The organism is Pectobacterium atrosepticum, from assembly GCF_000740965.1.
In the GTDB taxonomy this organism is placed as follows: domain Bacteria; phylum Pseudomonadota; class Gammaproteobacteria; order Enterobacterales; family Enterobacteriaceae; genus Pectobacterium; species Pectobacterium atrosepticum.
Genome location: NZ_CP009125.1, coordinates 1 through 57,671 on the forward strand (window position 1 = coordinate 1; position 57,671 = coordinate 57,671).

The following is a 57,671-nucleotide window of genomic DNA, read 5'->3' on the forward strand; positions in this document are numbered from 1 at the left end:
TTATCCACATTCAACTGCCGAATATTTAATCTTATTTGAGTAAATTAACCCACGATCCTAGCCATTCTTCTGCTGGATCTTCTGGAATCTGATGCTGCGTGATGTCGATCTCGAGAATTTCACCGATCCTTTTAGCCCCCAATTGGGCTAGTAGACGATCCGCTGTTTGGATCGCGCCACAGAACGTGTCGTACTCTTTACTGCCGATCCCTATCGCACCAAAATTCACCTGAGAAAGATCGGGCTTTTGCTGTTCCAACTGTTCAAACAGCGCTTTTAGGTTGTCAGGGAACTCCCCTGCGCCGTGTGTCGACGTTACCACCAGCCATATACCGCTCTCGGGAAGTGCATCAAGCGTAGGGCCATGCAGAATTTCAGTGGAGAAATTATCCTTTTCTAGCAGTTCAGCCAAATGCTCTGCCACATATTCGGCGCTGCCAAGGGTACTGCCACTGATTAAGGTAATGTCTGCCATAGTGATCCCATCCGATAAAAGACGGGACATTGTACGCTGTGATCTGGCTGGGATCTACCTGTGGATAATATGGGTATAGGAAAAAAGCATTACGGGGCGATCGTCCGCATAATGGGGTTTTGCAGGGAGATCAGTGTTTCGGTGGACTGAATTTCATCAATTGTTTGGATCTTGTTGATAAGTACGTGTTGCAGCGCCTCGATCGAACGACACATGACCTTAATAAAGATACTGTAATGCCCAGTGGTGTAGTAGGCCTCGACCACTTCTTCCAGATTGTTTAGCTTTTCCAGCGCCGAGGGATAATCTTTGGCGCTTTTCAGAATGATGCCGATAAAGCAGCACACGTCATAGCCTAACTGTTTTGGATTCACGTCCAGACGCGTGCCGATAATGATGCCCGCCTGTTTCATTTTTTCCACCCGAACGTGGATCGTTCCTGGACTGACGGAAAACTGTTTTGCCAGTTCGGCATAAGGGGTGCGCGCATTTTCCATTAAGGCGGAAAGAATGCCGCGATCGAGATTATCGATCTGATAAATTTCTGCCACTTTGAGCCTCCTATTTTATCGAATAATGATTTTATACCGCTATAAAATGACGGATTAAAAGCACAAGTGCAATTTATCCATAAGATTATTGAATGACTAGCGGTTTTTATTGCTTAATGAACAACTAAATACGATGAATAAGAGACGCGGCAATGAAAAAGCAGTACATCGAAAAGCAACAGCAAATCAGCTTCGTTAAATCTTTCTTCTCCAGTCAACTGGAGCAGCTTCTGGGATTGATTGAAGTCCAGGCACCGATTCTCAGCCGTATAGGCGATGGCACACAGGATAACTTGTCTGGTACAGAAAAAGCGGTGCAGGTTAAGGTAAAAGCCTTACCGGATGCCACATTTGAAGTGGTGCACTCACTGGCAAAATGGAAACGCAAAACGCTGGGCGCGTATGATTTTAGCTTCGGTGAAGGCATTTATACTCACATGAAGGCGCTGCGTCCGGACGAAGATCGCCTGAGCCCGATCCACTCGGTTTATGTCGATCAGTGGGATTGGGAGCGCGTGATGGGGGATGGCGAGCGCAATGCTGAATATCTGAAATCGACGGTCACGCGTATTTATCAAGGCATTAAAGCGACTGAGGCTGCGGTACATCAGGCGTTTGGCATTCAGCCTTTCCTGCCAGAGCAGATTCATTTTGTGCATACCGAAACCTTGCTGAAGCGTTATCCCGATCTGGACGCCAAAGGGCGTGAGCGAGCTATAGCTAAAGAGCTGGGTGCGGTCTTCCTGATTGGGATTGGCGGTAAGCTGTCCAGCGGACACTCTCACGATGTGCGTGCACCGGATTATGATGACTGGACGACACCAGGCGAGCAGGAATTGGCGGGTTTGAACGGCGATATCGTCGTCTGGAACCCAGTCCTGAACGATGCGTTTGAGATTTCATCCATGGGTATCCGCGTGGACGCAGAGGCGCTAACACGCCAACTGGCACTGACGCAGGATGAGGAACGTCTGAAGCTTGAATGGCATCAGGCGCTGCTGCGCGGTGAGATGCCACAAACGATCGGTGGGGGAATCGGTCAGTCTCGCTTGGTCATGCTACTGCTGCAATTGCCGCACATTGGTCAGGTTCAGTGCGGTGTATGGCCACAGCCGCTGCGTGAGTCGGTTTCTGGCCTGCTTTAATAAGCCTTGCCGTGCTGCCAGCGGCGCATTAAGCGGCTTTTTAACCCGGTATCAAAGCGCCAGATATGGTCAAAGATGTGCATGATGCCGGGTTTGCCATGATCGGACATCGCTACAGCATGGAAACGATGCTGTAGCTGCTTCTGACGGCTTTTCACCTTATTCACCACCTCATCCGGCAACCGCTGGGCGATAAAATCCGAAATCACCACGGCATCGGCATCATGCCAAAGTGCATCGTCCATCTTATCCAACAACGCTGACAGACAGGCAGCCATATCCGTGCCACCGCGGAAGGACTGGCTGAGAAAACGTATCGCCTGCTCTAACCCGTCCTCAGACGTCAGCTCATACTTCACCACGCCGGTAGAAAACAGCATGATGTAGCAACGGCGGTTGTCAGCGAGCGCGATGCGCATTAGCGCCAGACAGAAGGCTTTCGCGCAGCGTTCATTAAAGCCACCCATAGAACCTGAAGTATCAACGCAGACAATAAACGGGCCACGCGGTTGCTGTTCATTTTGTTGATGCACAACAGGGCGCTCGGTGACTTTCTCGCGCCAGCTCTCACCTTGTAAGCGATAGGTCAGCAACCGATGTTCCAGCAGGCGACGATAAAATTCGTATTCCAGTTCGCTGATGCCCAGAGTCACCAGCTCAGTCGGCATCAAACGCAAGATATCGTCGCTCTGATGCACGCCGCTCACCTGCTCAGGCACGGTGGCCGGTTCTCGTACTCTTACCCTGAAGGCTTCTTGTGGCGCTTCCTGCGTGAGGATAGATTTGGTCTCCCGACTGCGCCCCAGTCGTTCCGCCAACTTCTGTAATGCAGGCTGGCGTTGTAGGAAAGTGCCGAAATCCAGTAATAGACGGGGATCGGTTTGAATACGCTGTGCGGCGCTGAGATCCCATAGCCGACCAGCCGCGTTTTCATTTTCGGCCAAAATCGGTTCGAGTTTGCCACTGAGGGTAAGACGCTGTTGTAGTTCATCCAGCAGGATTTCCCGCTCCTGATTCATCAATTGCTGATGCAGTGAAACGGTTTGCAGTGTCAGGCTCAGCCGCCAGCGTTGAAGAAAGAGCGCATGTAGCCCACTCGTTACCTTCTGCCCTAAGGTTCTCTCTGGAGAGGTAATGAGCTGTGAGGCCTGCGTCAGAAACGGCGATTCCACGTTGTTCAGCGTATCCATAATCGCAGGCAGGCGTGTCTGAAAGGCCTGGTTGTCGATCGATTGTGAACGTTGGTAGCAGCTAAACTCCCTTTCCAGCTCTGGCGGTACCTGCGTGGTGCGAAGGCGCTGCTTTAACGTTTCTTTCCAGTGAGGGAGATCGTTGAGTAACGCGGATTTCAGGCTGGGATACTTTTCAAAGAAGAAAGCGAGTTGCGGCGTCGCCATCAGCGTGACGACAAGATCGTCCAGCAGCTCGTTTTCATCGATAGACAGCAGCATTTCCAGTGATTCCAGCGTGATCATCGGCGTTAGTCCTGTTGCTCTGATTGCTGGATCTGCTCGGCGACCTGTTGCAGGCTGGCTTCTATTTTAGCCAGCCACTCACTAGGGACGAACAGGCAAGGCTGATGCTGGCTGAATAAGCGACGCTGTTCGCGAAGCTGCATATTTAGCTTTTCATATTCATCGGTAATTTCGGCAGGAAGTGCACAGTCGCGTTTTTCTGGCAGAGAAAGAACAGAGGATTGCAGGCTGATATCGCGAATCGCCAGATGCTGTCTATCGTCCACCAGCAGATCGAGACGTTGGGTAAAGCCAATACCGTTGAGCTTACCCCGGATTTCTCCCCCTTTTTGCAGCCAGCCTTGCAAGGCATTCTTCTCAATGGTCAGATGGTTGACTTCAATATCGTGCAGGATCAGCGGGCGTTGCAGCACCAGATCCAATGTTTCAGCGGCGATCGTGTCAGGCAAGGTGTAATGGAATTTCCGGCCCAGAAAGTGCCCCTGTTTCTCTACTGAAAATGCCTGCAATTCACTTTGTTCACGCTGGTATTGTTGACGTTTGGTATTTACCTGCTGAAGACGAAACAGCAGGCTTTTTTGTTGATAGGCGTGCTCGGTAATCAGCAGTTCAAGCTGGCGCTCGATGAGCGTTAACGTGCTTTGGTCATGCCAGAGGCAGTCTTTTAGCAGAATAATATCAACTGGCGTGATGGCATCTCGACCGCAGAAAAATGCGCTGGCCTGAAGCAGACGCAAGGCTTTTTTCCAGCGTCGATCGGAAATGTAGGGCGCTTGTTCCAGCGCATCTAGCTGTTGGCGCAGCATGTAAATCAGCTCGAAGCCCACTTCCGGCAGCGCGACGTGCTCAATGTCTTTCTGCCACTGTTGGTACTCTTCATCGCTAACGCTGAGAGCGGGTGGGACGGGGTTATCGCGATCGCTACTGTTATTCACGAGCAGCGCATGGAAATTCTGTTTTTCCTGTACCCGATCGAGCCATAGACGGATGAGCATTCGGTCGTAGAGCGCTTCCAGACCGCCATCAGCCTCCGGTAGTTCATTCGAGGCCGCGACCAGCAGGCGCATGGGGATCGTGTCTTCGCTGTTGCCATTGCGGAAACGTCGTTCGTTAATGGCCGTCAGCAGCGTGTTCAAAATAGCGGGGCCCGCTTTCCAGATTTCATCCAGAAACACGATTTCGGCTTCCGGCAGATAACCGGCTGTCAGGCGCTGGTAGCGGCCTTCATCTTTTAGTGCCTGAATAGAAAGGGGGCCAAACACCTCTTCCGGCGTGGAGAAGCGGGTCATCAGGTACTCAAATGCGTTCGCATGACGAAAAGCGAATTTAAGGCGCCGGGCGATCATACTTTTGGCTATACCTGGTGGCCCCAGCAGAAAAACACTTTCTCCGCTTAGCGCTGCCAGCAGACAGAGGCGAATAGTGTGCTGTCTTTCGTAGAGCCCATGTTCTAGCGCATGGCTGAGGCGAGAAATTCTTTCAGCCAATGCCGCAGTTTGACGCATAATTAATCCGTTAGTCCCATGATGTGATGTACTGAAATCGTTTATTTTTGAACCTGACTGCCTTACTGAAAGCGGTGTCTCAGAAAAACCCTACTTTCAGAAAGACAATAGTAATAATAAACGGCAGATCACAGATTTTTATTAGAATACTTTTACGGATTATTACACCCTAACGGGGTAAGTAAGCAATAAACGACCTTTTACAGGATGTTTCGTGTACACCCGTCATACTGCAAATTGCAGGTGTGTTGGCGTCGCTACTCGGCACTCTTGTGTGTGCCTCGTCCTAAAGGGCCAACGCTTTGTGTTGTTTAAAACGTTAACGTTTTGCCCTACAACACGAATTATTTAGGGTGTAGAAGATGGGTCGCACAATAAAAATGGGTTTTCATCCTGATTTGTGCATACTGTGCGCTTTTGGACGAGTTGCTGTGAATGACGCACTTCGCGGACTGATTAATAACAGAAGATAGGTTTATGAGCTCAGAACATAAACGTTCGCTTCCGGCTGTCACGCTGGCGGCTATCGGGGTGGTTTATGGAGATATAGGAACCAGCCCTCTTTATACGTTAAGGGAATGTTTATCAGGGCAGTTTGGTTTTGGGGTCGAGCCTCATTCGGTCTTTGGCTTTCTTTCACTGATCTTTTGGCTATTGGTCCTCGTTGTTTCGCTGAAATACCTGACCTATGTGATGCGTGCCGACAACGCGGGTGAAGGTGGCATTCTCACATTAATGTCGCTGGCTGGGCGTAATACCTCCGATCGCATGACGTCCGTGCTGGTCATCATGGGATTGATCGGCGGCAGCTTCTTTTATGGGGAAGTGGTCATCACGCCGGCCATCTCGGTGATGTCGGCGATGGAAGGGCTAGAAATCGCCGCACCGGCGATGGACAGCTATATCGTTCCGCTATCGATTGTCGTTCTGACTTTACTGTTTATCATTCAAAAACACGGTACCGGCAGCGTCGGCAAGCTGTTTGCGCCCGTGATGCTGATTTGGTTTTTGACGCTTGGCGTACTTGGGGTGCGTGGCATTATCGCTAACCCTGAAGTTTTGCAGGCGTTGAATCCGATGTACGCCGTTCGCTTCTTTATCGAATATAAAGCAGTGTCGTTCTTTGCACTGGGCGCCGTGGTGCTGGCTATTACTGGGGTCGAAGCATTGTATGCAGATATGGGGCACTTCGGTAAATTCCCGATTCGTCTGGCCTGGTTTACGGTGGTGTTGCCGTCGCTGGTGTTAAATTACTTCGGGCAGGGCGCACTGCTGTTGAAGAACCCAGAGGCGATCAAAAATCCGTTCTTCCTGCTGGCGCCAGATTGGGCGCTGATTCCACTGATGGTGCTGGCCACGCTGGCGACGGTTATTGCCTCGCAGGCAGTGATTTCCGGCGTTTTCTCCCTGACGCGTCAGGCAGTGCGGCTGGGCTATTTGCCGCCGATGCGTATCGTACACACGTCAGATATGGAATCTGGTCAGATTTATATTCCCGCCATTAACTGGATGCTTTATATCGCGGTTGTCATCGTGATTGTCAGTTTTGAACATTCGAGCAATCTGGCTGCGGCTTACGGTATTGCGGTAACGGGCACGATGGTGATTACCAGCATTCTATTCTGTACGGTTGCAGTGAAGAACTGGCTCTGGAACCGCTATCTGGCGTGGGTTTTACTGGTGGGCCTGCTGATTATCGACGTGCCGATGTTTTTGGCAAACGTGGTCAAGATCCTGTCCGGTGGCTGGTTGCCGCTGGCGCTAGGTATGGTAATGTTTATTATTATGACGACGTGGAAAAGCGAACGTTTCAGGCTGCTGCGTCGGTTGCATGAGCATGGTAATTCGCTGGATGCCATGATTGCATCGCTGGAGAAATCGCCGCCGACGCGGGTTCCTGGTACGGCGGTGTATTTCTCTCGCGCCACTCGTGTGATCCCGTTCGCGCTGCTGCATAACCTCAAGCATAACAAGATCCTGCACGAACGAGTGGTGCTGTTGACCATGCGAACGGAGGATGCACCTTATGTGTTGAATGCCCGCCGAGTGACGGTTGAACAGCTTTCGCCAACATTCTGGCGTGTGATCGCCAACTATGGCTGGCGTGAAACGCCTGATGTGGAAGAGGTCTTTCAACGCTGTTGGCAGGAAGGATTAACCTGCCAAATGATGGAAACGTCTTTCTTTATGTCCAATGAGTCGCTGATTATCGGTGAACGGCCTTGGTATCTGCGCTTGCGCGGTAAGCTGTTCATGATGCTCAGCCGCAATGCGCTGCGGGCAGCGGATCAGTTTGAAATACCGCCGAACAGGCTGATTGAACTGGGGATTCAGGTCGAGATTTAAACGAATCCAATATAGGAAGTTATGTTGGGATGAGATCGAGATATACGGTCGACCACGGGGCGAGGCGTCCCTGCGGGAACCTCATCCCCGTGTTTCCCTAATAACAAGCAGCGAGTTGCTGCCTATTGGGAAAGCCGTGTGCTCAGTGATTTAACGATAGAGATAATACCCTACCAATTCACCGACACAATTAACCCCCCTTGGGGCTGATTGGTGAATGTAACCCGCATCTGATGCAGCATGGCTATATTGTTCACGATGGAAATCCCCAGACCACTGCCGGATTTTTCCTGCCCTGGTGGGCGATAAAAACGCTCGCCGATTCTTGCCAACGCTTCATCGCTGATGCCCGGCCCGTTGTCCGCAACCTGAAAGCCCCGCTCTGTCAGCGTCAGGCTTACTGTTCCCCCTTCATGGCTGTAACGAATGGCGTTATCTAGCAGATTGCGTACCAGCAGTGTCAGCAGTAGCGGATGGCCCTGCCGGATAATGGGGGTATCCGGTAAGTCCAGTGTTAGTTCGATACCTGCGGTTTGTGCAGTGCGGTAATGCGCGATCACCGCCTGTTGTAGTAATTCATTGAACTGAACGGGCCGCATCCCCTCGGGATGCGATTCGGCATCCAGTCGTGATAGCGTCAGGAGCTGATCCACCAGTCGGGTGGCGCGATCGATACCTTTATCCAGATTCATTAATGCATGCCGACGCATGGCCTCATCGTCATGGGCCAGCTGCGCGACTTCGGTTTGAACTTTCAATGCCGCCAGCGGGCTACGCAGTTCGTGAGCGGCATCGGAGGTAAAACGGCGCTCGCGAGTCAACATATCGTGTATGCGGGAAAACAGGAGATTCAGTGCGTTGACCAGTGGGAGGACTTCTTGTGGGATGCGCTGTGTCGCCAGCGGTGTGCTTTCGTCAGGGGAGCGTAACTGAAGCTCTGCAGCAATACGTTTTAGCGGCGATAGTTCACGCGTCACCAGCCAGAACAGCAGCGCCAGCATGATCGGCAGCGCAAACAGCCAGGGCATCAGGTTAGTTTTTACAATATCCAGCGTCATATCCTGACGGTATTCCCATTCCTGACCCACAGCAATCACGTAACGATTATCCTCCGTCGTTAGCCAGACGATGCGCCACGCGTCGTTATCATCACGCAGTTTGCCGTCGGTGAAGCCGTTGCGCGTAGAGTCAAAAATGAAATCCTTGCCATTATCGCCATCGTTCAACACCATTTTCCCATCGCGGGTAAAAATGGCGAAGGCCAGCGCATCATCATCCTGTTTACCTCGGTTTTTATGTACCAGACTTTTGGTTTTGGGCAGAGAAGTCGATTGGATTCGCAATTCATCGGGATTCATGGTGGCTAGACGTTTGGCAAACAGCATTTGCTGAGTATCAAATAACTCATTGATGTTATGACGTGTTTGATACCAGGAAAGCAGACTGGCTACACTCCAGCACATTAATGTCAGCAGCGCAAAGCCCGCAATCAGGCGTAAACGCAGACTGAGTCGGTTCATGGTGCATCTCCCAGAATATAGCCAACGCCATGCACGGTACGAATAAACCCGCTGCCCAGCTTTTTGCGCAGGTGGTGGATATGGACTTCTACCGCATTGCTGGAGACATCATCATCCCAGCTGTAGAGCTTCTCTTCCAACTGCGCGCGCGTGAGTACGCGGTTCGGATTGAGCAAGAACAGTTCCAACAGCGCCAGCTCGCGGGATTTTAGTATCAACGGCTCACTGTTAAGCGTGACGCTCCGTGAGCCAGGCTCAAGGGAAACAGCGCCATGTGTTAATACGGGTTGGAGTTGGCCGTGACGGCGACGAATCAGCGCCTGCAGGCGAGCGGCAACTTCTGTCAGCGCAAAGGGCTTACATAAATAATCATCCGCTCCTTGCTGCAATCCTTCTACGCGCTGTTCCAGCGCATCGCGGGCGGTCAGAATCAGTACCGGCTCGTCATGTCCAGCCTGACGCCACTGGCGCAGGATATCCATGCCGTCCATGCCCGGCAGGCTGAGATCGAGCACCACTGCATCATAAGGGGCGGCCTTCAATGCGGTAGCGCCCGCTTTACCTTCCGTAAACCAATCAATATTAAAGCCCAGTTTGTTAAGCCCAGCTTTTAGGCCATCACCGATCAGGCGATCGTCTTCGATTAACAATACTCTCATGGCTGCCTCGCAGGGGATGTGCCGCTGTCGCATTTGCGCCTTTTCCGGTTTTATACGAAATCGGGGGCCGATGTGTACAGGACAAATCGCTGAAATCGGGTGATTTCTGCAATATAAAAAAATAAAAATGTAAAAGCTGACTCCTTAAGATTCTGTTAAGAACGGTTTGTTTTAATCCTTCTCGAAGACCGATTACACCCGCAGGTTGACTGCGAAACGGCACGCAAAATAAGGAAGGAACAATATGAAAAAAGCAGCTGCGTTATTCGCCATTACCGCTCTGGTTTCTGCACCCGTATTTGCCGCACAAAGCGGCGGTGGTTTCGTCAACCCAGAAACGTCCGCGGTTGGCACACATAAAGGGGGATTCATCGATCCGCAGAATTCCCTCACAACGGTAGATAAGGCTAAAGATCTGCGTGACGATAATTGGGTTACGTTAAGCGGTAATATTGAAAAACGGATCGGTGATGAGAACTATCTGTTCCGCGATTCCACAGGCACGATGGAAGTCGAAATCGATCACAAGCGCTGGAATGGCCAAATGGTTTCGCCCACGGATAAAGTGGAAATCCAAGGGGAATTGGATAAAGACTTCAATTCCGTTGAGCTGGATGTGAAGCAGATCCGTAAACTCTAGTACGCTATCTTCAATTCTCTCGTGGCGGGCGATTGCCCGCCATTTCTCTATTTATCAATCTTCTATAACGGCCCTTCGTTACCTTTCTTTTTTTGTTAGCGAAACGTTTCGATGGCGATCACATTTTTTTTATTTCTTCGTTGCCTTTCCCACTTCTTTTTCTAGAATGTTGTTAGCGAAACGTTTCGCTGGTGGGGTGAGAAGATGAAAAAATCAGCATTACTGAATTCAGATATTTCTTCCGTGATTGCTCGGTTGGGGCACACCGATAGCCTTGTTATTGGTGATGCTGGCTTACCGATTCCTGAAACGACGACCCGTATCGATCTGGCGTTGACGCACAATGTGCCAACGTTTTTGCAGGTGGTTAATGTTGTTACCAGCGAAATGCAGGTTGAGGCCGCTATTCTGGCGGAAGAGATGATTGAAAAGAACCCCGCAGTCCATGACGCATTACTCGATCAATTGAAGCAACTTGAACAGCATCAGGGAAACTCAATTGCATTGCACTATGTCAGCCATGAAGAATTTAAAACCCAAAGCGGTAAAAGCCGGGCCATCATTCGCAGCGGAGAGTGCTCTCCGTATGCCAATGTCATCCTTTGTGCTGGCGTAACGTTCTGAGGCATCAATGCAACCTTTACTGCAACTACAAGGCATCACGAAATCTTTTCCCGGCGTTAAAGCACTTTCCGGTGCGGCACTCAATGTTTATCCGGGAAAAGTGATGGCGCTGGTGGGCGAGAACGGTGCGGGTAAGTCCACCATGATGAAAGTCCTGACCGGGATCTATCGTAAAGATGCCGGCAGTATCCATTTTCTGGGGCAAGAGGTGGATTTTAACGGGCCGAAAGCGTCTCAGGAAGCAGGTATCGGTATTATCCATCAGGAGCTTAACCTGATTCCCCAGCTCACAATTGCCGAGAATATCTTCCTCGGTCGTGAATTTACCAACCGCTTTGGTCGTATCGATTGGAATAAGATGTATGCGGAAGCCGATAAGCTGCTGAAGCGCCTTAATCTATGCTATGACAGTCGCCGTATGGTGGGGGATTTATCGATTGGCGATCAGCAAATGGTGGAAATTGCCAAGGTGCTGAGCTTTGAATCCAAAGTCATCATCATGGATGAACCTACCGATGCCTTGACGGATACCGAAACTGCTTCGTTATTCAGCGTGATCAACGAGCTGCAATCTCAGGGATGCGGCATTGTCTACATTTCCCACCGCCTAAAAGAAATCTTTGAAATCTGCGATGACATTACCGTTTTCCGCGATGGTCAGTTTATCGGCGAACGCCCGGTGAGTGACTTAGAGGAAGACACGCTGATTGAAATGATGGTGGGCCGCAAGCTGGAAGATCAGTATCCGCGCTCGAATAAAGCGCCGGGAGAGGTTCGTCTTAAGGTGCAGAACCTGTCTGGGCCGGGCGTTGACAGCGTCAACTTTACAGTACGTAAAGGTGAAATTCTGGGCGTCGCAGGGCTGATGGGCGCGGGCCGTACCGAACTGATGAAGATTCTCTACGGCGCGCTGCCACGAACGGGCGGCAATGTGACGCTTGATGGCCGCGACGTGGTGACCCGTAAACCGCAGGATGGCTTGGCGAACGGTATTGTCTACATTTCCGAAGACCGCAAGCGTGATGGTCTGGTGCTGGGCATGTCGGTAAAAGAAAACATGTCATTAACCGCACTGCGCTATTTCAGCCATGCGGGCGGTCGTCTCAAGCACGCTGAAGAGCAACTGACGGTCGCCGATTTTATCCGCCTGTTCAACGTCAAAACGCCCTCAATGGAGCAGCCTATCGGCCTGCTTTCCGGTGGCAATCAGCAAAAAGTAGCGATTGCTCGTGGCCTGATGACGCGCCCTAATGTCTTGATTCTCGATGAACCGACGCGTGGCGTTGACGTCGGGGCGAAAAAAGAAATTTATCAGTTAATCAATCAATTCAAAGAAGAAGGGCTGAGCATCATATTGGTGTCATCCGAAATGCCCGAAGTCTTGGGAATGAGCGATCGCATCATCGTGATGCATGAAGGGCGCTTGAGCGGTGATTTCCCGATTGAGCAAGCAACCCAGGAAGCACTGATGGCTGCGGCCGTTGGTAAGCAATACGGCGCAAAGCAGGAGTAAGTCAGACATGAGTTCTCAATCTATCGCGGCAAAACGCTGGTTTAGCAAAGAGTGGTTACTGGAGCAGAAATCGCTGATCGCGCTCCTGATCCTGATTGCAGTTGTTTCCGCCCTGAGCCCTAACTTTTTCACCCTGAATAACCTGTTTAATATTCTTCAGCAGACGTCGGTGAATGCCATTATGGCCGTCGGCATGACGCTGGTGATACTGACCTCGGGAATTGATTTGTCGGTGGGTTCACTGCTGGCGCTGACGGGGGCTATAGCGGCATCCATCGTTGGGCTTGAAGTGAATGCGCTGGTGGCTGTGTTTGGCGCACTGGCTGCGGGTGCGCTGATTGGCGCGGGCACCGGTGTCATCGTTTCTAAAGGTAAAGTTCAGGCGTTTATCGCCACGCTGGTCATGATGCTGCTACTGCGCGGCGTGACGATGGTCTATACCAACGGTAGCCCGGTGAATACTGGCTTCTCCGACGTCGCAGATGCTTTTGGTTGGTTCGGCATTGGTCGTCCGCTGGGTATTCCGACGCCAATCTGGATTATGGCTATCGTATTCGCTGCGGCCTGGTACATGCTGCACCATACGCGCCTGGGTCGCTATATCTATGCGTTGGGCGGTAACGAATCCGCAACCCGTTTATCTGGCATCAGCGTTGATAAAATCAAGATTATTGTTTATTCCCTGTGTGGGCTGCTATCTGCCCTGGCGGGAATTATTGAAGTCGCACGTTTGTCCTCTGCACAGCCTACGGCGGGTACAGGGTATGAGCTGGATGCTATCGCGGCTGTGGTATTGGGCGGCACCAGTCTGGCTGGGGGTAAAGGGCGTATCGTTGGCACGTTGATCGGCGCACTTATCCTTGGTTTCCTCAACAACGGACTGAATTTATTAGGTGTTTCTTCTTACTACCAAATGATCGTCAAAGCAGTCGTCATTTTGCTGGCGGTTCTGGTAGATAACAAAAGCAGTAAATAACCTTCATTCACACAGGAATTGAGTTATGAATATGAAAAAGCTGGCTACTCTGGTTTCCGCTGTTGCGCTGAGCGCGACTGTCAGTACTAATGCCTTGGCCAAAGATACGGTTGCTCTGGTGGTTTCTACGCTGAATAACCCGTTCTTTGTTTCCATGAAAGAGGGTGCACAGAAAGAAGCTGATAAACTGGGCTACGAGCTGATTGTGCTGGATTCCCAGAATAACCCAGCCAAAGAACTGGCTAACGTTCAGGATTTGACGGTACGCGGCACCAAAATATTGCTGATCAACCCGACTGATTCTGATGCGGTAGGTAATGCAATCAAAATGGCAAATCAGGCTAAAATTCCGGTTATTACGCTGGACCGCGTCGCCAGCAGCGGTGACGTGGTGAGCCATGTGGCTTCTGATAACGCCTTTGGCGGTAAAGTAGCCGGTGACTTCATTGCCAAGAAATTGGGTGAAGGCGCCAAGGTCATTCAGTTGGAAGGGATTGCCGGAACCTCCGCGGCGCGTGAGCGTGGGGCGGGTTTCATGAAATCTGCTGAGAAAAATAAATTCGCTATGCTGGCCAGCCAGCCTGCTGATTTCGATCGTACTAAAGGGTTGAACGTGATGCAGAACTTGCTGACTGCACACCCTGACGTTCAGGCTGTATTTGCTCAGAACGATGAAATGGCGTTAGGCGCACTGCGTGCACTGCAAACTGCAGGCAAAACAGATGTGCTGGTTGTGGGTTTTGACGGTACTCAGGATGGCGTGAAGGCTGTTGAGTCAGGCAAGCTGGCAGCAACAGTGGCTCAGCGTCCAGACCAGATCGGTGTGATTGGTATCGAAACGGCTGCGAAAGTGCTGAAAGGTGAAAAAACGCAGGCCATCATTCCGGTTGACTTGAAGCTGGTAGCAAAATAAGTAAAGCATAAAGCAGGACTCGCGCCACCCGTTTGTGGTGGCGCATTATTAACGTAGCGGGATTCGACATAATGAAAACGGGTAAGCTGGTGGTGCTGGGCAGTATTAATGCTGACCATATTCTCAATCTTGAGCAATTTCCCCGCCCAGGCGAAACGGTGATCGGTGAACAATATAGTGTCGCTTTCGGTGGAAAAGGCGCTAATCAGGCCGTTGCCGCAGGCCGAAGTGGTGCGAATATTGCCTTTATTGCCTGCGTTGGAGAAGATGATATCGGCTCCCGTATTTGTCAGCAGCTATCCAAGGACAATATTGATGTTTCTGCCGTTGAGGCTATCTCCGGGGAAACGACCGGCGTTGCGCTGATTTTTGTTAACGCTGAAGCTGAAAACATGATCGCGATTAACGCAGGTGCGAATGCGGCTGTGACGCCTGATTATCTTCATCGTCATCAGCAACACATTATTGATGCTTCCGCGTTGCTGATGCAGCTTGAGTCGCCGTTGGAAACCGTTATCGCCGCAGCTAAACTGGCGCATGAACACCAAACGAAGGTGATTCTTAACCCCGCCCCCGCTCGTGAACTGCCCGATGAACTGTTATCGCTGGTCGATATGATCACGCCGAATGAGACCGAAGCGCAGTTGCTTACGGGGATTACCGTTGAGACAGAAGCGGATGCCGCTCGCGCAGCACAGGTTCTTCACGACAAAGGTATCGAAACGGTTCTGATTACATTGGGTAGCCGTGGCGTATGGTTGAGTGAAAGCGGTCAAGGGCAACGTATTCCGGGTTATCGCGTAAAAGCCGTGGACACGATCGCTGCCGGAGACACCTTTAATGGTGCGTTGGTTACCGCGCTGTTGGAAAACCAACCAATGTCTTCCGCTGTGAAATTCGCTCATGCTGCGGCAGCGATTTCTGTAACTCGCCGAGGCGCTCAACCTTCTGTCCCATGGCGTGAAGAGATCGACGCATTTTTGCAAGCTCAGGAGTGACCTTTGGCCACCATGAAAGATGTCGCCCGTTTGGCGGGCGTTTCTACTTCTACTGTATCTCACGTCATTAATAACAATCGTTTTGTCAGCGATGCCATTCGCGAAAAGATAATGAAGGCCGTTGATGACCTCAACTACGCACCGTCTGCGCTGGCCAGAAGTCTGAAAATCAATCAGACCCGTACCATCGGCATGTTGCTCACAGCCAGTAGTAACCCGTTTTATGCTGAAGTTGTGCGTGGCGTTGAACGCTGCTGTTATGAGCGGGGCTATAGCCTGATTCTGTGCAACACCGAAGGCGATCGCGACAGAATGAGCCATAGCCTTGAAACGCTGCTGCAAAAGCGGGTCGATGGCGTATTACTGATGTGCACTGAAAGCCATCGCCCCTTGCCTGAAATGATGAGCCGCTATCCTTCTATTCCTATGGTCATGATGGATTGGGCACCCTTTGAAGGTGCTATCGATGTTATTAAAGATAACTCTTTGCTCGGTGGAGAGATCGCCACCAATTACCTCATCTCTCGTGGCTATAAAAAGATAGCCTGCATTGCGGGTCAAAAGATAGCCTGCATTGCGGGTCCTAAAGATAAGACGACAGCCTATAACCGGCTGGAAGGTTATCGACAGGCGATGCAGCTTGCTGGGCTATCCGTTCCCACTGACTATGAAATTTTCGGTGATTTTGAATTTGAAACCGGTTATCGCGCTATGCAGCAGTTATTAGCGCTGGAAGATAAACCCGAAGCGGTGTTCACCAGTAACGATGCAATGGCTGTCGGCGTTTATCACGCACTTTATCAGGCAGGACTTTCGATCCCTCAAGACATGGCCGTTATTGGTTACGATGATATTGAACTGGCACGCTATATGTCTCCGCCTCTCACTACGGTCCATCAACCGAAGGATGAGCTCGGCGAATTGGCGGTTGATACGCTGCTATATCGTCTGGAACACCCTAACACTGAACCTAATGTGTTGGTGCTGACGCCGGAATTAATGGTACGTCAGTCCGTCCAGTAAAGTTTCTAGCTAAGATAACGCTGAAAAATCCGGCATAACGCTGTCTTTTACTGCGCTTTGCTGAAGAAATCTCCACTCGATAATTATTTTGCATTTAGCGCTTGTCAGCGGGCGAGAAGTCCCTATAATGCGCATCCACTGACACGGCAACAGCGACACGCGGTTGGGGTGACAGAGACAAGGTTCAACGAAGGCAGTCAGTAATGACTTGACTTCACAGCGGAAAAGCATAATATATGCGGCCCGCGCCACGGAAGACGTGGCACTGCTCTTTAACAATATAATCAGACAATCTGTGTGGGCACTCACAAGACCGTATCTTAAACGATATAAAAAGTCTTGAAGAGTGAACAACAGTGAAATTCATTACGAATAAACAGTTATTAATTCTTTGAGCATCGCTGACGAGTTCAGCAAATCAAACAAATCTTAAATTGAAGAGTTTGATCATGGCTCAGATTGAACGCTGGCGGCAGGCCTAACACATGCAAGTCGAGCGGTAGCACAGAAGAGCTTGCTCTTTGGGTGACGAGCGGCGGACGGGTGAGTAATGTCTGGGAAACTGCCTGATGGAGGGGGATAACTACTGGAAACGGTAGCTAATACCGCATAACGTCTTCGGACCAAAGAGGGGGACCTTCGGGCCTCTTGCCATCAGATGTGCCCAGATGGGATTAGCTAGTAGGCGGGGTAATGGCCCCACCTAGGCGACGATCCCTAGCTGGTCTGAGAGGATGACCAGCCACACTGGAACTGAGACACGGTCCAGACTCCTACGGGAGGCAGCAGTGGGGAATATTGCACAATGGGCGCAAGCCTGATGCAGCCATGCCGCGTGTGTGAAGAAGGCCTTCGGGTTGTAAAGCACTTTCAGCGGGGAGGAAGGCAGTAAGGTTAATAACCTTGCTGATTGACGTTACCCGCAGAAGAAGCACCGGCTAACTCCGTGCCAGCAGCCGCGGTAATACGGAGGGTGCAAGCGTTAATCGGAATGACTGGGCGTAAAGCGCACGCAGGCGGTCTGTTAAGTTGGATGTGAAATCCCCGGGCTTAACCTGGGAACTGCATTCAAAACTGACAGGCTAGAGTCTTGTAGAGGGGGGTAGAATTCCAGGTGTAGCGGTGAAATGCGTAGAGATCTGGAGGAATACCGGTGGCGAAGGCGGCCCCCTGGACAAAGACTGACGCTCAGGTGCGAAAGCGTGGGGAGCAAACAGGATTAGATACCCTGGTAGTCCACGCTGTAAACGATGTCGACTTGGAGGTTGTGCCCTTGAGGCGTGGCTTCCGGAGCTAACGCGTTAAGTCGACCGCCTGGGGAGTACGGCCGCAAGGTTAAAACTCAAATGAATTGACGGGGGCCCGCACAAGCGGTGGAGCATGTGGTTTAATTCGATGCAACGCGAAGAACCTTACCTACTCTTGACATCCAGAGAATTTGGCAGAGATGCCTTAGTGCCTTCGGGAACTCTGAGACAGGTGCTGCATGGCTGTCGTCAGCTCGTGTTGTGAAATGTTGGGTTAAGTCCCGCAACGAGCGCAACCCTTATCCTTTGTTGCCAGCGCGTAATGGCGGGAACTCAAAGGAGACTGCCGGTGATAAACCGGAGGAAGGTGGGGATGACGTCAAGTCATCATGGCCCTTACGAGTAGGGCTACACACGTGCTACAATGGCGTATACAAAGAGAAGCGAACTCGCGAGAGCCAGCGGACCTCATAAAGTACGTCGTAGTCCGGATTGGAGTCTGCAACTCGACTCCATGAAGTCGGAATCGCTAGTAATCGTAGATCAGAATGCTACGGTGAATACGTTCCCGGGCCTTGTACACACCGCCCGTCACACCATGGGAGTGGGTTGCAAAAGAAGTAGGTAGCTTAACCTTCGGGAGGGCGCTTACCACTTTGTGATTCATGACTGGGGTGAAGTCGTAACAAGGTAACCGTAGGGGAACCTGCGGTTGGATCACCTCCTTACCAATAAAGATGTGTGTTAAGTGAAGTGCTCACACAGATTGTCTGATGAAAATACTGAGCAAGCGCACCTGTTGATGTCATGAGTGTAGACTCATGCTGACGCGATAGTGCCGGATTTTTAATTCGGTACGGATTTTTCGTGTCCCCATCGTCTAGAGGCCTAGGACACTGCCCTTTCACGGCTGTAACAGGGGTTCGAATCCCCTTGGGGACGCCAATCCGATAATGAGTGAAAGACATTATCACCGAATATCTTAAAGATGATTCTTTTGAGTCATGTTTACGATATTGCTCTTTAACAATCTGGAACAAGCTGAAAATTGAAACATGACAGCTGAACATGCATGACTGCCTTCGGGCGGGTCGTGATGAATCAGTGTGTCAATGAGTCTCTCAAATAATCGCAGCGCGAGGATGGATCGAAAGAAACATCTTCGGGTTGTGAGGTTAAGCGACTAAGCGTACACGGTGGATGCCTAGGCAGTCAGAGGCGATGAAGGGCGTGCTAATCTGCGATAAGCGTCGGTAAGCTGATATGAAGCGTTATACCCGACGATACCCGAATGGGGAAACCCAATGTGTTTCGACACATTATCATTACGTGAATACATAGCGTAATGAGGCGAACCGGGGGAACTGAAACATCTCAGTACCCCGAGGAAAAGAAATCAACCGAGATTCCCCTAGTAGCGGCGAGCGAACGGGGAGGAGCCCAGAACCTGAATCAGTTTGTGTGTTAGTGGAAGCGTCTGGAAAGTCGCACAGTAAAGGGTGATAGTCCCGTACACAAAAATGCACAGATTGTGAGTTCGATGAGTAGGGCGGGACACGTGACATCCTGTCTGAATATGGGGGGACCATCCTCCAAGGCTAAATACTCCTGACTGACCGATAGTGAACCAGTACCGTGAGGGAAAGGCGAAAAGAACCCCGGCGAGGGGAGTGAAATAGAACCTGAAACCGTGTACGTACAAGCAGTGGGAGCCTTGATTAATCAGGGTGACTGCGTACCTTTTGTATAATGGGTCAGCGACTTATATTCTGTAGCAAGGTTAACCGAATAGGGGAGCCGCAGGGAAACCGAGTCTTAACTGGGCGTTAAGTTGCAGGGTATAGACCCGAAACCCGGTGATCTAGCCATGGGCAGGTTGAAGGTTGGGTAACACTAACTGGAGGACCGAACCGACTAATGTTGAAAAATTAGCGGATGACTTGTGGCTGGGGGTGAAAGGCCAATCAAACCGGGAGATAGCTGGTTCTCCCCGAAAGCTATTTAGGTAGCGCCTCGTGAACTCATCTTCGGGGGTAGAGCACTGTTTCGGCTAGGGGGTCATCCCGACTTACCAACCCGATGCAAACTACGAATACCGAAGAATGTTATCACGGGAGACACACGGCGGGTGCTAACGTTCGTCGTGAAGAGGGAAACAACCCAGACCGCCAGCTAAGGTCCCAAAGTCATGGTTAAGTGGGAAACGATGTGGGAAGGCACAGACAGCCAGGATGTTGGCTTAGAAGCAGCCATCATTTAAAGAAAGCGTAATAGCTCACTGGTCGAGTCGGCCTGCGCGGAAGATGTAACGGGGCTAAACCATGCACCGAAGCTGCGGCAGCGACACTTAGGTGTTGTTGGGTAGGGGAGCGTTCTGTAAGCCGTCGAAGGTGACCTGTGAGGGTTGCTGGAGGTATCAGAAGTGCGAATGCTGACATAAGTAACGATAATGCGGGTGAAAAACCCGCACGCCGGAAGACCAAGGGTTCCTGTCCAACGTTAATCGGGGCAGGGTGAGTCGACCCCTAAGGCGAGGCTGAAAAGCGTAGTCGATGGGAAACAGGTTAATATTCCTGTACTCGGTGTTACTGCGAAGGGGGGACGGAGAAAGCTAGGTTATCCGGGCGACGGTTGTCCCGGTTTAAGCGTGAAGGTGGATGACTTAGGTAAATCCGGGTCATTATTAACACTGAGGCGTGATGACGAGTCACTACGGTGATGAAGTAACCAATGCTACGCTTCCAGGAAAAGCCTCTAAGCTCCAGGTAACATCAAATCGTACCCCAAACCGACACAGGTGGTCAGGTAGAGAATACTCAGGCGCTTGAGAGAACTCGGGTGAAGGAACTAGGCAAAATGGTGCCGTAACTTCGGGAGAAGGCACGCTCCTGTCGGTGAAGTCCCTTGCGGACGGAGCTGACGGGAGTCGCAGATACCAGCTGGCTGCAACTGTTTAATAAAAACACAGCACTGTGCAAACACGAAAGTGGACGTATACGGTGTGACGCCTGCCCGGTGCCGGAAGGTTAATTGATGGGGTCAGCCGCAAGGCGAAGCTCTTGATCGAAGCCCCGGTAAACGGCGGCCGTAACTATAACGGTCCTAAGGTAGCGAAATTCCTTGTCGGGTAAGTTCCGACCTGCACGAATGGCGTAATGATGGCCAGGCTGTCTCCACCCGAGACTCAGTGAAATTGAACTCGCTGTGAAGATGCAGTGTACCCGCGGCAAGACGGAAAGACCCCGTGAACCTTTACTATAGCTTGACACTGAACCTTGAGCCTTGATGTGTAGGATAGGTGGGAGGCTTTGAAGCGAGGACGCCAGTTCTTGTGGAGCCAACCTTGAAATACCACCCTTTAATGTTTGATGTTCTAACGTAGGCCCGTGATCCGGGTTGCGGACAGTGTCTGGTGGGTAGTTTGACTGGGGCGGTCTCCTCCCAAAGAGTAACGGAGGAGCACGAAGGTTAGCTAATCCTGGTCGGACATCAGGAGGTTAGTGCAAAGGCATAAGCTAGCTTGACTGCGAGAGTGACAGCTCGAGCAGGTGCGAAAGCAGGTCTTAGTGATCCGGTGGTTCTGAATGGAAGGGCCATCGCTCAACGGATAAAAGGTACTCCGGGGATAACAGGCTGATACCGCCCAAGAGTTCATATCGACGGCGGTGTTTGGCACCTCGATGTCGGCTCATCACATCCTGGGGCTGAAGTAGGTCCCAAGGGTATGGCTGTTCGCCATTTAAAGTGGTACGCGAGCTGGGTTTAGAACGTCGTGAGACAGTTCGGTCCCTATCTGCCGTGGGCGTTGGAAGATTGAGAGGGGTTGCTCCTAGTACGAGAGGACCGGAGTGAACGCACCACTGGTGTTCGGGTTGTGATGCCAATTGCATTGCCCGGTAGCTAAGTGCGGAAGAGATAACCGCTGAAAGCATCTAAGCGGGAAACTTGCCTCGAGATGAGTCTTCCCTGGGCACTAGATGCCCCTGAAGGGCCGTTGAAGACTACGACGTAGATAGGCTGGGTGTGTAAGCGTAGCGATACGTTGAGCTAACCAGTACTAATGACCCGAGAGGCTTAACCTTACAACACCGAAGGTGTTTTGTGGGTGACTCATATAAAACGATATTCAGCTTGTTCAAAGATTGGTTCTGATGGTTACGGATACGACAAAAAGTGAAGTGTAACGGTTGGAATGAAACAGAATTTGCCTGGCGGCGATAGCGCGGTGGTCCCACCTGACCCCATGCCGAACTCAGAAGTGAAACGCCGTAGCGCCGATGGTAGTGTGGGGTCTCCCCATGTGAGAGTAGGGAACTGCCAGGCATCAAACATGTGGAAAGCCCCTGTCGAAAGACGGGGGCTTTTTGCTGTGGGGCATTTGGGGGGCAGAAACTGTTTTCTACCAAACATTACTCCAATTAATTGGTATGAATTGCAGCCAGATCCGCACTATAGACGGCTACTTTGAAGCCATTGATGAATAAAGTTAGCCACCTGCCTTGGTTGATTGATATCAAGCACTGGAAGTATGGTGTCTATCTCTGAATCCGCTGCAATTGCGATGACACATTCATCGATCAAATCATTTAACTCTCTGCCCAACGATTGACGAAATAAGGCTATTTTAGCGATCTTTTCGTGTTTAAAACCCTCAACCAGCACCAGATCGAGAGTTGATGCATCCATTTTCTCAGCCAGATCGTAAAGATCGGGTTCTTCTTGCTCTGGAGTCTCAGTCATCAACGCCCACCTTTGGCTGCTGGCAACAATGGTTTGTGCCGCACCTGCCTTACGTAACTCATAGCTATCTTTACCTGGTGTATCAATATCCATCTGATGATGCGTATGTTTGATTAATCCGATTCGGATACCCTGATTAGCCAGAAGAGGGATGACGTGCTTAAGTAACGTTGTTTTACCTGTACCGCTGTAGGCGACAATAGCGAGCAAGGGTAAATGATTAGAATTCACGGTGATGATCCTCCCAGTTGGATAGATCCTCAGGCGAATTCAAATTGTGAAAGGCTTCAGGCTGATCGTTGAATGAAACAGGTTTTGCTCCGACTTGTTCCATAAATAGCATTAACTTACGGTTTCCGAGATGCAGATAAGCTTCCAGCCGTTCAATAAGGTTTTTATTGATTAAGAGTAATGTGGGATGTGGACGTTCTCCGTCTGTGGCATAAACAGCATTTGCTTCCCCCCGTGCTTGCCACAAGCGGCGCACCAAGTCGAGGGGAAAGACTGGGACATCGCAAGGGACGAATACAATCCATTCGGATGTAGATGCATGCAATCCGCTTAGAATACCTGCCAACGGGCCTGGAAAGTTTGCATCAGAGTCACCAATAATCCGGCATCCACTTTGCTCATATATATCCTGATTACGGTTAGCGCTGATTATGATCTCGTCGACCTGTGTTTTAAGCCGAGATAAGACATGCAGATATAGCGGCACCCCGTTCAGTACTATCAGACCTTTATCATGTCCGCCCATGCGTGTTGCACGTCCGCCCGCGAGAATAACGCCTGTAATCATTTTACTTCCCAATTATCTATTCCTACTTTTCTCTGTACCGAAAGCTTGTGAGGGAGAAACCATACGTTATTCTCTAAAAACTTTTACAGAAGACCAAGTTCTTTCCTCATGTGCGCAAGGCTGTTATTTTTATCGCTATAGGCTCAACATTGCTCAAGCTGTTTTCTACTTCTTGAAATTTATTGAGTACAAATCGTTTTTAAGGAGAAAAAAATGAAATGTCATCGCGTTAATGAACTGATTGAACTCTTGCATCCAGCCTGGCAAAAAGAGCCCGATTTAAACCTAGTGCAATTTTTACAAAACCTTGCACAGGAGGCGGGGTTCGAGGGGCAGTTAAATGAACTGACAGATGATATCCTTATTTACCATCTGAAAATGCGTGATTCAGATAAAGAACAAGTCATTCCCGGTCTGAAGAAAGACTATGAGGAAGATTTCAAAACAGCTTTGCTTCGTGCCCGTGGGGTTATTAAAAATTAGTGGAAAGGAATAACACGCTCATGATGCTAACTATTGCACGCGTATATCTTATGTCGCCTCTGACCATTTGTGGCCGCGATGAATAGTTCGGTATTTAATTTCCAGACGCTATTCCCAGATCTGATCGTGGATGCTTTGCTGGATGTTGGGTTGCGCGTTGATTCCGGCCTGACGGCATTAAACAGCTATGAAAACCGGGTATATCAGTTTGCGGATGAAGATCGTAAACGATTCGTAGTGAAATTTTATCGCCCGGAACGGTGGAGCGAGTCACAGATTCAGGAAGAGCATATTTTCGCCCTGCAGTTGGCAGAAGATGAAGTCCCTATTGTCGCCCCCGTCTCGCTTAATGGGCAGACATTGAACGTCTATGAAGGATTTCATTTTGCTGTATTCCCCAGTATAGGGGGGCGGCAGTATGAAATGGATAATGAAGAGCAGCTAGAGTGGGTAGGCCGTTTTCTCGGACGGATTCACCAGACGGGGCAGAAATCGTTATTCACCGAGCGCCCGACGATAGGGGTAAATGAATATCTGCATGAACCTTATCGGCTGTTGGAGACATGTCCGCTAATACCGAAAATACATCGACATAGTTTTTTACAGGCAACCCGTCAACTGATTGATACAGTTGAAACTTATTGGCACAGCGACTGGCGGCCACTGCGTCTACATGGGGATTGTCACCCAGGAAATATTTTGTGGCGTGATGGCCCTCTGTTTGTTGATTTGGATGATGCTCGCAATGGTCCGGCAATACAGGATTTATGGATGCTGCTGCACGGCGACCGTCGTGAACAACGTATTCAATTAGATATCTTATTAGAAGCCTATAGCGAATTTGCGGATTTTCAGGAGAAAGAGCTCGCGCTGATTGAGCCTCTTCGTGCGATGCGGCAGGTTTATTATCTGGCTTGGGTTGCTCGTCGCTGGGAGGATCCTGCTTTTCCGAAAAATTTCCCTTGGATGACGGATGCTGATTTTTGGTTGAAGCAAACGGCAATTTTTATTGGGCAAACTCAGCTGTTACAGGAACCTCCTCTACAGCTAATGCCAATGTACTGAAATTAAATGGAGAGAGTGAAATTTATGAAAAGATTATGGCTTGCGCTGATTGGCGTTGTTCTGGCATTTAGTGCTTCTGCTGCAGAGTTCTCTGACGGTAAGCAATATGTAGAATTAGATAAACCTGCGACTCAAGAGCCTCAGGTTCTTGAGTTTTTCTCTTTCTATTGCCCGCATTGCTATCAGTTTGAGCAGGTTTATCACGTTCCTGATGCAGTAAAGAAAGCGTTACCAGAGGGGACGAAGATGACACGTTATCACGTGGACTTCTTGGGCCCATTGGGTAAAAACCTGACGCAGGCTTGGGCTGTCGCCATGGCGCTGGGCGTAGAAGATAAAATTACTCCGCTGATGTTTGATGCCGTTCAGAAAACACAGACCGTACAAAAACCAGAAGATATTCGGGCAGTCTTTGTTAAAGCGGGTGTGAGCGCGGAAGAGTTTGATGGTGCACTGAATAGCTTTGTCGTGAAATCGCTGGTTGCCCAGCAGGAAAAAGCGGCCGCAGATTTACAATTACGCGGTGTTCCTGCCATGTTCGTTAACGGTAAATATATGATCAAGAATGATGGTCTTGATACCAGTTCAATGGATGGATATGTAAAACAGTACGCTGACGTGGTGAAATTCCTCATTACCAAAAAGTAATCACTTAATAGGCCATGCGGGTTAACCGCATGGCTTTATACCTTCTCGCGGTTCACCCTCTTATCTTATATCTCTCACCACACCACAATATCTATTTATCTTTTTGTTTATATCCACAAATTGGATGACGGTTTACTGAGTCTCTAAAATAAATGGTTTATATTATAACTTCATGAAATTAATGAATATAAAAAACCATATTGAAATAACAGTAAAAATTAGTAATTAAACGGGTAAAACTATGCACAAAGTTATCCACAAGAAGATCTTGCGAGGATCCATGCAAAACCAGCCAATATCTTACGTTAAGGATCGTCTCTTTCCCTGACCTATGGCATGCTTAGCGCTATGACAGACCACAATGATTACGGCAGACTATGGCTCAGATTGCAGAAAATCCTTTAATACTGGTAGACGGTTCATCCTATTTGTATCGTGCTTATCACGCTTTCCCACCGTTAACAAACAGTGCGGGAGAAGCAACCGGTGCAATGTATGGCGTGCTGAATATGCTACGCAGTTTGTTGCTGCAATATCATCCCAGCCACGTTGCCGTTGTTTTTGATGCGAAAGGGAAAACGTTTCGCGACGAACTGTTCGAAAACTATAAGGCTCACCGCCCACCGATGCCGGAGGATCTACGTGAGCAGATAGAGCCTCTGCATAGTATGGTGAAAGCGATGGGGCTGCCGCTTCTGGCTGTTTCCGGCGTAGAAGCAGACGATGTGATTGGTACGCTCGCCGTGCAGGCGGAAAAAGCGGGCAAGTCGGTGCTGATTAGTACTGGCGATAAAGATATGGCACAGCTGGTGACACCGAGCGTGACGCTCATTAATACCATGAACAACACGATTCTTGGCCCTCAGGAGGTATGTGATAAATACGGTATACCTCCCGAGCTAATTATCGATTTCCTCGCGCTGATGGGGGATGCATCGGATAATATTCCCGGTGTACCAGGCGTAGGGGAGAAAACCGCGCAGGCACTATTACAAGGGCTTGGCGGGCTGGATTCGCTCTATGCCAACCTTGATAAAATTGCTGAGCTTTCTTTCCGTGGCGCGAAAACCATGGCACCGAAGCTGGAACAGCATAAAGAAGTGGCCTACCTCTCTTATCAGCTTGCCACCATTAAAACGGATGTCGAGCTTGAACTCAGCTGTGAGCAGCTCACCGTTAACGAGCTGGACGTGGATGAACTGCATCGCCTCTTTTCCCGCTATGAATTTAAACGCTGGTTATCAGATATTGAATCAGGCACTTGGATGCAGGGTAAAAAGAGCAGCCAGCCTGTTCAGACTGTGAGTAATGCGGTGGTTGAGCAGGCGGTTGAAGAAGATAACGCGCCTACACTGTCTGCCGACGGTTATGTCACGATTCTTGATGAAAAAACGCTGTTGGATTGGATTGAGCGTTTAAAACAGGCTGAGGTTTTTGCTTTTGATACGGAAACCGATGGGCTGGATACGCTCACCGCCAATCTGATTGGTCTGTCATTCGCGATTAAGCCAGGTGAAGCGGCCTATTTGCCGTTGGCACATGACTATCTGGATGCGCCTGAGCAGTTGGATCGTGCCCAAGTATTGGCATTATTCAAACCGCTGCTGGAAGATGAGAAACTGCTTAAAATTGGTCAGAATCTCAAGTTTGATAAAGGCGTGATGCAGCGGTATGACATCGATTTACGCGGTATTGCGTTTGATACCATGCTGGAATCTTACGTGCTCGACAGCGTTGCGGGTCGTCACGATATGGACAGTCTGGCCGAGCGCTATCTGAAACACAAAACCACTACCTTTGAAGAGATTGCGGGTAAGGGAAAAAACCAGCTGACGTTTAATCAGATCGCACTGGAACAGGCTGGGCCGTATGCGGCTGAGGATGCAGACGTTACGCTGCATTTGCACCAGACGCTGTGGGGAAAACTCCAGCCGCATGCCGATCTGTGTCAGGTCTTCCAGGCTATCGATATGCCGCTGGTTCCGGTTTTATCCCGAATCGAGCGTACCGGTGTGCTGATCGATCCTGCCATTCTGGCAGAACACTCAAAAGAGCTAACGACGCGTCTGGCGGGGCTGGAAACACAAGCCTATGAGTTGGCTGGCGAAGAGTTCAATCTCGCATCGACCAAACAGCTACAGGGCATTCTTTATGAAAAGCAAAAGCTGCCGATTCTGAAGAAAACGCCAAAAGGTGCACCGTCAACCAATGAGGAAGTGTTGGCTGAACTGGCACTGGATTACCCTCTGCCGAAGTTGATCCTCGAATATCGTGGCTTGGCCAAGCTGAAATCCACGTATACCGATAAGTTGCCGCTGATGATCAATCCGGCGACGAAGCGCGTGCATACGTCTTATCATCAGGCTGTTACTGCTACCGGTCGTTTGTCTTCCAGCGATCCGAATCTGCAAAATATTCCGGTGCGTAACGATGAAGGACGTCGTATTCGTCAAGCATTCATTGCGTCTAAGGGCTACAGCATTGTTGCAGCTGACTACTCGCAAATTGAGCTGCGTATCATGGCGCACTTATCGGGTGATAAAGGGCTGTTGAATGCGTTCGCAAATGGGCTAGATATCCACCGGGCAACGGCGTCAGAAGTGTTTGGTATTGCGCTGGATAAGGTGACATCAGAACAGCGTCGTAGTGCGAAAGCGATCAACTTCGGTCTGATCTACGGCATGAGTGCGTTTGGCTTGTCGCGTCAGTTGAATATTCCCCGTAGCGAATCGCAGAAATACATGAACCTGTATTTTGAGCGTTATCCAGGCGTGCAAGATTACATGGAGCGGACGCGCCAACAGGCGGCGGAGCATGGCTATGTGTCTACATTGGATGGCCGCCGTCTCTACCTGCCCGATATCCATTCTCGTAATGCGATGGCGCGTAAAGGTGCGGAGCGTGCGGCGATTAATGCCCCGATGCAGGGGACAGCAGCTGACATCATCAAGAAAGCGATGATCGCGATTGACGATTGGCTACAGAAAGACACGCCGTTGGTGAAGATGATCATGCAGGTTCACGATGAACTGGTTTTCGAAATCCACGATTCAGTTATTGAAGAATCTATTAGTAAAATCAAGATATTAATGGAAGGATGTATGAAATTGAATGTCCCGTTGCAGGTAGATATCGGTACAGGCATGAACTGGGATCAAGCACATTAATGGCCGATTCTTGCGCTATTTCTGTAATTAAATAACAGTATTGTGTGACCTGGTTTAACTTTGTGTAATCGATAACCATTTTGTATGAAAGTAAACAACAAAAAAGCCTTTGTTCCCGTGAAAAAATAGGGTAGAGTTAAAGACGTAGGGTACAGAGGTAAGATGTTCTATCTTTCAGACCTTTTACTTCACGTAATCGGATTTGGCTGAATATTTAGCCGCCCCGCTCAGTTTTGAGCGGGGCGTTTTTTATGGGTTTTATCCAAGTTTTTTAACCTGAAAACGCCAGTAACTGCCTAACAGATAGTAACGTGTCAGCACGATTTTTGGTGTGAAAAGAACGTCTCTGGTGGGTAATCATCGCGGGAAAGTGGGGGGCGTGATGTGAGTAATGACACCCGTGCATCACGCGAAAGGATTATTCAGCGTCTTGTTCTTCTTCAATGTGTTGCAATGTGCTGAACCAGTTATCCAATTTCTGCTGTAGTTTATCGACGCCGATTTTTTTCAGTGACGAAAATGCCTCGACCTGAATATCACCCATAAATGGCAAAACAGCCTCGCGAACCATATTCAACTGTGCCTTACGTGCGCCTGAAGCTAGTTTATCGGCTTTGGTCAGCAGCACTAAGACTGGAAGCTTGACATCGACTGCCCACAGAATCATTTGCTGATCGAGGTCCTTCAGCGGATGGCGAATATCCATCAGTACAACCAGACCCTTCAGGCTGTTACGCTTTTGCAGGTATTCACCGAGCGCACGTTGCCACTTGATCTTCATTTGCTCCGGCACTTCGGCATAGCCATAGCCGGGAAGGTCAACTAAACGCACGCCTTCGGCCACTTGGAACAGATTGATCAACTGGGTACGGCCCGGTGTCTTACTGGTTCGTGCCAGACTCTTCTGGTTGGTCAGCGTGTTCAGCGCGCTGGATTTTCCGGCGTTAGAACGCCCAGCAAAGGCCACTTCAATACCGTTATCGGTTTCCAGGTGGCGAATATCCGGAGCGCTGATGATAAAACGCGTCATGTGGTAGTTATATTGCTGGGTCACGATCGTTATCTCTATCTGGATCTCTGTCTGGTTGGGGATTATACCTGTAACTGACAATAAAGGCGGCTTTATCTGCCCCAAAGTGCAGCAGACTGATGTGAAAAGAAAAGCTCAGTCGTCTGATATGGGCGCTTTTTTATTACCCAGCTTTCTGCTAGATTCCGCCGCACTTCCCTTATATCTGTGTACCTGAGAACAACATTATGAACCGACCTGTCAAAGGGGTTGCCGATAAGGCAGAAAAATCCAAAGTAAAAAGAAAAACCCGCGAAGAACTGGAGCGTGAAGCGCGTGAGCGGAAAAGAGATAAAAAACATCGTGGTCATTCAGCGGGTAGCCGAACTCAGGAAAAAGCGTCTACCGATCAGAATTCTGGCCAACGTAAAGTAGCCGATCCACGTATCGGCAGTAAAAAGCCTGTACAGCTTGGCGTGTTGGATAGCGCCATCGTTAAACCGAAGCCTAAGTCGAAGCCTTCTGAGCCTGTGGAGAAAGTTGTTGCTGCCAAGCCGACGATGTCACCGGAAGAAGAGCTGGCAATGTTAGAAAATGATACGCGTCTGGATGCATTGCTGGATCGTCTGGATAGTGGCGAAACGCTGAGTGCCAAAGATCAGTCATGGGTTGATGAAACGCTGGACCGTATCGACATCTTGATGGAAGAACTTGGAATCGAGCTGGGTGATGATGACGAAGAAGAGCAACAGGAAGACATGTTGCAGCTTTTAAAACGTAATAACCCGAAAGACGCGCTCTAATCAATGAAATGGCTGTTTCTGCTCCTGATATTGCTGGTTACGTTTTATCTGCTCTGTCTGTTCAGTAAACTATGGCTATTGTCGAAGCGTAAGCACAGATTGCATCGCGCCCTGTTTAACGGGCGCGTGAATCAAGTTCGACGCCCAAGACAAAAACGCCGGGAGCGTTTTTGAACGTCACAACGTGACGGCCTTTTAGGGCGAGTCTCAGGGATGAGACGAGTAGCAAAACGCCGGGAGCGTTTTTGAACGCCATTTTTTGGTGATCTGAAGGAGGGGAAGGATAACCCACCGAGTAAAAACTGTAAGGAGTGAGCGAATATGTCGATACCGTCCGTTGACTGGGATCTGGCCCTGATTCAAAAATATAACTATTCTGGGCCGCGTTATACGTCTTATCCCACAGCGTTAGAATTCAGTGAAGCTTATGATGAGCCCGCGTTTCAGCATGCCATCGCCCGTTACCCACAGCGACCGCTGTCGCTGTATATCCACATCCCTTTTTGCCATCGGCTGTGCTATTTCTGCGGCTGTAATAAGCTGGTTACGCGGCAGCAGCATAAAGCGGATGAATACCTTGATGTGCTTGAGCTGGAAATTCGCCAGCGTGCGCCGCTATTTGCAGGACGAACGGTAACCCAATTGCATTGGGGCGGCGGTACGCCAACCTACCTGAATAAATTACAAATTAGCCGGCTAATGTCGCTGTTGCGCGAGCTGTTCTCTTTTTCTGAGCAGGCTGAGCTGTCGCTTGAAGTCGATCCGCGGGAAATTGAACTGGACGTCCTTGATCATCTGCGTGCTGAAGGGTTTAACCGCCTTAGCATGGGGGTGCAGGATTTTAATAAAGACGTTCAGAAGCTGGTCAATCGTGAGCAGGATGAAGACTTTATTTTTGCCCTCATTGAGCGGGCGAAGGCGCTTGGCTTCACCTCAACCAATATTGATTTGATTTACGGTCTGCCGAAACAAACGCCGGAAAGCTTCGCTTTTACGCTACAGCGCGTTGCTGAATTAAGTCCGCATCGGCTTAGCGTTTTTAACTATGCGCATTTGCCCAGCCTGTTTGCGGCACAGCGCAAGATTAAAGACGCGGATTTGCCGAGTGCGGAGCAAAAGTTGGATATTCTGCAACAGACGATTGGATCGCTGACGCAATCGGGCTACCAGTTTATCGGTATGGATCACTTCGCTCGCCCGGACGATGAGCTGGCGGTGGCCCAGCGGGAAGGGACGCTGCATCGCAATTTCCAGGGCTATACGACGCAGGGCGATAGCGATCTTGTCGGTATGGGCGTTTCAGCGATTAGTATGATCGGTGATAACTATGCCCAGAACCAGAAAGAGCTGAAACAGTATTATGCGCAGGTCAAAGACAAAGGAAATGGCCTGTGGCGTGGGTTACAGCTGACGCGTGATGATTGTCTCCGCCGCGATGTGATTAAGACGCTGATTTGTAATTTCCAACTCAGCTATGCGCCGATTGAAGCGGAATATGCCATCGACTTTAAAACCTACTTTGAGCAGGATTTAGCGTTATTGGCACCGCTGGTGGCTGATGGGCTAGTCGATAGTCAGGAAGACGGGCTGGCTGTAACGCCGAAAGGACGTTTGCTGATCCGCAATATCTGTATGTGTTTTGATGTTTATTTACGTAGCAAGCTTAGAACGCAGCAATTTTCCCGCGTGATTTAACCAAAAAAACAGCCAGTCGATGTTAGTACCGACTGGCTGTTCTCAAACGTTTATACCCGTCATACTTCAAGTTGCAGGTGTGTTGGCTGCGTTCACTCACCCGAATCACTTACCTGAGTAAGCTCATCGGGATTCCTTCTCTTGCTGCCTTCCTGAAACTCGAATTATTTAGGGTATATAGGATCAACTAAAGAAGTTAATCAGTGCAGCACACAAAACGGCGGCAATAGCAGCCTGCGGCGAATGGCTTGCCGCAGAGCCAATTTCAGCGCCATGTGTTGCAACGGAAATCAATGAGTCCAGCATGGTGTTCCTCCCGAATCAGCGACACGATCATACTGCTGACTCGAGGCAAGTAAAGGACAAATTAATGACAATTTCGTGCGCCAGATTGTATTTTTTATCACCAGTTTGTTTGTTAACAATTGGATAATAAAAAAGCAATCTCACTACTCCATTCCCAGCTCTTTTAGTTTACGCGTCAGAGTATTTCTACCCCATCCCAGTAACCTTGCGGCTTCCTGTTTATGTCCCTGCGTATGTCGTAATGCTGTCGTAAGCAGCGTTCTTTCCATTTCTGGTTGTGCTTCCGCCAGCAGGTTTTGATGACCGGAACGCAGCGCACGATCGGCCCATTGTGCTAATAGCGTTGCCCAACTGTCTGGCAAAATATGCACGGTAGAATCGGGCGCAGTGGTCTCGAACAGCTCAGGTGGCAGATCCTGAATCAGCACCTCCTGGCCCGCGGCCATGACCGTCAACCAGCGGCAGGTGTTCTCCAATTGGCGAACGTTGCCAGGCCACGGTAAACGGGTTAGTGCCGTTTCCGCTTCTGGATGCAAATTCTTCGGTTCGACACCCAACTCTTTGGCCGTGGCCTGCAAGAAATAACGCGCCAGACGGGGGATATCTTCCCGACGCTCACGCAGCGGCGGCAGATGAACGCGGATCACGTTCAGGCGGTGAAACAGGTCATCACGGAATTTACCTTCCTGCACGCGCTGTTCAAGGTTTTGGTGTGTTGCCGCGATAATGCGGACATCCACCTTCACCGCGGCATAGCCGCCAACGCGATAAAACTGCCCGTCGGCCAATACGCGCAACAGACGTGTTTGCACGTCTAGCGGCATGTCGCCGATTTCATCCAGAAACAGCGTACCACCATCGGCCTGTTCAAAGCGGCCCTGACGAATTTGGTTTGCGCCCGTAAATGCGCCTTTCTCATGACCAAACAATTCTGATTCGATCAGGTCTTTAGGAATTGCTGCCATATTCAGGGCGATAAAAGGGGCTTTGGTGCGCGGACTGTGACGATGCAGGGCATGCGCCACCAGTTCTTTACCCGTTCCCGATTCGCCGTTAATCAGTACACTGATCGATGAGCGAGACAGGCGGCCAATGATGCGAAAGACATCCTGCATCGCAGGTGCTTCGCCGATAATGTCCGTTGTCGGGCCATTGATCGGCTGGTTGCGTACCGGCTGTTGCTGTTCCAGATAATGGCTGATCGCGCGCTCAGCCAGCGCGACAGCTTCATCAATATCAAACGGTTTCGGCAAATAGTCGAACGCGCCCTGTTGATAAGCACTGACGGCGGCATCCAGATCGGAATGTGCCGTCATAATGATGACCGGGAGCATCGGGTGGCGCTGTTTGATTTGCTGTAAGAGCGCCAATCCATCCATCCCTGGCATGCGGATGTCGGACAGCAGAACGTCAGGCGTTTGTGTCGCCAGCGCATGCAGTACCTGATTTCCGTTCTCAAACGTTGCGCAGGTTAAACCCGCACCAGCAAGCGCGCGCTCAAGCACCCAACGGATGGAGCTATCGTCATCGACAATCCAGACTATCCCTCGTTGCATTGTGAACCTCACTGGCGAATAGGCAGGTAAACCGAGAATTCGGTGTGTCCTGGCCAACTGTTAAATTCAATTTTACCGGAGTGCTGGTCGATAAGACTGCGGGCGATGGAAAGCCCTAAACCGGTTCCCCCTTCGCGTCCGCTCACCATCGGGTAAAACAGTGTGTCCTGTAGTTGAGCAGGTACGCCGGGGCCATCATCTTCCACGTCAATACGTGCGGCGAGACGGTAGCGCACGCCGTGTAAAGTGAGCTGAAAAGCCGTGCGGGTACGTATCGTAATCGTCCCGCCTTCCTCGCCCAGCGCCTGTAGCGCATTGCGGGTAATATTCAGCAAAACCTGTTCAATCTGGTCGGGGTCGTGCGTCAACTCTGGCAGGCTGGGGTCATAATCTTTTACCAGCGTCACGTTATTTGGCTTTTCCAGCGAGACAAGTTGGCAAACGCGTTCGGCGACCTGATGGATGCTTTGGGTGACGTGCAGGCCAGGCTGCTGTGGCCCGAGCAGGCGATCAACCAGATTACGCAGGCGATCCGCCTGTTCGATGATGACCTTGGTATATTCCGTCAATGCTGGGTCGGGCAATGCCTTGGCAAGTAACTGTGCAGCACCGCGCAACCCGCCAAGCGGATTTTTTATCTCATGCGCCAGGCCTCGGACCAAATCACGGGCGGCCTGCTGCTGCGCATGTTGAAGCTGCTCCTGACTGAGACGGCGCTGATTATCCATCGGCGCCATCTCCAGTAAAATAAAATCGTTCTGTACCCGCTGAGCGGTGAGCGACATGATGTGCGCTTTGCCATCCACGACGAGCGTGACTTCGTTATCCGTAAAACCTTGCCCTGAATCCAGACTTTCACGCAGTAAATCGATATTCAGAGAAAAATATCCCAGCAAGTCTGGCAGCGGTGTGCCGGATAATTTACGCGAGCTTTGTGCCAGTAATTGCTGTGCTGCCGGGTTGGAATAGTGAATCGCTAGATCGTTATCCAGCAATAAGATGCTGTTTATCAGAGAATTTAGGATCTGCCCAGCATCGGGCAGCGTGCCTGTTGCCATAATGCAGACTCCCGCACCAGCATGGTGCATTGTAGTGTGGATGATGAATGTTACGTCGCAGCGGCCAATGCCGGTGGTGAAAAAAGCCCATCCAAAGATGGGCTGAGGCGTTTCCACGGCAACAAGAACAAACTTCTTAGTATTCTGTTGTTTATCGGCGATGGCCGGGTATCAGCACACCCAACCACACCGAGGTATACCCGTCATACTTCAAGCTGCTTGTGCGTTGGCTTCTCTTACTCACCCCAGTCACTTACTTGTGTAAGCTTCTGGGGATTCGTGCGGTTGCCGCCTTCACGCAACTCGAATTATTTAGGGTATAAATAAGATGCTTTCGTTATTACACGCTGTAGTACAGTTCGAACTCAACTGGGTGTGGCGTCATACGAACGCGGTCAATCTCAGGTTTACGCAGTTCGATATACGCTTCGATAGCGTCGTCGGTGAACACGCCACCACGGGTCAGGAACTCGCGGTCTTCGTTCAGTGCAGCCAGGGCCTCGTCCAGAGAACCTGCAACTTTTGGAATCTCTGCTTCTTCTTCCGGCGGCAGGTCGTACAGGTTTTTGTCCATCGCATCGCCAGGGTGGATTTTGTTGATGATGCCGTCGAGGCCAGCCATCAGCAGTGCAGCGAAGCACAGGTACGGGTTAGCTGCTGGGTCTGGGAAGCGCGCTTCGATACGACGTGCTTTCGGGCTAGCAACCACTGGGATACGGATTGAAGCAGAACGGTTACGGGCAGAGTAAGCCAGCATAACAGGTGCTTCGTAGCCTGGGACCAGACGCTTGTAGGAGTTGGTGGTTGGGTTCGCCAGGGCGTTGATGGCTTTAGCGTGCTTGATAACACCGCCGATGTAGAACAGAGCCATTTCAGACAGGCCGCCGTATTTGTCGCCAGCGAACAGGTTAGTGCCGTCTTTAGACAGAGACATGTGGCAGTGCATACCAGAACCGTTATCACCGAACATGGGTTTTGGCATGAAGGTCGCTGTTTTACCGTAGGCGTGAGCCACGTTATGCACGACATATTTGTAGATCTGAATTTCGTCAGCTTTTTTGGTCATGGTGTTGAAGCGGGTAGCCACTTCGTTCTGACCAGCGGTAGCCACTTCGTGGTGGTGAGCTTCAACAACCAGACCCATTTGCTCCATGGTCAGACACATAGCAGAACGGATGTCCTGTGATGAATCGACAGGTGGAACTGGGAAATAGCCGCCTTTCAGGCCTGGACGGTGACCTTTGTTACCACCTTCGTATGCTTTACCGGAGTTCCAGTAGGCTTCGACATCGTCGATAGCAACATGGGAACCGGAAGTGCTGCTGCCGAAACGGATGTCATCAAACAGGAAGAATTCTGGCTCAGGCCCGAACAGGACGGTGTCGGCGATACCGGAAGAACGCAGGAAATCTTCCGCACGTTTCGCGATAGAACGCGGGTCACGGTCATAGCCTTGCATGGTGCCTGGCTCAAGGATGTCACAACGAATGATCAGCGTGGTATCTTCGAAGAACGGATCAATCATCGCGGTGCTGGCATCTGGCATCAGAACCATGTCTGACTCGTTAATACCTTTCCAGCCGCCAATCGAGGAACCATCAAACATTTTACCTTCTTCGAAGAAGTCGGCATTGACTTGATGAGCCGGAATGGTGACGTGCTGCTCTTTACCTTTAGTATCCGTGAAGCGTAAATCAACAAACTTCACTTCGTGCTCATTCAGCATCGTCAAAACATGTTCTGCGGACATACTTGGTTCTCCCGATTGGTCATTTATCGTCGTGGAACGAATATCGTTGTGGATTGATGTTGTTGCCGTGAGTAGACTAAAGCTAAAAGTGTGCCAACTTTTTAAATTCGTGCAATGTGTTGCCCCTTGGGGCTTTCTCACGGAAACCCACTGCACCATTATAGTCTAAAGCACCAAGTTGGTGCTTCGTATGTGAATTATTGCACTTATTTGGTGCATTCATGTTCGCTTGTAGCGCTTTTGCACCGTGAAAGGGATCACAAAGCAGGCAGCTCTAGGTTGTTTATCATAGATGCTTGTGATCTTGTTTAGTCCCTCGATTAATACGTGTACAATAGCGCGCTATTTCTAAATGCCTGAGGCAAAGCTGTGATCGAAAATTTGCGTAACATCGCCATTATTGCGCACGTTGACCATGGGAAAACCACCCTGGTTGACAAGCTGTTGCAACAATCCGGAACGTTCGGTGAACGTGTCGAAGCAACTGAGCGTGTGATGGACTCCAACGATTTGGAGAAAGAGCGTGGAATTACTATCCTCGCAAAAAATACCGCCATTAATTGGAAAGACTACCGTATTAACATCGTAGATACCCCGGGACACGCCGACTTCGGCGGCGAGGTTGAGCGTGTTATGTCGATGGTTGACTCGGTACTGCTGGTTGTTGATGCGATGGATGGCCCTATGCCGCAAACTCGTTTCGTGACCAAAAAAGCGTTTGCCAACGGTCTGAAACCTATTGTGGTTATCAACAAAGTTGACCGTCCTGGTGCGCGTCCTGACTGGGTTGTCGATCAGGTATTCGACCTGTTCGTGAACCTGGATGCGACTGACGAGCAACTGGATTTCCCGATCATTTATGCTTCTGCGCTGAATGGTATCGCGGGTCTCGACCATAACGACATGGCGGAAGATATGACTCCGCTGTATCAAGCTATTGTCGATCACGTTTCTCCGCCTCTGGTTGAGATGGATGCGCCGTTCCAGATGCAGATCTCTCAGCTGGACTACAACAACTATGTTGGCGTTATCGGTATCGGCCGTATCAAGCGCGGTAAAGTTAAGCCTAACCAACAAGTTACTATTGTTGATAGCGAAGGCAAAACCCGTAACGGTAAAGTCGGTAAAGTTCTGACTCACCTGGGTCTGGAGCGTATCGACGCTACCGAAGCGGAAGCAGGCGATATCATCGCGATTACCGGTTTGGGCGAGCTGAACATTTCCGACACCATCTGCGATCCGCAGAATGTCGAAGCGCTGCCAGCACTGAGCGTGGATGAACCTACCGTTACCATGTTCTTCAACGTCAATACCTCACCATTCTGTGGTAAAGAAGGTAAGTATGTGACGTCGCGCCAGATTCTGGAGCGTCTGAACAAAGAGCTGGTGCACAACGTTGCCCTGCGTGTTGACGAAACCGAAGACGCTGATGCGTTCCGTGTTTCTGGCCGTGGTGAATTGCACCTGTCAGTTCTGATCGAAAACATGCGTCGTGAAGGCTTTGAACTGGCCGTATCTCGTCCAAAGGTTATTAACCGTGTTATTGACGGTCGTAACCAAGAGCCGTTTGAAAACGTTACGCTGGACATCGAAGAACAGCACCAGGGTTCAGTCATGCAAGCCATGGGTGAGCGTAAAGGTGATGTGAAAGACATGATCCCAGATGGCAAGGGTCGTATCCGTCTGGATTACCTGATCCCTGCTCGTGGTCTGATCGGTTTCCGTACCGAATTCATGACCATGACGTCTGGTACTGGTCTGCTGTACTCCACTTTCAGTCACTACGATGACGTGCGTCAGGGTGAAATCGGTCAACGTCAGAACGGCGTGCTGGTCTCTAACGGTCAGGGTAAAGCAGTCGCGTTTGCGCTGTTCAGCCTGCAAGATCGCGGTAAGCTGTTCCTCGGACACGGTGCAGAAGTGTATGAAGGCCAGATCATCGGTATTCACTCACGTTCTAACGATCTGACCGTAAACTGTCTGACCGGTAAGAAACTGACCAACATGCGTGCATCAGGTACTGATGAAGCAACCACGCTGGTTCCGGCTATCAAAATGTCTCTGGAACAAGCGCTAGAGTTCATTGATGATGACGAATTGGTTGAAGTTACGCCGCAGTCTGTTCGTATTCGTAAGCGTCATCTGACCGAAAACGATCGTAAGCGCGCGAGCCGCGGCAGCAAAGACGTCTAATTTCAGACTGATTTGTATTGTCACGCAACAGGGCACCTTCGGGTGCCCTGAATTTTATGCGCTTTCTTCCACTTTAACCTTTCCTTATATTTCCTCCCTGTTCAGTTTCGCCATTTCCCGCTACAGTGAAAATCCTACGATTACGTCAGGAGGTGGCTGCCATGCTGTATATCTTTGATTTGGGTAATGTTGTCATTGATATTGATTTCAAAAGAGTATTGGGCGTCTGGAGTAATCTGAGCAGCGCGCCGCTCGCGACGCTGCAAGAGCGCTTTGTCATGGGCGAAGCGTTTGAACAGCATGAACGGGGCGAAATCAGCGATGAAGAGTTTGCCACCAGACTGTGTCAGGAAATGGGCATCGCCCTGAGCTTCGAGCAATTCACCGCTGGCTGGCAGGCTATTTTTGTCGCGTTGCGCCCTGAAGTTATCGACATCATGCAGCGTCTGCGTCAGGAAGGGCACCGCGTGGTGATTTTGTCGAATACCAATCGCCTCCACTGTTCACACTGGCCTGCGTTATTCCCAGAGGTGGCGACGGCTGCCGACAGACTCTATTTGTCGCAAGATATTGGATTACGTAAGCCGGAATTGGCGATTTATCAATATGTCCTGACGCAAGAAGGCGTTACGCCAGCACAAGCCGTGTTTTTTGATGATAATTCCGCGAACGTCGACGCCGCACAGAGCCTAGGCATTCACAGCATTCTGGTGACCGATCGTCAGGTGGTAACGGACTTTTTTGCTATGCAGGCAACAACGGCCAAAGCATGATTTATATCGCAGGGGCGGACATAGTCCCTATTGGGAATGAGAACATCAGGAGTAGCTGGGTTTTATGATTGCGCTAATTCAGCGGGTTTCCAGTGCCAGCGTTACGGTAGAAGGCAATATCATTGGGGAAATCGATAAGGGTTTGCTGATCTTGCTGGGCGTTGAGCAAGGCGATGACGAACAAAAAGCCACGCGACTTTGCGAACGTGTGTTGGGCTACCGGATATTCGCTGACGATGACGGGAAAATGAACCTCAATGTGCGTCAGGCTGGCGGTAATGTGCTGGTGGTTTCTCAATTTACGCTAGTGGCTGATACGCAGCGTGGCATGCGACCTGGGTTTTCCCGTGGAGCGCATCCCTCAGAGGCCGATCGTCTCTATCAGTATTTTGTCGAGCAGTGTCGTGAGCAAGGTGTTCACACGGAAACGGGGCAATTTGCCGCGGATATGAAAGTGGCATTGGTGAATGATGGCCCTGTGACGTTTTGGCTGCAAACATAATGTTGGCTACAACCGTATTGTAAAAAGCGTAATTGTCGTTGCCGTTCCGTGTATAAGTTTGTCAGCGGTTTGATTTTATGAGCCATGGTGCAATAAAGCATCATCGGCATAGAGGAAGGGTTATGTATCATTTGAGAGTACCTGAAAGCGCTGAAGACCTGGATGCGTACTATCAATTTCGCTGGGAAATGCTGCGTAAACCTCTACACCAGCCACTAGGCTCTGAGCGTGATGCCTATGATGCGTTGGCACACCACCAAACCGTGGTCGATGAACAGGGGAGGCTGGTCGCAATTGGGCGTCTTTCTATCAATGCGGATAATGAGGCTGCAATCCGCTTTCTAGCCGTTCATCCCGATCTGCGGGGGAAAGGGTTAGGAACACTGCTTGCGATTACTCTGGAGTCTGTCGCGCGTCAGGAAGGCGTCAAGCGCGTAGTCTGTAGCGCTCGCGAAGACGCAATGGACTTCTTCTCCAAACTAGGTTTTGTTAATCAGGGGGAGATTTCGGCGCCACAAACGACGCCAGTACGGCATTTCCTGATGATCAAACCGGTGGCGACGCTAGATGATATTTTGCATCGTGCTGACTGGTGCGGGCAACTGCAACAGGCCTGGTACGATCATATCCCTTTGAGTGAAAAAATGGGTGTGCGGATAAGCCAGTACACTGGGAAAAAATTTATCACTACCATGCCTGAAGCGGGTAATCAGAACCCGCATCACACGCTTTTTGCTGGCAGCATGTTTTCTCTCGCAACGCTCACGGGTTGGGGATTGATCTGGTTGCTGCTGCGTGAACGGCACCTTGGTGGAACGATCATTCTGGCGGATGCGCATATTCGTTACAGTACGCCAGTAAGTGGCCGACCGAGCGCGATTGCTGATTTGGGGTCGCTGAGCGGCGATCTGGATCGTCTTGCGCGTGGGCGTAAGGCGCGCGTGCAGTTAAACGTAGAGCTGTTCGGTGATGACAATAAAGGGGCGCTATTTGAGGGGGTTTATATCGTGCTGCCAGCTCAGCCGGATGCGCCATTAGAAGAGGGGGGATCGGAAGTTGATTAACCCGCGGCTGCGTATTATGACGTTATTCTCATCCGTACATCACTCTTCGCGCTAACCAGCAGTACCTCGTGATATCCATATATCGTCTTAGTAAACTCCGTGATTTTCACGGGGTTTATCTTAATGCCGATCGTTTAAGGATCGAGATACTGGGTGCTACCACGGTGCGGGGCATCCCTGCGGGAGCCTCATCACCGTGTTTCCCCCTAACACTATACTTAAGTGGCCAGTATGAGTGTTTACTCTGTTGTTTCAGCACGCTATGACACAGTGGACGCTTTGCTCGTCCGTATTTTGAAAACGAAATATTTATTGCGCTTCTGTCACGGCTCCCTGATGCATTTGCTGCCTGATCGGATGGTCGTTGCTATCCACGCCTTGCAGCGTACCGTTTAACGTCGGCTTCAGCGGTGTATCGGCGGCAAGCCGCCCATTCAACTGCAATTGCAAATTCGTGTTGCCTGTCGGTGCGGTTGTGGGTTCTGGCCATCCCCAGCGCGTCAGTACATCCAGCGGTACAGCGCGCCCTGTCAGCGACAGGGAAAAATTGCGAGCCGGTTGCTGATTGATGGTCGCCTTGGCATCCAGCATGCCATTTTGCGTAAATGCGCTAAGTTCGTTAATGGCGATCTGATTATCGTTGGCCACTAGCGCTATCGAAGGGCGGCGAACATCGACTTTATTGAACGTTGCGTTGCTGGCATTAAGATTCAACGATCCCGTCCACATTCCCCATTGGTGGTTACGAGCCAGCAGCAAATCGCTGCCGTAGCCATCCAATGCGGTTAGCTGGAAAGGAAAATCTGGGTTGATATCGATTAGCAGATTGCGATTCGCCGTGAATTTTCGCACATTCACTTCTGCCAGCCATGATGGAAGCGTCGCTTGCCAGCGTTGACGCCAGTCACCGGGGAGCGTGTACTCCATCCCTGCGACAACAAATTCATTTAGCTGTAGACGACGATTATTACGCTGCCAATTGCCATTGGTTCGCAGTAGACCGCCTTCCCAGCGGGTAGAAAACTGCTTGATGTTAATGCCCGCCGGCGACAAATCCAGATTTACGATAGGGTCGATAAGGTGCATGTTGCCGTTCACAATGTCGGTGGCATTGAACGACAGCGTTCCCCCTTCACTTTGCCAGTCATTCTGTTTAAACGTGACATTTTGCAGGGCAACGTCAAGGTCGATAAACGCCCATCCCGGCCCTTCAATTCGGGCATCAATCAGGTCAAAGCGGTTAACCGTAACAGAGGGAAGTTCGGTGACGGGCTGCCAGAAAGCTTCCGGCGTTCTCTGCGTTTGCAAACGAACATTACTTAGTCGTAGGCTACCGACCTGCCAACTGCCATCTTCTGCACGGCTGGCGTTGCCCGTTAACTGTCCCTGAGCGACATCAGCGCCGAAGTTGCTCAGAATCAGCTGGTTGTGGTTGATTTCACCCTGAACCAATACCTGACTGGCGGGAATATCGTTGAGTTCGAGTGAACGGGCGCTGAGCTGGAACTGCCCTTGTTTGCCTAGTAGATAGCCCGCTTCGGGCTGCCACGGCATAATGCCGCCGTTGATCTGTTGACCATTCAGACGCCAATCACCGTCCTTTGCCTGTAATGCCATTGTACGCAGCTGTAGCACATCGGCTTCGATAGGGAGTGTGGCGGCCTGCGAGGAAAGGTTCAGCGTACCGCCTTCCAGTTCCAGACTGGCAAAATGGCGCGGTTCGGTAACTTGGCGCGCGCTAAACCCTGCTGAAACCTGCTTTGCAGTGAGTGTCGGCGGTTGGTTTTTCTGGCCAAAACTGACATCGGTGAGTTGGATATGATCGGCTGTTGACCAGTCATGATTAATTTTGCCCAGTGATAACTGGTAGTCGGTGTTCTGGTTCACCCAATTACTCACCCAGCCTGCTGCCCAACTGGTTTGCAGTAATACGTATACGACCACCAGCGCTAAAAAAGCCAGCAGCAGCAGGGTCAGCAATAATTTCCCGATAAATTTCATCGTGTCAGTCCATGCCAATCGTCAGGGAGAACTGTTCTTATGCCGCAATTTCCCTGAAGGCTCAATAGGTAATGCTGTTACAGACAGTAAAAAGCGAGCGGTGTTGCATCACCGCTCGCTTTTACATGAACTGAACAGGAATTATTGCGTGCTGGCGCTATTTTTCTTCGTGTGGGAAGACGATATTCAGCACGATTGCCGTAATCCCGCCAGCGGCAATACCGGAAGACAGCAATGTTTTAATCCAATCCGGTGCGAATTGCAGAATCAATGGCTGCTGTGATACACCAAGACCGACAGCCAGTGACAGCGCAATAATCATGATAGCGCGACGGTTCAGCGGCTCACGGGACACAATGCGTACTCCTGATGCCGCGATCGTACCAAACATCACGATAGTCGCACCGCCCAGAACGGGCTCTGGAATATGCTGTACAAATCCGCTAACGGCAGGGAATAGCCCCAGTGCGATCAGCATCAGCGAAACCACAAAACCGACATAGCGGCTGGCAACACCGGTAAGCTGGATAACGCCGTTATTCTGGCCGAAGCACGAATTAGGGAAGGTATTAAACACGGCAGACAGGCATGAGTTCAGGCCATTAGCCAGCACGCCGCCTTTTAAGCGTTTCATGTACAGCGGGCCTCTGACCGGCTGCTCTGAAACGTCAGAGGTAGCGGTGATGTCACCGATGGTTTCTAACGACGTCACCATGAAAATCAGCATCAGCGGGATTAACAGGTTCCAATCAAAGCCTAAACCGTAATACAGCGGCGTGGGCACCATGATGACCGTATCGTGTGGCGCAGGCGCGCTTTCCGGCAGCATTCCCATCAACCAGGCACCTAGATAACCCACCGCCATGGCAATCACCAGCGACGCGACGCGAAGGTAGGGGTTACGCTGGCGGTTAAGCAGAATAATCACCACCAACACCGCACCCGCTAATAGCAGGTTCTTGGGTGCGCCGAAGGTGTTATTACCCATTGCGGCATAGCCGCCACCGATAGAGGTCAGGCCGACCTGAATCAGCGACAGACCAATGATCATCACCACAATGCCGGAAACCAGCGGCGTAATGATACGGCGAGTTAAATGCAGGAAGCGTGAAAGAATGATTTCGGTGAAGGAAGCAACCATCAGCGTACCGAACAGTGCTGCCATCATCGTGGGAACATCTGCTCCACCGTTCTTCAGCGCCAGCCCACCCATAATCAGCGGCGTCACGAAGTTAAAGCTGGTGCCCTGAATAGACAGCAGACCAGAACCGACTGGGCCCCAAGTTTTAATTTGTAGAATAGAGGCCAGACCGGAAGCGAAAAGCGACATGCTGATGATGCGCTGCGTATCCTGAGCGGGTAAACCTAATGCCTGACAGATCAGTAGCGCGGGGGTAATCACCGCAACAAACATGGCAAGCAGATGCTGGCTGGCGGCAAACAGCGTCTGCGGCAGCGGCGGCCTGTCTTCAAGACGATAGATGAGTTCACTGCGCTGAGGTGCGGCAGCGGCTTCGGTTTGGGACGTTTCCGTGGTGGTAGTCATGATGTAAGTTGGCGTTCCTGAAACGACAAAGAGCGCATTTTAATGATCTCTTTGTCGAAAGCAAACGTTTGCTAACTCATCTTTTCGATATGAATTTTGTCTGATGAGTAATACCTTATTATTTAAATGGATATACCCGTCATACTTCAAGCTGCATGTACGTTGGCTGCGTTCACTCACCCGAATCACTTACTTGAGTAAGCTCATCGGGATTCCTTCGCTTGCCGCCTTCCTGCAACTTGAATTATTTAGTGTATAGTTTTAAAAAATGAAGAATGCGTCGCTGCGATCAGGCGTTGGTGTAGCGTGCGCGCTCGGGTAGCCAGCGTTCGATGAGCGCAATAGCATGCTCGGGATAGTGCTCATGCAGATGGCGGGCAACGCGATGTACTTGGGGTATCAAATCCCGATCGCGCAAGAGATCGGCCACTTTGAATTCTGCGTTCCCAGTCTGCCGCGTACCTAATAACTCACCCGGTCCACGAATCTCCAAATCGCGTTGAGCGATGACAAAGCCATCGTTGCTATCGCGCAGAACCTGAAGCCGTTTTTGTGCCGTCTTGCTCATTGGCGTTTTGTAGAGTAGCACGCAGTGAGACGCTATCGCACCACGCCCGACGCGCCCGCGTAACTGGTGCAGTTGCGCCAGGCCCAGACGCTCTGGGTTCTCAATGATCATCAGGCTGGCATTGGGTACATCCACACCGACCTCGATAACGGTTGTCGCCACCAGCAGTTGCAGCTCACCCTGTTTGAAGGCCTGCATCACCGACAGCTTTTCCTGCGCTTTCATGCGACCGTGAACCAATCCGACCTTGAGATTCGGCAGAGCAGCCTTCAGCTCTTCGCTGGTGGCTTCTGCGGCCTGCGCTTCCAATAGGTCGGATTCTTCAATCAGCGTACAGACCCAATAGGCTTGTCGACCTTCCTGCTCACAGGCGCTATTCACTCGCTCGATAATGTCGCTGCGGCGTGAGTCGGGTATGGCGACGGTGGTGACAGGGGTTCTGCCCGGCGGTAGTTCATCAATTACGGATGTATCCAGATCGGCATAGGCCGTCATCGCTAACGTACGGGGAATGGGTGTGGCGGTCATAATCAGTTGATGAGGGTGAAAGCCCTGTTCTTCGCCTTTTTCCCACAGCGCAAGGCGCTGATGAACGCCAAAGCGGTGCTGTTCATCAATGATGACCAATGCCAGCCCGTTGAATTTCACCTGCTGTTGAAAAATGGCGTGCGTCCCGACAACCATAGAGACCTGACCGCTGGCGATGGCATCCTGCTGCGCCTGACGCGCTTTTCCTTTTTGTTTGCCAGCTAGCCAGCCGACTTCAAGCCCCAGTGGTTCAAACCACTGACGAAAATTATGGACGTGCTGTTCGGCTAGCAGCTCTGTTGGTGCCATCAGCGCGACCTGTTTGCCGTTGGCAATCGCACGTAATGCGGCCAGCGCGGCGACCAGCGTTTTTCCTGAACCCACATCACCCTGTACCAGACGCATCATCGGGAAATCTTTCGTCATATCCATTTCGATTTCGGCTACGACGCGCTCTTGTGCCTGCGTAGGTGTAAACGGCAGAGCTGCGAGCAACTGTTGTTTCAGGCTGTCTTTAGTCGGTAGCGGAGACGCTTTATGCCGTTGTTCCCCTGCCCGCACGGCGAGCATACTTAGGTTATGTGCCAGTAATTCTTCCATAATCAGCCGCTGCTGCGCTGGGTGTTTCCCATGCTCAAGTTCGCTAAGCTGCATATCAGGCGGGGGACGATGTAACGTGCGTAGCGCATCTGGCAGGCTAATCAGCGATCGACTCAGTGATTCAGGCAGTAACTCATCGATGTGGTTTGCGGCGAGCAGCTCCAGCGCCTGATCGGTGAGCTTGCGCAGGGTCGCCTGACGAATGCCCTCCGTGGAGGGGTAAACCGGTGTGAGCGATTCCTGTAGCTCAACCTGCGTACTATCCCCCTGAACACGATATTCAGGATGGATGATCTCCGCGCCGATTTTGCCGCGCTTTATTTCACCATAAGCGGTAACGCGTTGTCCCGGCGCGAGGCTGTTTTTCATCGCTGCGCTGAAATTGAAGAAGCGCATGGTCAGCAGACCGCTGCCGTCGCTGATTTGGCAGGTCAACATGCGACGGCTGCCAAAGGTGATGTCGTTGCGTAGGATTTCACCTTCCACGGTGGCATACATACCGGGAAGGAGGTCGCCAATCGGGTAAAGGTGTGTGCGGTCTTCGTAGCGCAAGGGCAAATGCAGCAATAAATCCTGCACGGTTTCCAGCCCGAGTCGTGCGAGTTTTGCTGCCTGACTGGCACCCACGCCAGCAAGTGTGCTTAGCGGTTGGGTATTCAGCAGGCGACCTTTCATCAGCACCCCGACGATTGCATCGCGGCCCACCACGGGGTATCCGCTACAATCTGACCCTGATGGTCAATATAAGGGCGAGGCAGCCCTTTATGTTTTGCAACGCGAGCCAGTACCGGATAGCCCCCTTCAAACAGTAGGCGCTGCTGCTCTTCTTCATCCAGCGGGCTATCTTCACGCTGATACATGCCAGCGATCTGGCGTTGGCGCTGTGCTTCATACAGGATCAACGCAGAGGCCACCGAGACATTCAGCGACTGCACCATGCCGGTCATCGGAATGATGATATCCCGATCGGCCAGCTTGAGCGCTTCAGCAGTTATGCCGGTTTTTTCTTGCCCGAGTAAAATACAGGTTGGGCGGGTGTAATCAATTTCCCGAAAATCGACCGCGTGTTCAGACAAATTGGTCGCCAGAACCTGCATCCCTTCATTCTTCAGGTGGCCGACCGCATCCTGTATGGTGCGATGGGTTTTAACCTGCACCCAACTATTACTGCCTGCGGCGGAGGAAACCAGCGTTTTCATTCGACTGGTGGGCCAAATCGCATGGACCTGATGTACGCCGACGGCATCCGCGGTACGGATAACGGCAGAAATGTTATGGGGTTTATGCACCTGCTCCATGCAAATCGTCAGATCGGGCTGACGGCCGTTCAGCATTTCTTTTATCCGTGCATAACGTTGAGGAGTCATGACGATTAATTTCGGTTACGGTTAACTTTGATGACGTCCGGCATCACGCGAATTTTACGCATAATGTTAGCCAGATGAACGCGATCAAGGGTGGTGAGGCGGATAAAGGCGCTGTATACGCGGCCGTCCTTCTCTTCCGTATTGATACTCTGAATATTGGAGTTCGCGGCGTTGATCGCGGCGGTCAGGTTCGCCAATGCGCCCTGATGGTTGAACATATCCACTTTAATTTCGGCGATAAACTCTTGTTCTGTCACCTTATCCCACTCTACCGCCATGAATTTTTCAGGTTCTTTCTGGTAGCCGCGAATGTTGCGACAGGATTCATGGTGAATAACCAACCCTTTACCGGGGCTGACGTGGGCAATGATCGGATCGCCGGGGATGGGGCGACAGCATTTGGCAAAGGAGAGCATGACGCCATCTGCGCCTTTTATCGGCAGTTTGCGCAACCCGGAGGTTCCCAGTTCGGATTGCTCATTCAGCAGATTTTTCGCTACAACGACGCTCATGGCATTACCCATACCAATTTCCGCCATCAGATCGTCCAGCGTAGCGAGCTTCATGCGCTCAAGCTCAAGCTGAATCGACTTTTCAGGGATATCGGAGAGTTTGCGGCCGTTGCCTAATGCGTGGTTCAGTAAACGACGTCCGAGGCTCACAGAATCATCACGCTTGAGGTTTTTCAGCATCTGGCGAATTTTGGAACGCGCTCTGGAGCTAACCACAAAGTTGAGCCAGGCGGCATTCGGTCTGGCACCCGGTGCGGTAATGATTTCAACGGTTTGACCGCTGGTGAGTGATTGTGACAGCGGGTAAGGCTGACGATCGACGCGTGCACCGACGCAGGCGTGGCCGATATCGGTGTGTACCGCATAGGCGAAATCGACAGGCGTTGCATCTGCGGGAAGTTCCACAATGCGCCCTTCCGGCGTAAAGACGTACATCTCGTCAGGGAAGAGATCGGATTTAACGCTTTCAATAAATTCAAATGAGCTACCAGCGCTTTGCTGAAGTTCCAGCAGGCTTTGCATCCAGCGCTGCGCGCGTACTTGTGCTGTGGTGCTGCTCTCGCCTTCTTTATAAGCCCAGTGCGCGGCAACACCCATTTCCGCCATTTGATCCATGTCGTCGGTGCGAATTTGCACTTCGACTGGCACGCCGTGCGGACCAATCAGAGACGTGTGCAGCGACTGATAGCCGTTGGCTTTGGGAATGGCGATATAGTCTTTCACCCGACCCGGGCGTGGCTTATACAGGCTGTGAACCTGACCGAGCACGCGATAGCAGGTGTCCAACTCTTTGACGATGACCCGAAACGCGTAAATATCCATAATGGAGTGAAAACGCTGTTCTTTCAGGTGCATTTTACAGTAGATGGAGTACAGATGTTTTTCGCGACCGCTAACGCGGCAGGCAATCCCAGCTTCAGTCAAACGCCCTTCGATTTCCGCCAGGATTTTCTGAATCATTTCCTTGCGGTTACCGCGAGCGGCCTTAACGACCTCTTTAATTACGCGATAACGATTCGGATACAGTGCCTCAAAACCTAGTTCTTCCAACTCGGTTTTGAGGTGATGGATACCCAGTCGATGGGCCAGCGGACTGTATATTTCCAACGTTTCACGAGCAATGCGGCGACGTTTGTCTGGGCGTAATGAGCCCAGCGTGCGCATGTTGTGGGTACGGTCTGCGAGCTTGATCAGGATGACGCGAATATCTTGCACCATCGCCATGATCATTTTGCGAAAGTTTTCAGCCTGCGCTTCTTTCTTATCGCGGAACTTCAGTTTGTCCAGCTTGGAAACGCCCTCTACCAGTTCAGCAACGCTTTTACCAAAAAGCTGTTCCATGTCCTGATAAGTGGCCGGGGTGTCCTCTATAACATCATGCAACAGTGCTGCCATCAGCGTTTCGTAATCGAGACGCATCTCCGCCAGAATACAAGCGACGGCAACAGGGTGTGTGATATAGGGTTCACCGCTGGAGCGAGTCTGCCCCTCGTGAGCATCACGTGCAACCAGATAAGCCTGCTGTAAACGTTTGATCTGATCTTCGGGCAGATAACGTTGAATCAGCAGATTAAGGCTTTCAAAAATGTACAAGGGCGACTCGTGGTGTGATTAACGGCGGCCTTCAGCAATTGCGGTGACCGCCTGAATCTCTGCGGCTTCCTGCTCTTGCTGTTCCTGACGGTCACGAACATCCAGAATCTGGTTGTTGATCAGACCGTCTTCGATTTCACGCAGTGCAATCACGGTGTACTTATCGTTTTCTTCAGGAACCAGCGGATCTTTGCCGCCAGTCTGGAGTTGACGCGCGCGACGAGCAGCGACCAACACCAGGTCAAAACGGTTACCAATTTTCTCTACAGCGTCTTGAACAGTTACGCGTGCCATAATGTGCTACTCCACAGGAAATAAAATGACTGCGCATCATACTGAAAGAGGCGTCAGTCTGCCAATAGTTTGGTGATTAATGCATCATGCCGAATCTTTTGTCTGCTCAAGCGCAGACGTTCGGCGCGAATAATGGTTTTCAGATCGAGCAGCGCCAGATCGAAATCATCATTCACAATCAGGTAATCATACTCGCCGTAATGCGTCATTTCAGCCACGGCCTGCGACATACGGCGGGCAATGACTTCATCGCTGTCTTGCCCACGGCCACGCAGACGGCGAGCCAATTCTTCTTTTGACGGCGGCAGAATGAAAATACTGCGCGCTTGCGGCATTTTGGCGCGGATTTGCTGGGCACCTTGCCAGTCGATATCCAGAAAAACATCAACGCCTGTCGCTAATACCTGCTCAATTGCCGGTCGGGATGTACCGTAGTAATTACCGAAGACTTCAGCGTGCTCCAGAAACTCACTATCCTGAATCATACGCTTGAATTCATCAGCTTCGACGAAGAAATAGTGTTCGCCGTGGTTTTCTCCCGGTCGTTTAGCGCGTGTGGTATGCGAAATTGATACCTGAGTGTCGTAAAGCGGCTGAGTTTTTAATAATGCCTGAATCAGGCTGGACTTCCCGGCCCCACTGGGAGCAGAAACGATATATAACGTGCCTTGAGCCATAATGAAGTTTATTTACGTTACGATGGTGGATGTTGATATACCCGTCATACTTCAAGCTGCATGTGTGTTGGCTTCCTCGCTCACCCCAGTCACTTACTTGAGTAAGCTGTTGGGGACTCACTGTGTCGCCGCCTTCCCGCAACTCGAATTATTTATGGTATATACAGCAGGAACATGCGCATTTCTCCGCATTATACACGCCAATGTGCCATCAGTCGCGCTGCGATAAATACTCCGCAGATTGTTTTTCCGTTATGCCATCGGGCAAACCTTTTGCCAATGTTTCTTTTTTAGATTGCGAAGCGCGTTCCTGTCCTTTTTATCGGCACTGCAAACGATAAATTATCTTGCGGCGCGTTTGGCATTTATCCTTTTTGGGTCTCGTATTTTTCCCTCCGTTGCTATGTACTGCGGCCATTCGTTAATGGATGGCAGGATGTACTATGTGGCTGAGGAACAGCGTATTTTTGATTATCATCGTTGTTGGGGGCATCGGTGGTTTCCCTGCGGTAGCTGCCGTGTGCCCTGATTGGGATAACACACGAGCCAGCAAAGAAATTGATGCATTGCGTCAGCAGTTAGAACAGTGGGATGACGTGTATTACACCGAAGGGAAAAGCCCGATAGAGGATGATGTTTATGATCAACTGCGGGAACAGCTAAACCAGTGGTCACAATGCTTTCAACCCCAAAACGTTATTCCCGCTCGGTTACCTGATAATGGCAAGCAGCCTCATCCTGTTGCCCATACAGGATTGAAAAAATTGTCTGACCGCGTGCAGTTGGTGCAATGGATCGTACAGCGTGAGGATTTATGGGTTCAGCCAAAAGTCGATGGTGTGGCTGTCACACTGGTTTATCAGCATGGCAAACTCGTATCTGCGGTTAGCCGAGGCAACGGCCTGCAAGGTGAAGATTGGACTGAAAAAGCTCGCCTGATTCCAGATATTCCTCATTTATTAAGCGGTGCACCCTCCTCATTCGTATTACAAGGGGAGCTTTTCCTGAAGATGACCGATCATCGACAGTATGCTCAGGGCGGTGTTAATGCACGCTCGATTGTGGCCGGAGAAATGCGTCGTCATCAGCCATCCCCGGTGTTATCGCAGATTGGCCTGTTTGTCTGGGAATGGCCGGATGGCCCAAAAGCGATGCCCGAACGACTGGATAAATTGAAGGAAATGGGGTTTGCCATGACGGCAGACTATACCCATGCCATTGAGTCATTCGCCGACGTGGAGAAATGGCGTGACCACTGGTATCACAGCCCACTGCCTTTTGTGACGGATGGCGTGGTTATCCGCCAGACTAAAGAACCGCAGGGGCGCTATTGGCGTAACACATCGGCCGACTGGGCGATCGCATGGAAATACCCGCCTGTTCATCAGGTTGCTGAAGTGGTTGATGTGGCGTTTTCTGTCGGGCGGACGGGTAAAGTCGCAGTGGTGTTGAAGATTAGTCCTTTGAAATTGGATGACAAATCGGTCAGTCGAGTGAATGTGGGTTCGCTATCTCGTTGGAAACAATGGGATGTGCTGCCGGGCGATCGGGTTAGCGTCAGCCTGGCTGGGCAGGGGATCCCACGTTTGGATAATGTGGTATGGCGTGGGACTGAACGGCCCGTCATCGTTTCGCCCGATGAACATAATTTCCATGCTTTTAGCTGTTTTCGTTATAGTGTGGTTTGCCAACAGCAATTCTTGGCGCGCTTAGTCTGGTTGAGTGGAGAACACGGTTTAAATCTGGCGGGAATGCGTGACGGGATGTGGCTGCGCTTGATGCAACATGATTTACTGGGGGATGTGCTGTCGTGGTTATATCTGACCGAGGCACAGCTTAATGCCGTCAATGGTATGGGTGATAAGCGGGCGCGAGATATTTACATGAGTTTGCAGTCGGCACGACAGAAGTCGCTATCCCACTGGCTACTTGCACTGGGCATTCCTGTTCCTCGTTCGGCAATTAGCGCCTTGAATAATGTTAATTGGTTGGCATTACAGCAACGGACGGCGCAACAATGGCGACAGTTCTCCGGTATTGGGGAACGACGCGCAGAAGAGATTATGGCATTCCTGAATCACCCAATCGTTATGGAATTAATTGCTCGGTTGGATCTCGAAGGAATACATAGATAAGCGGGGGGGATTTTTCAGAAAACGTTGGAGTCACACTTTTTATTTTTTCGTAGATTCATTCACACAAAAGGACAATTTTTTTCTGTTTTTTCCACTTAATCATAAGTAAAGTTTACCAATTAAACGGTGTGAGCCTATTTGCTGTTTGCGATATAAAAATGCGTGAGAGAGTCTGATTATTTCCGTTGAACTCAGGCATGGGGATGTTGTCGTATAGCTTCAGATAATAAGAAAGGTTTTGTTGGAGCACTTGTCATAATGAAGTTTGTAGCATCTTTTTCGCAACCCAAGTTATCGTTTGTCCTGGCAGTTTATATTGGCCTTTTTCTCAATATCTCAGTGTATTACCGCCGATTTGATTATTTTTCACTCTCTGCTGGTAGCCAGGTTCCAACATTTATTCCCGCTCTTGTCGAATTGACCGCGAGTATCTTATTCACCTTTTTCCTGATGAGAATCATTTCACTCGGGGGGCGTCGTTTTTATCGAATTATTGCTTCTTTGTTAGTGCTGATTTCCGTTGCTGCAAGCTATTACATGACGTTTTTTAATGTCGTGATTGGTTATGGCATTATTGCAGCGGTCATGACCACGGATATTGATCTTTCTAAAGAAGTTATTGGTTTTCGTTTCTTCCTGTGGATGCTGGTGGTGAGTGCGCTGCCGCTGTTTTTGATCTGGAAAAACTCGCTGCGTCATACGCTGATTGAACAGCTTAAATCACCGGGAAAGCGTTTGATTCCTCTTTTGGTTCTTGTGGCAGTCGTTGCGCTGGTTTGGATGCCGCTTCGCTATATGGGCAACATTCAGTCGATATCCGAGCGAGAATCCAATGTGGATTTGCCCAGCTATGGCGGCGTAGTCGCTCACTCTTATCTACCTTCTAACTGGTTGTCCGCGTTAGGATTATTTGCGTACACCAAGTATGACGAGAGTCTGGACTCCTCCAATCTTTTCGATCCGGCTCAGCATTTTACCTATGTCCCGCCGAAAGGCATTGACGATACCTACGTGGTTTTCATTATTGGTGAAACAACCCGCTGGGATCATATGGGGCTGTTAGGCTACGAGAGAGATACGACGCCGAAGTTATCAAAAGAAAAAAATCTGGTCGCATTCCGTGGCCAATCGTGTGATACCTCAACCAAGCTTTCCATGCGCTGTATGTTTGTGCGAGAAGGCGGTACGGAAGACAACCCGCAGCGAACTCTGAAAGAACAGAATGTCTTTGCTGTAATGAAAGAGTTGGGCTTCACCTCCGAACTGTTTGCTATGCAAAGTGAGGTGTGGTTTTACAATAGCATTGAAGCGAACAACTATTCCTTCCGCGAAATGATCGCGTCAGAGAAACACAATGACGGCAAATCAGTGCAGGATATGTTGCTGGTTGATGAGGTCAAGGAATCGCTGGGGCGCTACCCTAAAGGTAAGCATCTGATTGTGCTGCATACCAAAGGCTCTCACTACCTGTATTCCATGCGATATCCCCGCAGTTTTGCGCGCTATCAGCCAGAGTGTATGGGCGTTGATGCATCCTGTACGCGTGAGCAGCTGATTAATGCTTTTGATAATAGCGTGCTCTATACCGATAGCTTCATTGATAGCGTGATCGATCAGGTTCGGGATAAGAAAGCGATTGTGTTTTATGCCTCCGATCATGGTGAGTCCATCGATGATAACTATCATTTGCACGGTACGCCGCGTCAGATGGCACCGCCTGAGCAGTTCCGTTCACCGATGATGGTATGGACATCGGATAAGTTTCTGGCTGACACCGATAATCTGCATGCGTTTGAGCAGTTGAAAGCGCAACAGCGCGTTGGCAAAACACATCGCCATGAAGAGCTGTTTGACACGATTCTTGGATGTTTGGGATACACGTCACCTGACGGCGGTATTAACCCTAAAAATAACTGGTGTCAGAAACCGGCTAATTGACATGAACCACGGACAAGGACGTCGGTTTCAGGCTGTAAATACAAGGAATGGATACTTTAACAGCAGCCGAAATCCTTTTGCTAAAAAGGGATTGACGCCTCAATAAGGTAGCAGTAATATGCGCCCGAATTCGGCGAGTAGCGCAGCTTGGTAGCGCAACTGGTTTGGGACCAGTGGGTCGGAGGTTCGAATCCTCTCTCGCCGACCAACATTCTTCCCCAGTAAATCATTCTCATCTTTCCTCCTGTTCAAATATTGTCTATTAATACAATTCAGTTATAAAACCAGCCATTTATAAAAATAGTCCTTTATAAGATTAGGGGCTTCTCTTCTCAGTGTTTTTGATGTTGATCATTGGCATATTCTCCCTGCCTTTAGTTCGGAATGTTCCCAAAAAACAGAGTAAAAACAGCTCGTTAATTGGCCCGAATGATATTTATCTTATTGTTTTTTAATGATTAATGTAATTATTTCTTCAGTTGTTTGAAAATAATACAGACTTTACCTCGCCGTATTTAAATGTAAATTTATGTGCGGCCAACATTCGCGATGGTTATATATTCGCTTTGTTGAAACCGTCTTTTTATTCAAACATGGAAGATGTTTCGATTATGAAAAAAACAACGCTGCTGCTTTCCACTCTGATTACTTGTGCCATGGGAATGTCTGTTGCTCAGGCGACACAGACGGTGTCATTGGGCTATGCTCAGGCGAAAGTCGAAGATTTTAAAGATCTGAAAGGGGTTACGGCCAAGTACCATTATCAGGGTGATTCTGCACTGGGTATTATTGGTTCTTTTACCTATCTAGGCGGTAAAAAAGATTACAACCAGAGTAGTATTGGATTCAGCTCACACGAGAGCGACGATGTTAAATACTATTCACTAATGGTTGGACCTTCCTACCAAATTAATGATGTCGTGAGTATTTATGGGCTTGCTGGTTTAGGCCATGCTAAAGTAAAAAACTCGTATAACTATACATTGCCCAATCAATCAGGCAATGAAAGCTACAGTGAAAGTAAAACCAAATTTGCTTACGGTGCCGGTATTCAAATTACACCAGTAGCAAACTGGGCGATTGATATTGGCTACGAAGGCACAAAAATCTATGAAGCCCGTGTAGACGGCTTTAATATTGGTGTCGGTTATCGTTTCTGATTTTCCGATCATCGAAAACCGGTGGACAAGCTTCTGCCGGTTATTATTTCTTCTCCCCTTCTTCGTTTTTAATCATAAAACTCTCAATCGATTTATTGCCATTGTAGTGAAGCCAGACCCGCAACGATTCATTGTCCATCGGCTTAGCATAAAGGAATCCCTGTATATATTTGACGCCGCGCCGTTGTAAATACATGAGTTGTTGTTCGGTTTCCACGCCTTCCGCTATCGATTGAAGCTTGATGCGGTGGCTTAAACTAATAATGGCATCAAGAATAGGGGCTTCTTCATCCGGTGATGAAATTGCACTGACGAATCCCTGGTCTATTTTCAGGCAATCCAGCGGAAAATTTTGCAGATAAGAGAGTGAACAGTGGCCGGTGCCAAAGTCATCGATGGCAATCATAAAGCCATCTTCACGCAGCTGATGCAGACGCTGTATGATTTCAGGACCGTTGCTGATGAGATTACGTTCTGTTAGTTCCAACGTAATGCTTAATGAATGGGATGCGACTTTCTCCGCAAAGCGGTGTACGTCTGGTACGAAACTTGGGTGATGCAAATGCTCTGCTGCAACGTTGAGCCCCAGATGAAATCCGGGTTTTACCTGCCAACTGGCGATATCGGATGCGACCAGATCAAATAAATGCCGGGTGATGGGAATGATCATACTTTCTGCTTCGGCGGCAGAGATAAATATATCGGGTCTAATCCACTGCCCATTACTGCGCCGCCAGCGCAGTAATGTTTCGACTCCGGTACAGGAGCGCGAATCTGCATCATAGATAGGCTGGTAATATACGGAAAATTCGCCGTTAGCGATGCCTTTACGGATTTCATCGCGGAATAATAATTTACGTTTTTGCCAGTACCATATCGCCGTAGTAAAAAGCAGAGAGAGAATAATTGCCAGTGGTAGAAACGTGAAAAATGCCTGCATCCAGTTCGTTATTTCCTGAGCGGCGGGAGCGATAATATGGAGAGTAATGGGGAAGCGATCCGATTTGATTTCAAGCGCAGAGGTAGAAAATAAGCCGGTGCGGGGCGTAATCGTCGGGCCAGTTTGAATCGGGTGACCGTTGTCCATTTGCAGAATGAGTTCATAGCCACGGATCTGGCTAATCGCAATCATAAGATCAATGAGGTATTGCGCATCGACCATGGCGTAAGCACCGTATCCCGAGAGGGGCGTCTGGACGAAGATCAGTGCTGGGCGTCCTTTTACGTTGTCTGAGCCAGCAATCGACAGGCTCCAGCGTTCAGAATAGGTTTCTGGTAACGGCTGTTGAATGACGCGGCTTATTGGCGTCAGCGTGCTGCCAAAAGTTGAAGAGCAATAGATGTCGTTATTATGGGTAACACCAATCGCACGAAAGTAAGAAAAAACCGAGCCAAGACGTTGTAGTTCATCACCGATGGCGTTGCAGGGTTGACCATGAAAGTGTTGGAGACGATCCACCATCTTCCATGCTTGTGTCGAAATATTCTCAGCATGATTCATGGCAATTTGCGCGGTGGATTCCAAATCGCG

Annotated in this window: 44 protein-coding genes, 2 tRNA genes and 3 rRNA genes (1 of these 49 running past the window's edge); 28 read left to right on the plus strand and 21 right to left on the minus strand. The window is 50.2% G+C overall.

Annotated elements, in window-relative coordinates; all coding sequences use genetic code 11:
* Positions 1-31 precede the first annotated feature (31 nt).
* Complete coding sequence (mioC, locus tag GZ59_RS00005) at positions 32-475, minus strand: FMN-binding protein MioC (protein WP_011091650.1); 444 nt, start codon at positions 473-475, stop codon at positions 32-34.
* Positions 476-564: 89 nt separating this feature from the next.
* Complete coding sequence (gene asnC / locus GZ59_RS00010; RefSeq protein WP_011091651.1) at positions 565-1,026, minus strand: transcriptional regulator AsnC; 462 nt, start codon at positions 1,024-1,026, stop codon at positions 565-567.
* Positions 1,027-1,178: 152 nt separating this feature from the next.
* Here asnC and asnA point away from each other — a divergent pair, with 152 nt between their 5' ends.
* On the plus strand, positions 1,179-2,171 hold the full coding sequence (gene asnA / locus GZ59_RS00015) for an aspartate--ammonia ligase (protein ID WP_039289264.1): 993 nt from the start codon (positions 1,179-1,181) through the stop codon (positions 2,169-2,171).
* On the opposite strand, the gene viaA is transcribed toward asnA, so the two are convergent.
* Positions 2,168-3,646, minus strand: a complete 1,479-nt coding sequence (gene viaA, locus GZ59_RS00020) for an ATPase RavA stimulator ViaA (RefSeq protein WP_011091653.1) — start codon at positions 3,644-3,646, stop codon at positions 2,168-2,170. The genes asnA and viaA overlap by 4 nt on opposite strands.
* Positions 3,647-3,651: 5 nt before the next feature.
* Positions 3,652-5,151 (minus strand): ATPase RavA, encoded by a 1,500-nt coding sequence (ravA, locus tag GZ59_RS00025; RefSeq protein WP_011091654.1) that lies wholly within the window; start codon positions 5,149-5,151, stop codon positions 3,652-3,654.
* Positions 5,152-5,628: 477 nt separating this feature from the next.
* Here ravA and kup point away from each other — a divergent pair, with 477 nt between their 5' ends.
* Positions 5,629-7,497, plus strand: coding sequence for a low affinity potassium transporter Kup (kup, locus tag GZ59_RS00030; RefSeq protein ID WP_011091655.1), 1,869 nt, complete (start codon positions 5,629-5,631; stop codon positions 7,495-7,497).
* A 170-nt stretch (positions 7,498-7,667) separates the two neighbouring features.
* Here kup and qseC read toward each other — a convergent pair whose 3' ends face one another.
* Positions 7,668-9,017 (minus strand): quorum sensing histidine kinase QseC, encoded by a 1,350-nt coding sequence (gene qseC / locus GZ59_RS00035; protein ID WP_039289267.1) that lies wholly within the window; start codon positions 9,015-9,017, stop codon positions 7,668-7,670.
* Positions 9,014-9,676 carry a quorum sensing response regulator transcription factor QseB gene (gene qseB / locus GZ59_RS00040; protein WP_039294600.1) on the minus strand — a complete coding sequence of 221 codons (663 nt, stop codon included), beginning with the start codon at positions 9,674-9,676 and terminating at the stop codon, positions 9,014-9,016. Before qseB ends, qseC begins: the two co-directional genes overlap by 4 nt.
* A gap of 244 nt (positions 9,677-9,920) precedes the next feature.
* Here qseB and GZ59_RS00045 point away from each other — a divergent pair, with 244 nt between their 5' ends.
* The 11 genes from GZ59_RS00045 (at position 9,921) to rrf (ending at position 21,933) form a co-directional block, all read left to right on the plus strand.
* Complete coding sequence (locus GZ59_RS00045; protein ID WP_039289269.1) at positions 9,921-10,316, plus strand: YgiW/YdeI family stress tolerance OB fold protein; 396 nt, start codon at positions 9,921-9,923, stop codon at positions 10,314-10,316.
* Between the two features lie 204 nt (positions 10,317-10,520).
* Positions 10,521-10,940: a D-ribose pyranase gene (gene rbsD / locus GZ59_RS00050; RefSeq protein ID WP_039289271.1), complete on the plus strand. Its 420-nt coding sequence runs from the start codon at positions 10,521-10,523 to the stop codon at positions 10,938-10,940.
* Positions 10,941-10,947: 7 nt separating this feature from the next.
* Complete coding sequence (gene rbsA, locus GZ59_RS00055) at positions 10,948-12,453, plus strand: ribose ABC transporter ATP-binding protein RbsA (RefSeq protein WP_039289273.1); 1,506 nt, start codon at positions 10,948-10,950, stop codon at positions 12,451-12,453.
* A 7-nt stretch (positions 12,454-12,460) separates the two neighbouring features.
* Positions 12,461-13,429, plus strand: a complete 969-nt coding sequence (gene rbsC / locus GZ59_RS00060) for a ribose ABC transporter permease (protein WP_039289274.1) — start codon at positions 12,461-12,463, stop codon at positions 13,427-13,429.
* 25 nt (positions 13,430-13,454) lie between these two features.
* Positions 13,455-14,342 (plus strand): ribose ABC transporter substrate-binding protein RbsB, encoded by an 888-nt coding sequence (rbsB, locus tag GZ59_RS00065; RefSeq protein WP_039289276.1) that lies wholly within the window; start codon positions 13,455-13,457, stop codon positions 14,340-14,342.
* Positions 14,343-14,413: 71 nt separating this feature from the next.
* Entirely contained in the window at positions 14,414-15,340 is a 927-nt protein-coding gene (rbsK, locus tag GZ59_RS00070; RefSeq protein WP_039289278.1) for a ribokinase, read from the plus strand.
* Between the two features lie 3 nt (positions 15,341-15,343).
* The gene (locus GZ59_RS00075; RefSeq protein ID WP_200878042.1) at positions 15,344-16,363 is read left to right on the plus strand and encodes a ribose operon transcriptional repressor RbsR; all 1,020 of its coding nucleotides are present in this window, start codon (positions 15,344-15,346) and stop codon (positions 16,361-16,363) included.
* Between the two features lie 431 nt (positions 16,364-16,794).
* A 16S ribosomal RNA gene (locus GZ59_RS00080) occupies positions 16,795-18,338 on the plus strand.
* Between the two features lie 141 nt (positions 18,339-18,479).
* Positions 18,480-18,555: transfer RNA gene (locus tag GZ59_RS00085), tRNA-Glu, on the plus strand.
* Between the two features lie 228 nt (positions 18,556-18,783).
* Positions 18,784-21,692 (plus strand): 23S ribosomal RNA (locus GZ59_RS00090).
* Positions 21,693-21,817: 125 nt separating this feature from the next.
* Positions 21,818-21,933, plus strand: a 5S ribosomal RNA gene (gene rrf / locus GZ59_RS00095).
* Together the 16S, 23S and 5S rRNA genes with 1 tRNA gene alongside form the textbook arrangement of a ribosomal RNA operon.
* A gap of 126 nt (positions 21,934-22,059) precedes the next feature.
* Here rrf and mobB read toward each other — a convergent pair.
* A complete protein-coding gene (mobB, locus tag GZ59_RS00100; protein ID WP_039289282.1) occupies positions 22,060-22,581 on the minus strand; it encodes a molybdopterin-guanine dinucleotide biosynthesis protein MobB in 522 nt (173 codons plus the stop codon).
* Positions 22,571-23,149, minus strand: coding sequence for a molybdenum cofactor guanylyltransferase MobA (gene mobA, locus GZ59_RS00105; protein WP_039289284.1), 579 nt, complete (start codon positions 23,147-23,149; stop codon positions 22,571-22,573). The genes mobB and mobA overlap by 11 nt, the downstream gene beginning before the upstream one ends.
* A gap of 213 nt (positions 23,150-23,362) precedes the next feature.
* Between mobA and GZ59_RS00110 the strand changes: the two genes are divergently transcribed.
* The 5 genes from GZ59_RS00110 to spfP all read left to right on the plus strand — a co-directional run bounded on the left by GZ59_RS00110 (position 23,363) and on the right by spfP (position 28,722).
* A complete protein-coding gene (locus GZ59_RS00110) occupies positions 23,363-23,632 on the plus strand; it encodes a YihD family protein (RefSeq protein ID WP_039289286.1) in 270 nt (89 codons plus the stop codon).
* A 78-nt stretch (positions 23,633-23,710) separates the two neighbouring features.
* Positions 23,711-24,697, plus strand: coding sequence for a serine/threonine protein kinase (locus GZ59_RS00115; protein ID WP_039289288.1), 987 nt, complete (start codon positions 23,711-23,713; stop codon positions 24,695-24,697).
* A 24-nt stretch (positions 24,698-24,721) separates the two neighbouring features.
* Positions 24,722-25,345 carry a thiol:disulfide interchange protein DsbA gene (gene dsbA, locus GZ59_RS00120; protein ID WP_011091669.1) on the plus strand — a complete coding sequence of 208 codons (624 nt, stop codon included), beginning with the start codon at positions 24,722-24,724 and terminating at the stop codon, positions 25,343-25,345.
* A gap of 377 nt (positions 25,346-25,722) precedes the next feature.
* Positions 25,723-28,512 carry a DNA polymerase I gene (gene polA / locus GZ59_RS00125; protein ID WP_039289290.1) on the plus strand — a complete coding sequence of 930 codons (2,790 nt, stop codon included), beginning with the start codon at positions 25,723-25,725 and terminating at the stop codon, positions 28,510-28,512.
* Positions 28,513-28,674: 162 nt separating this feature from the next.
* Positions 28,675-28,722 (plus strand): small protein SpfP, encoded by a 48-nt coding sequence (gene spfP / locus GZ59_RS24115; protein ID WP_071892919.1) that lies wholly within the window; start codon positions 28,675-28,677, stop codon positions 28,720-28,722.
* Positions 28,723-28,930: 208 nt separating this feature from the next.
* Here spfP and yihA read toward each other — a convergent pair whose 3' ends face one another.
* On the minus strand, positions 28,931-29,569 hold the full coding sequence (yihA, locus tag GZ59_RS00130; protein ID WP_086935233.1) for a ribosome biogenesis GTP-binding protein YihA/YsxC: 639 nt from the start codon (positions 29,567-29,569) through the stop codon (positions 28,931-28,933).
* 200 nt (positions 29,570-29,769) lie between these two features.
* Here yihA and yihI point away from each other — a divergent pair, with 200 nt between their 5' ends.
* Together yihI and hemN are read left to right on the plus strand one after the other, a co-directional pair.
* Complete coding sequence (gene yihI / locus GZ59_RS00135; RefSeq protein WP_011091672.1) at positions 29,770-30,324, plus strand: Der GTPase-activating protein YihI; 555 nt, start codon at positions 29,770-29,772, stop codon at positions 30,322-30,324.
* 321 nt (positions 30,325-30,645) lie between these two features.
* Entirely contained in the window at positions 30,646-32,019 is a 1,374-nt protein-coding gene (gene hemN, locus GZ59_RS00140) for an oxygen-independent coproporphyrinogen III oxidase (protein ID WP_039289293.1), read from the plus strand.
* A gap of 183 nt (positions 32,020-32,202) precedes the next feature.
* Here hemN and GZ59_RS23360 read toward each other — a convergent pair whose 3' ends face one another.
* From GZ59_RS23360 to glnA, 4 genes are all read right to left on the minus strand, one after another.
* Positions 32,203-32,325: a YshB family small membrane protein gene (locus tag GZ59_RS23360; RefSeq protein ID WP_015842303.1), complete on the minus strand. Its 123-nt coding sequence runs from the start codon at positions 32,323-32,325 to the stop codon at positions 32,203-32,205.
* A 143-nt stretch (positions 32,326-32,468) separates the two neighbouring features.
* On the minus strand, positions 32,469-33,881 hold the full coding sequence (glnG, locus tag GZ59_RS00145) for a nitrogen regulation protein NR(I) (RefSeq protein ID WP_011091674.1): 1,413 nt from the start codon (positions 33,879-33,881) through the stop codon (positions 32,469-32,471).
* Positions 33,882-33,889: 8 nt separating this feature from the next.
* On the minus strand, positions 33,890-34,939 hold the full coding sequence (glnL, locus tag GZ59_RS00150) for a nitrogen regulation protein NR(II) (protein WP_039289296.1): 1,050 nt from the start codon (positions 34,937-34,939) through the stop codon (positions 33,890-33,892).
* Between the two features lie 340 nt (positions 34,940-35,279).
* Positions 35,280-36,689: a glutamate--ammonia ligase gene (glnA, locus tag GZ59_RS00155; protein WP_011091675.1), complete on the minus strand. Its 1,410-nt coding sequence runs from the start codon at positions 36,687-36,689 to the stop codon at positions 35,280-35,282.
* 369 nt (positions 36,690-37,058) lie between these two features.
* Between glnA and typA the strand changes: the two genes are divergently transcribed.
* From typA to fabY, 4 genes are all read left to right on the plus strand, one after another.
* Positions 37,059-38,882, plus strand: a complete 1,824-nt coding sequence (gene typA, locus GZ59_RS00160) for a ribosome-dependent GTPase TypA (RefSeq protein ID WP_011091676.1) — start codon at positions 37,059-37,061, stop codon at positions 38,880-38,882.
* Between the two features lie 161 nt (positions 38,883-39,043).
* A complete protein-coding gene (gene yihX, locus GZ59_RS00165; protein ID WP_039289299.1) occupies positions 39,044-39,655 on the plus strand; it encodes a glucose-1-phosphatase in 612 nt (203 codons plus the stop codon).
* Positions 39,656-39,719: 64 nt separating this feature from the next.
* Positions 39,720-40,157, plus strand: coding sequence for a D-aminoacyl-tRNA deacylase (gene dtd / locus GZ59_RS00170; RefSeq protein ID WP_039289301.1), 438 nt, complete (start codon positions 39,720-39,722; stop codon positions 40,155-40,157).
* A gap of 122 nt (positions 40,158-40,279) precedes the next feature.
* The gene (fabY, locus tag GZ59_RS00175; protein WP_039289303.1) at positions 40,280-41,221 is read left to right on the plus strand and encodes a fatty acid biosynthesis protein FabY; all 942 of its coding nucleotides are present in this window, start codon (positions 40,280-40,282) and stop codon (positions 41,219-41,221) included.
* A gap of 309 nt (positions 41,222-41,530) precedes the next feature.
* On the opposite strand, the gene GZ59_RS00180 is transcribed toward fabY, so the two are convergent.
* The 7 genes from GZ59_RS00180 to gmk form a co-directional block, all read right to left on the minus strand.
* Positions 41,531-43,222 (minus strand): AsmA family protein, encoded by a 1,692-nt coding sequence (locus tag GZ59_RS00180; RefSeq protein ID WP_039289305.1) that lies wholly within the window; start codon positions 43,220-43,222, stop codon positions 41,531-41,533.
* Between the two features lie 157 nt (positions 43,223-43,379).
* The gene (locus GZ59_RS00185; protein WP_011091681.1) at positions 43,380-44,768 is read right to left on the minus strand and encodes a nucleobase:cation symporter-2 family protein; all 1,389 of its coding nucleotides are present in this window, start codon (positions 44,766-44,768) and stop codon (positions 43,380-43,382) included.
* Positions 44,769-45,057: 289 nt separating this feature from the next.
* The gene (recG, locus tag GZ59_RS00190; protein ID WP_039294602.1) at positions 45,058-47,139 is read right to left on the minus strand and encodes an ATP-dependent DNA helicase RecG; all 2,082 of its coding nucleotides are present in this window, start codon (positions 47,137-47,139) and stop codon (positions 45,058-45,060) included.
* Positions 47,139-47,831, minus strand: coding sequence for a tRNA (guanosine(18)-2'-O)-methyltransferase TrmH (trmH, locus tag GZ59_RS00195; RefSeq protein ID WP_039289307.1), 693 nt, complete (start codon positions 47,829-47,831; stop codon positions 47,139-47,141). Before trmH ends, recG begins: the two co-directional genes overlap by 1 nt.
* Before the next feature lie 5 nt (positions 47,832-47,836).
* Positions 47,837-49,936 (minus strand): bifunctional GTP diphosphokinase/guanosine-3',5'-bis pyrophosphate 3'-pyrophosphohydrolase, encoded by a 2,100-nt coding sequence (spoT, locus tag GZ59_RS00200; RefSeq protein WP_011091684.1) that lies wholly within the window; start codon positions 49,934-49,936, stop codon positions 47,837-47,839.
* Positions 49,937-49,954: 18 nt separating this feature from the next.
* Positions 49,955-50,230, minus strand: coding sequence for a DNA-directed RNA polymerase subunit omega (gene rpoZ, locus GZ59_RS00205; RefSeq protein ID WP_011091685.1), 276 nt, complete (start codon positions 50,228-50,230; stop codon positions 49,955-49,957).
* A 53-nt stretch (positions 50,231-50,283) separates the two neighbouring features.
* On the minus strand, positions 50,284-50,907 hold the full coding sequence (gene gmk / locus GZ59_RS00210; protein WP_011091686.1) for a guanylate kinase: 624 nt from the start codon (positions 50,905-50,907) through the stop codon (positions 50,284-50,286).
* Positions 50,908-51,350: 443 nt separating this feature from the next.
* Between gmk and ligB the strand changes: the two genes are divergently transcribed.
* The 4 genes from ligB (at position 51,351) to GZ59_RS00235 (ending at position 56,140) form a co-directional block, all read left to right on the plus strand.
* Positions 51,351-53,042 carry an NAD-dependent DNA ligase LigB gene (gene ligB, locus GZ59_RS00220; RefSeq protein WP_011091688.1) on the plus strand — a complete coding sequence of 564 codons (1,692 nt, stop codon included), beginning with the start codon at positions 51,351-51,353 and terminating at the stop codon, positions 53,040-53,042.
* A 258-nt stretch (positions 53,043-53,300) separates the two neighbouring features.
* Positions 53,301-54,980 (plus strand): kdo(2)-lipid A phosphoethanolamine 7''-transferase, encoded by a 1,680-nt coding sequence (gene eptB, locus GZ59_RS00225; protein ID WP_039289310.1) that lies wholly within the window; start codon positions 53,301-53,303, stop codon positions 54,978-54,980.
* Between the two features lie 131 nt (positions 54,981-55,111).
* Positions 55,112-55,188: transfer RNA gene (locus GZ59_RS00230), tRNA-Pro, on the plus strand.
* A 403-nt stretch (positions 55,189-55,591) separates the two neighbouring features.
* Positions 55,592-56,140: an Ail/Lom family outer membrane beta-barrel protein gene (locus GZ59_RS00235; RefSeq protein ID WP_039289312.1), complete on the plus strand. Its 549-nt coding sequence runs from the start codon at positions 55,592-55,594 to the stop codon at positions 56,138-56,140.
* A gap of 43 nt (positions 56,141-56,183) precedes the next feature.
* Here the strand turns inward: GZ59_RS00235 and GZ59_RS00240 are convergent, their stop codons facing one another.
* Positions 56,184-57,671, minus strand: the 3' portion of a protein-coding gene (locus tag GZ59_RS00240) for an EAL domain-containing protein (RefSeq protein WP_051122300.1). Its footprint extends 117 nt past the window's final position; only the last 1,488 of its 1,605 coding nucleotides appear in the window; its start codon lies beyond the right edge, outside the window — the gene reads right to left on this strand; it ends in the stop codon at positions 56,184-56,186.

Coding starts and splice junctions, on each gene's coding strand:
- mioC (WP_011091650.1), bottom strand. CDS start 475: ATGGCAGACATTACCTTAATCAGTGGCAGTACCCTTGGCAGCGCCGAA.
- asnA (WP_039289264.1), top strand. CDS start 1,179: ATGAAAAAGCAGTACATCGAAAAGCAACAGCAAATCAGCTTCGTTAAA.
- viaA (WP_011091653.1), bottom strand. CDS start 3,646: ATGATCACGCTGGAATCACTGGAAATGCTGCTGTCTATCGATGAAAAC.
- ravA (WP_011091654.1), bottom strand. CDS start 5,151: ATGCGTCAAACTGCGGCATTGGCTGAAAGAATTTCTCGCCTCAGCCAT.
- kup (WP_011091655.1), top strand. CDS start 5,629: ATGAGCTCAGAACATAAACGTTCGCTTCCGGCTGTCACGCTGGCGGCT.
- qseC (WP_039289267.1), bottom strand. CDS start 9,017: ATGAACCGACTCAGTCTGCGTTTACGCCTGATTGCGGGCTTTGCGCTG.
- qseB (WP_039294600.1), bottom strand. CDS start 9,676: ATGAGAGTATTGTTAATCGAAGACGATCGCCTGATCGGTGATGGCCTA.
- GZ59_RS00045 (WP_039289269.1), top strand. CDS start 9,921: ATGAAAAAAGCAGCTGCGTTATTCGCCATTACCGCTCTGGTTTCTGCA.
- rbsD (WP_039289271.1), top strand. CDS start 10,521: ATGAAAAAATCAGCATTACTGAATTCAGATATTTCTTCCGTGATTGCT.
- rbsA (WP_039289273.1), top strand. CDS start 10,948: ATGCAACCTTTACTGCAACTACAAGGCATCACGAAATCTTTTCCCGGC.
- rbsC (WP_039289274.1), top strand. CDS start 12,461: ATGAGTTCTCAATCTATCGCGGCAAAACGCTGGTTTAGCAAAGAGTGG.
- rbsB (WP_039289276.1), top strand. CDS start 13,455: ATGAATATGAAAAAGCTGGCTACTCTGGTTTCCGCTGTTGCGCTGAGC.
- rbsK (WP_039289278.1), top strand. CDS start 14,414: ATGAAAACGGGTAAGCTGGTGGTGCTGGGCAGTATTAATGCTGACCAT.
- mobA (WP_039289284.1), bottom strand. CDS start 23,149: ATGATTACAGGCGTTATTCTCGCGGGCGGACGTGCAACACGCATGGGC.
- GZ59_RS00110 (WP_039289286.1), top strand. CDS start 23,363: ATGAAATGTCATCGCGTTAATGAACTGATTGAACTCTTGCATCCAGCC.
- GZ59_RS00115 (WP_039289288.1), top strand. CDS start 23,711: ATGAATAGTTCGGTATTTAATTTCCAGACGCTATTCCCAGATCTGATC.
- dsbA (WP_011091669.1), top strand. CDS start 24,722: ATGAAAAGATTATGGCTTGCGCTGATTGGCGTTGTTCTGGCATTTAGT.
- polA (WP_039289290.1), top strand. CDS start 25,723: ATGGCTCAGATTGCAGAAAATCCTTTAATACTGGTAGACGGTTCATCC.
- yihI (WP_011091672.1), top strand. CDS start 29,770: ATGAACCGACCTGTCAAAGGGGTTGCCGATAAGGCAGAAAAATCCAAA.
- hemN (WP_039289293.1), top strand. CDS start 30,646: ATGTCGATACCGTCCGTTGACTGGGATCTGGCCCTGATTCAAAAATAT.
- GZ59_RS23360 (WP_015842303.1), bottom strand. CDS start 32,325: ATGCTGGACTCATTGATTTCCGTTGCAACACATGGCGCTGAAATTGGC.
- glnG (WP_011091674.1), bottom strand. CDS start 33,881: ATGCAACGAGGGATAGTCTGGATTGTCGATGACGATAGCTCCATCCGT.
- glnL (WP_039289296.1), bottom strand. CDS start 34,939: ATGGCAACAGGCACGCTGCCCGATGCTGGGCAGATCCTAAATTCTCTG.
- glnA (WP_011091675.1), bottom strand. CDS start 36,689: ATGTCCGCAGAACATGTTTTGACGATGCTGAATGAGCACGAAGTGAAG.
- yihX (WP_039289299.1), top strand. CDS start 39,044: ATGCTGTATATCTTTGATTTGGGTAATGTTGTCATTGATATTGATTTC.
- dtd (WP_039289301.1), top strand. CDS start 39,720: ATGATTGCGCTAATTCAGCGGGTTTCCAGTGCCAGCGTTACGGTAGAA.
- fabY (WP_039289303.1), top strand. CDS start 40,280: ATGTATCATTTGAGAGTACCTGAAAGCGCTGAAGACCTGGATGCGTAC.
- GZ59_RS00180 (WP_039289305.1), bottom strand. CDS start 43,222: ATGAAATTTATCGGGAAATTATTGCTGACCCTGCTGCTGCTGGCTTTT.
- GZ59_RS00185 (WP_011091681.1), bottom strand. CDS start 44,768: ATGACTACCACCACGGAAACGTCCCAAACCGAAGCCGCTGCCGCACCT.
- recG (WP_039294602.1), bottom strand. CDS start 47,139: ATGAAAGGTCGCCTGCTGAATACCCAACCGCTAAGCACACTTGCTGGC.
- trmH (WP_039289307.1), bottom strand. CDS start 47,831: ATGACTCCTCAACGTTATGCACGGATAAAAGAAATGCTGAACGGCCGT.
- rpoZ (WP_011091685.1), bottom strand. CDS start 50,230: ATGGCACGCGTAACTGTTCAAGACGCTGTAGAGAAAATTGGTAACCGT.
- gmk (WP_011091686.1), bottom strand. CDS start 50,907: ATGGCTCAAGGCACGTTATATATCGTTTCTGCTCCCAGTGGGGCCGGG.
- ligB (WP_011091688.1), top strand. CDS start 51,351: ATGTGGCTGAGGAACAGCGTATTTTTGATTATCATCGTTGTTGGGGGC.
- eptB (WP_039289310.1), top strand. CDS start 53,301: ATGAAGTTTGTAGCATCTTTTTCGCAACCCAAGTTATCGTTTGTCCTG.
- GZ59_RS00235 (WP_039289312.1), top strand. CDS start 55,592: ATGAAAAAAACAACGCTGCTGCTTTCCACTCTGATTACTTGTGCCATG.